Origin of the sequence: Microcoleus sp. D2_18a_D3 (assembly GCF_036702455.1) — a bacterium.
Taxonomy (GTDB): domain Bacteria; phylum Cyanobacteriota; class Cyanobacteriia; order Cyanobacteriales; family Microcoleaceae; genus Microcoleus.
The window spans coordinates 1-48231 of record NZ_JAUBTK010000063.1; the positions used below are offsets into that span (position 1 = coordinate 1).

General features: G+C 47.3%; 33 protein-coding genes, 1 tRNA gene and 1 pseudogene. 16 read left to right on the top strand and 19 right to left on the bottom strand.

The features are described from left to right. Window positions 1-102 precede the first annotated feature (102 nt). From QUB06_RS34780 to QUB06_RS24360, 4 genes and pseudogenes are all read left to right on the top strand, one after another. Window positions 103-291, top strand: a pseudogene (locus tag QUB06_RS34780) (deaminase domain-containing protein); the annotation flags it as partial. A gap of 140 nt (window positions 292-431) precedes the next feature. Further along, complete coding sequence (locus QUB06_RS24350; protein WP_333437466.1) at window positions 432-1079, top strand: hypothetical protein; 648 nt, start codon at window positions 432-434, stop codon at window positions 1077-1079. A gap of 117 nt (window positions 1080-1196) precedes the next feature. After that, window positions 1197-1421 (top strand): DUF433 domain-containing protein, encoded by a 225-nt coding sequence (locus QUB06_RS24355; protein ID WP_333437467.1) that lies wholly within the window; start codon window positions 1197-1199, stop codon window positions 1419-1421. A gap of 119 nt (window positions 1422-1540) precedes the next feature. After that, window positions 1541-1759 carry a DUF5615 family PIN-like protein gene (locus tag QUB06_RS24360; protein WP_333437494.1) on the top strand — a complete coding sequence of 73 codons (219 nt, stop codon included), beginning with the start codon at window positions 1541-1543 and terminating at the stop codon, window positions 1757-1759. A gap of 11 nt (window positions 1760-1770) precedes the next feature. Here the strand turns inward: QUB06_RS24360 and QUB06_RS24365 are convergent, their stop codons facing one another. After that, window positions 1771-3006, bottom strand: a complete 1236-nt coding sequence (locus QUB06_RS24365) for a class I SAM-dependent methyltransferase (RefSeq protein ID WP_333437468.1) — start codon at window positions 3004-3006, stop codon at window positions 1771-1773. A gap of 233 nt (window positions 3007-3239) precedes the next feature. Beyond that, complete coding sequence (locus tag QUB06_RS24370) at window positions 3240-4424, bottom strand: NAD(P)H-quinone oxidoreductase subunit H (protein WP_333437469.1); 1185 nt, start codon at window positions 4422-4424, stop codon at window positions 3240-3242. Between the two features lie 57 nt (window positions 4425-4481). On the opposite strand from QUB06_RS24370, the gene rsmH reads away from it, so the two are divergent. The 3 genes from rsmH (at window position 4482) to QUB06_RS24385 (ending at window position 8535) form a co-directional block, all read left to right on the top strand. Then, on the top strand, window positions 4482-5384 hold the full coding sequence (gene rsmH / locus QUB06_RS24375) for a 16S rRNA (cytosine(1402)-N(4))-methyltransferase RsmH (protein ID WP_333437470.1): 903 nt from the start codon (window positions 4482-4484) through the stop codon (window positions 5382-5384). 562 nt (window positions 5385-5946) lie between these two features. After that, entirely contained in the window at window positions 5947-7620 is a 1674-nt protein-coding gene (locus QUB06_RS24380; protein WP_333437471.1) for a SpoIIE family protein phosphatase, read from the top strand. 492 nt (window positions 7621-8112) lie between these two features. Further along, a complete protein-coding gene (locus QUB06_RS24385) occupies window positions 8113-8535 on the top strand; it encodes an ATP-binding protein (protein ID WP_006633914.1) in 423 nt (140 codons plus the stop codon). 529 nt (window positions 8536-9064) lie between these two features. Here QUB06_RS24385 and QUB06_RS24390 read toward each other — a convergent pair. Then, entirely contained in the window at window positions 9065-9499 is a 435-nt protein-coding gene (locus tag QUB06_RS24390) for a nuclear transport factor 2 family protein (RefSeq protein WP_333437472.1), read from the bottom strand. A gap of 340 nt (window positions 9500-9839) precedes the next feature. Further along, on the bottom strand, window positions 9840-10802 hold the full coding sequence (locus QUB06_RS24395) for an orange carotenoid protein N-terminal domain-containing protein (RefSeq protein WP_333437473.1): 963 nt from the start codon (window positions 10800-10802) through the stop codon (window positions 9840-9842). A 277-nt stretch (window positions 10803-11079) separates the two neighbouring features. On the opposite strand from QUB06_RS24395, the gene queG reads away from it, so the two are divergent. From queG to QUB06_RS24420, 5 genes are all read left to right on the top strand, one after another. Then, window positions 11080-12018 (top strand): tRNA epoxyqueuosine(34) reductase QueG, encoded by a 939-nt coding sequence (gene queG, locus QUB06_RS24400; RefSeq protein WP_333437474.1) that lies wholly within the window; start codon window positions 11080-11082, stop codon window positions 12016-12018. A gap of 133 nt (window positions 12019-12151) precedes the next feature. Further along, window positions 12152-13282, top strand: a complete 1131-nt coding sequence (locus QUB06_RS24405; protein ID WP_333437475.1) for a pentapeptide repeat-containing protein — start codon at window positions 12152-12154, stop codon at window positions 13280-13282. A gap of 27 nt (window positions 13283-13309) precedes the next feature. Continuing rightward, a complete protein-coding gene (locus QUB06_RS24410; protein ID WP_333437476.1) occupies window positions 13310-14503 on the top strand; it encodes an SDR family NAD(P)-dependent oxidoreductase in 1194 nt (397 codons plus the stop codon). Between the two features lie 272 nt (window positions 14504-14775). Next, window positions 14776-14850: transfer RNA gene (locus QUB06_RS24415), tRNA-Glu, on the top strand. A 144-nt stretch (window positions 14851-14994) separates the two neighbouring features. Then, a complete protein-coding gene (locus tag QUB06_RS24420; protein WP_333437477.1) occupies window positions 14995-15633 on the top strand; it encodes an HAD-IA family hydrolase in 639 nt (212 codons plus the stop codon). Between the two features lie 151 nt (window positions 15634-15784). Here QUB06_RS24420 and QUB06_RS24425 read toward each other — a convergent pair whose 3' ends face one another. Together QUB06_RS24425 and QUB06_RS24430 are read right to left on the bottom strand one after the other, a co-directional pair. Then, on the bottom strand, window positions 15785-16612 hold the full coding sequence (locus QUB06_RS24425) for an SWIM zinc finger family protein (protein WP_333437478.1): 828 nt from the start codon (window positions 16610-16612) through the stop codon (window positions 15785-15787). Window positions 16613-16889: 277 nt separating this feature from the next. Beyond that, window positions 16890-20249 carry a DEAD/DEAH box helicase gene (locus tag QUB06_RS24430; RefSeq protein ID WP_333437479.1) on the bottom strand — a complete coding sequence of 1120 codons (3360 nt, stop codon included), beginning with the start codon at window positions 20247-20249 and terminating at the stop codon, window positions 16890-16892. A gap of 447 nt (window positions 20250-20696) precedes the next feature. On the opposite strand from QUB06_RS24430, the gene QUB06_RS24435 reads away from it, so the two are divergent. Both QUB06_RS24435 and QUB06_RS24440 read left to right on the top strand, forming a co-directional pair. Next, window positions 20697-22850 (top strand): polyribonucleotide nucleotidyltransferase, encoded by a 2154-nt coding sequence (locus tag QUB06_RS24435; RefSeq protein WP_333146959.1) that lies wholly within the window; start codon window positions 20697-20699, stop codon window positions 22848-22850. A gap of 366 nt (window positions 22851-23216) precedes the next feature. Further along, window positions 23217-23594 (top strand): hypothetical protein, encoded by a 378-nt coding sequence (locus tag QUB06_RS24440; RefSeq protein WP_333437480.1) that lies wholly within the window; start codon window positions 23217-23219, stop codon window positions 23592-23594. A gap of 62 nt (window positions 23595-23656) precedes the next feature. Here the strand turns inward: QUB06_RS24440 and QUB06_RS24445 are convergent, their stop codons facing one another. The 9 genes from QUB06_RS24445 to QUB06_RS24480 form a co-directional block, all read right to left on the bottom strand. Then, window positions 23657-25000, bottom strand: coding sequence for a Rid family detoxifying hydrolase (locus tag QUB06_RS24445; protein WP_333437481.1), 1344 nt, complete (start codon window positions 24998-25000; stop codon window positions 23657-23659). Window positions 25001-25304: 304 nt separating this feature from the next. Continuing rightward, a complete protein-coding gene (locus tag QUB06_RS24450; RefSeq protein WP_333437482.1) occupies window positions 25305-25880 on the bottom strand; it encodes a Uma2 family endonuclease in 576 nt (191 codons plus the stop codon). Between the two features lie 189 nt (window positions 25881-26069). Then, window positions 26070-31394: a response regulator gene (locus tag QUB06_RS24455; protein WP_333437483.1), complete on the bottom strand. Its 5325-nt coding sequence runs from the start codon at window positions 31392-31394 to the stop codon at window positions 26070-26072. Window positions 31395-31445: 51 nt separating this feature from the next. Continuing rightward, window positions 31446-31646, bottom strand: coding sequence for a helix-turn-helix domain-containing protein (locus tag QUB06_RS34785; RefSeq protein WP_445251418.1), 201 nt, complete (start codon window positions 31644-31646; stop codon window positions 31446-31448). After that, window positions 31594-32349: an HNH endonuclease gene (locus tag QUB06_RS24460; RefSeq protein ID WP_333437484.1), complete on the bottom strand. Its 756-nt coding sequence runs from the start codon at window positions 32347-32349 to the stop codon at window positions 31594-31596. The genes QUB06_RS34785 and QUB06_RS24460 overlap by 53 nt, the downstream gene beginning before the upstream one ends. A gap of 57 nt (window positions 32350-32406) precedes the next feature. Then, window positions 32407-35499 (bottom strand): methyl-accepting chemotaxis protein, encoded by a 3093-nt coding sequence (locus tag QUB06_RS24465; RefSeq protein WP_333437485.1) that lies wholly within the window; start codon window positions 35497-35499, stop codon window positions 32407-32409. A 147-nt stretch (window positions 35500-35646) separates the two neighbouring features. Continuing rightward, a complete protein-coding gene (locus QUB06_RS24470; RefSeq protein WP_039887356.1) occupies window positions 35647-36180 on the bottom strand; it encodes a chemotaxis protein CheW in 534 nt (177 codons plus the stop codon). A 701-nt stretch (window positions 36181-36881) separates the two neighbouring features. Further along, the gene (locus tag QUB06_RS24475; RefSeq protein WP_333437486.1) at window positions 36882-38120 is read right to left on the bottom strand and encodes a response regulator; all 1239 of its coding nucleotides are present in this window, start codon (window positions 38118-38120) and stop codon (window positions 36882-36884) included. Window positions 38121-38442: 322 nt separating this feature from the next. After that, complete coding sequence (locus QUB06_RS24480; protein ID WP_333437487.1) at window positions 38443-38679, bottom strand: hypothetical protein; 237 nt, start codon at window positions 38677-38679, stop codon at window positions 38443-38445. Window positions 38680-39746: 1067 nt separating this feature from the next. Here QUB06_RS24480 and hmpF point away from each other — a divergent pair. Further along, entirely contained in the window at window positions 39747-41492 is a 1746-nt protein-coding gene (gene hmpF / locus QUB06_RS24485; protein WP_333437488.1) for a pilus motility taxis protein HmpF, read from the top strand. On the opposite strand, the gene tilS is transcribed toward hmpF, so the two are convergent. From tilS to ccsB, 3 genes are all read right to left on the bottom strand, one after another. After that, on the bottom strand, window positions 41489-42634 hold the full coding sequence (tilS, locus tag QUB06_RS24490; RefSeq protein WP_333437489.1) for a tRNA lysidine(34) synthetase TilS: 1146 nt from the start codon (window positions 42632-42634) through the stop codon (window positions 41489-41491). The genes hmpF and tilS overlap by 4 nt on opposite strands. A 127-nt stretch (window positions 42635-42761) precedes the next feature. After that, window positions 42762-43187, bottom strand: coding sequence for a KGK domain-containing protein (locus QUB06_RS24495; RefSeq protein WP_333437490.1), 426 nt, complete (start codon window positions 43185-43187; stop codon window positions 42762-42764). A 228-nt stretch (window positions 43188-43415) separates the two neighbouring features. Beyond that, the gene (gene ccsB / locus QUB06_RS24500) at window positions 43416-44486 is read right to left on the bottom strand and encodes a c-type cytochrome biogenesis protein CcsB (RefSeq protein WP_333437491.1); all 1071 of its coding nucleotides are present in this window, start codon (window positions 44484-44486) and stop codon (window positions 43416-43418) included. A gap of 676 nt (window positions 44487-45162) precedes the next feature. On the opposite strand from ccsB, the gene QUB06_RS24505 reads away from it, so the two are divergent. Beyond that, the gene (locus QUB06_RS24505; RefSeq protein WP_333437492.1) at window positions 45163-46071 is read left to right on the top strand and encodes an Rpn family recombination-promoting nuclease/putative transposase; all 909 of its coding nucleotides are present in this window, start codon (window positions 45163-45165) and stop codon (window positions 46069-46071) included. A 225-nt stretch (window positions 46072-46296) separates the two neighbouring features. Here QUB06_RS24505 and QUB06_RS24510 read toward each other — a convergent pair whose 3' ends face one another. After that, window positions 46297-48081 (bottom strand): GmrSD restriction endonuclease domain-containing protein, encoded by a 1785-nt coding sequence (locus tag QUB06_RS24510; protein ID WP_333437493.1) that lies wholly within the window; start codon window positions 48079-48081, stop codon window positions 46297-46299. Window positions 48082-48231: the final 150 nt, after the last annotated feature.

A 48231-nucleotide genomic window follows, 5' to 3' on the forward strand; every position in this document is an offset into this window, starting at 1 on the left:
GTGATGCTATATCTGCCCATTCTTGTGACTTATTTATGCCTTCTTTAATTCCCCACTCTCAGACCTGAATCCTTACCCTGCAACAACAAAGAACACGCGGAGTACAAGCTTTTCAATAAAATTGCAGAAGAGTTAGAAAGAGATGATCTTTCCTTGGATGCAGAAGGAATACTCTACCTCTACACTGAGAGAGATATGTGTTCTGGCTGCAACATTACTTGTGATGAGGACTTTAAGATGAGGTTCCCGAATATTCAAGTGATTATCTTCTACGAACGTCCATATCCGTAGACATATCAGTATAGACAGCCAGTAAAGGCTATCAAAGCTTTACTGGCTTCTGTACCCAAAGTAAAATTGAGGTTATATGAAGGTGACAATGAACTGGCTCATAGTTTATGATTAATGAAAAACATAAGGAGGGACAGTCAATGATCGAGTTTGACATAGGCTACTACAGAAATTTTCAATTGCCCAGCCACTCAGATATTCCAGAGCAATTACAGCAAACACTTCAGACGGTTTGGGACAGAAAATATGACGATTTATACGAACGAGGTGGAAAGTGCAATGTAGAAGAAGCTTTTGTAGAAGTAATGACAGCTTTTGGAATGCCTAATGATGCAATATCCCATCAGCGATATGTCTACATGGCTTATGGAATAGCATTAGCAGCTAAACCGACCATTAAACATTACTTTCCTGAAGAACACAAAGCTGATATCGTTGAAGGAATTGTATCTTGTTGGCTGAAGGATGGTTGTGAAATTCCCGAAACTTGGGCAGATACCTTGTTTCCTAATATCAACAAAATTGGAAAATATCAAGCTACTGACGAAGCTTATAATATCTTCTATGGCTTGCTGCAAACACTCAATACAAAAACAGCCTATAATGCCATCTTAGATATTCTGTATGATGCCATTACCGGGGACGCCATTTCTGGTTTTACTGAAGCCCGACGAGATATGTTTAATTGGTGGTTGATCGAGGTAATTCCTGCGGCCTATTGTTTAAAGCGGCCATCTACTTTATATTCGGGAAAATGGGAATTACCGCCACTGAGTCAGTGCGCTTAAGTGATGACAAAAGTAATTGGTACAGCTTAATTAGTTAATAATCATGGGAATACCGTTATTGACAATTACGTTCGCACTCATTCATACTAGAACTAAGCGTTGTAGGAGCTAACTTTAATGTCGGAGCTATTGGCAAGAATCACGGTTAATCCTAGACAGTGCGGCGGTCGCCCTTGCATTCGCGGCATGAGAATTCGGGTATCAGACGTACTGGACTTATTTGTGGCTGGTTTGAGTGCGGAACAAATACTAGAAGAAATGCCCGATCTTGAAGCAGACGATCTGAGAGCTTCTCTTTTGTATGCTTCGCGCAAACTCAATCATCCGGTATTGGTTGCATGACAATTATTTGGGTAGATGCACATCTGTCACCGGCGATCGCAAGCTGGATTACAAATACATTTGGCGTGACAGCAGTAGGTTTGCGCGAGATTGGCTTGAGAGATGCCTAAGATCCTGAAATTTTTGAGGCATTGAGAGCGCAGGGAGTTATCGTAATGGCTAAAGATAGTGACTTTGTTGATTTGGTCGATCGCCTTGGTTCACCGCCACAGATTATTTGGTTGACGTGCGGCAATACATCAAACGCTCGGTTGCGAGAGATTTTGAGTGCAACATTACCAGAAGCTTTGGACATATTGAAAGCAGGTGAACCACTGGTGGAGATTAGTGGAAATTAAACTTTTAATCACTAATCAGGCACCATCAAACCCTTCAAAATTCTCCCCTTTTCCTCCTCCCTCAACCCTTTACACTGCACCAAAACCCCAAAACCCCCCAAACCCATCGGATCGATCAATTGATGCAAAGCCTCCCTGCGCCGCAAAAACGTTGCCACATCCAATACTTCCGCATCATTTGTAGATAGAGAAGCAATACGATCGCCCAAACCCAACGCCATCAAAAACAAAGCCTGCTGAGTAAACCCTACCACATCCAAACCGCACAATTCCCCCTGCCTTTCCAACGCCGTAAAATTAACATGAGCCGTTAAATCCTGCCGCCCCACATTAATATAAGGATTATTGTGATATCGGTGGCGATAATAACACTGTAGCGTCCCCTCCCTGCGCCTCGGATTGTAATAGCGGTGCGCCGGATAACCGTAATCAATAGTTAACAAATATCCCCGCTGCAACTTTTGAGCAACTGTACTCATCCAGTCCAAAGCCGCCAAATTTACCTCACTGCGATATCCATCTCCATAAACACTCGCAGACAAATCGATGCTTACAAAATCCAAATATTCGGCAATTTTAGGCGTGGAAACTTCGCCAATTACTTCAACAAATTTTATCTCTTCTTGTTCATTTTTTGGGGTTTCTGCGGCAACATAAATCTCCCTAACTTGCCCTTGTTCCAGAATAAATTGATGTACTGGCAAAGCATCCACTAACTCGTTAGAAAAGAAACAACCGACAATTGAATTATTAACTATATCATCCCACTTGCACCACTTAACACACTTAATATCGGCTAAAGTTTGCCGCTGTTCCGCTTGGAGCCCAGGGGAAAGTTCAATAATAATGTATTCTAAAATATCAAAGAAATCGGGATGTTGCCGTTGCAGATATTGCAGCACATTTTCAGCAAAATTTCCCCGCCCAGCGCCCATTTCTACGATCGCGAAATTGAAAGGGCGATCCTCTTCGAGGGCTCCGCTAACGAGAAATTCCCACATTTCCACAAACTGATCCGCCAAAACCTCCGCAAAATCAGCACCCCAATGAGACGACGTGATAAAATCGCCTTGTTTTCCGATCGACGGGCGATCGCTATTGTAATAACCGTGCTGCGGATGATATAATGCCAAATCCATATATTCAGCAAAAGTAATACGCTGCTGGGGAGTGGCGGCAATTCTTTCGCCGATTAAAGCGCAGAGCTCCGGGTTGCTGTCATTGATATCTGGTTGCTGAACTTTCATAATTTATCAAATCAAAGTTGATGTTATTTCATTTGTGAAGGAGAGATTTTTTTTATTAACCGCAGAGGGCACAGAGGAAGAGAGAAGAGAGTAATCAGGTACCTTTTAGCGACGTTAATAGCAATATTCATCGAGATCGATCGGCGTTTATCCGCGTTTATCTGCGGTTCAAAAAAATCAACCCGGTTCCATAAAAAAACCGGGTTAATTTCTTAGATAAAAACCGACAAAACCTACCTGTCAACCGAGCCCATAATAATGTCGATACTCCCCAAAATTGCCACCAAATCCGCAATCTTCACGCCGCGCACAATGTGAGGCAAAATCTGCAAATTATTAAAATCCGCAGCCCGAATTTTCCAGCGCCAAGGAAACACAGTATCATCCCCGATAATATAAATCCCCAACTCACCTTTGCCGCTTTCAACGCGGACATAATGTTCGCCCTTGGGAATCTTAAAAGTCGGGGCAACTTTTTTGCCAATAAACTGATAGTCAAAACCATTCCATTCAGATTTTGGCCCGCTTTCTAAGCGCTTGGCTTCCAAATTCTCGTAAGGGCCGCCGGGGAGTCCTTTCAAGGCTTGATAGATAATCTTAACAGACTCGCGCATCTCCCGAATCCGTACTAAATACCGGGCTAAACAATCGCCTGCAGCTTCGGTACAAACTTCCCAGTCGAAGTCGTCATAACATTCGTAATGGTCAACTTTCCGCAAATCCCAATTTACGCCGGAACCGCGCAACATGGGGCCGGAAAGTCCCCAGTTAATCGCTTCGTTGCGAGAAATAGTACCCAGCCCTTCAATCCGGCGGCGGAAGATTGGATTGTTGGTAATTAAACGTTCGTATTCGTCAATTTTGGGAACGAAATAATCGCAGAAATCTTGGCACTTATCTACCCAACCATAAGGCAAATCGGCGGCGACTCCGCCGATGCGGAAATAGTTATTATTCACCATGCGATAACCGGTCGCTGCTTCCCACAAGTCGAGAATTGGTTCGCGATCGCGCATAGTATAGAAAAAAGGAGTTTGCGCGCCCACGTCCGCCAAAAACGGCCCTACCCACATCAAGTGGTTAGCAATCCGGTTCAACTCCAGCATGATTACCCGAATATAACTAGCCCGTTTGGGGACAGCAATATTTGCCAACTTTTCCGGCGCATTCACTGTCACCGCTTCGTTAAACATCCCCGCAGCGTAGTCCCAGCGGCTCACGTAGGGCACGTACATCACGTTGGTGCGATTTTCGGCGATTTTTTCCATCCCCCGGTGCAGATAGCCCAAAACAGGCTCGCAGTCCACCACATCTTCCCCGTCTAGGGTGACGATTAGCCGGAGTACCCCGTGCATGGATGGGTGGTGCGGCCCCATGTTGAGCACCATCGGTTCGGTTCTAGTCTCAATTCTTGACATAATTAAATGAATTAATGATTACTAGCTATTGTTGATTTTTGTTTGGCTTTTATGATTATGAAGGATATCGAGCTCTCTGAGAAGGAGACCCTTGGATCGGATGTCAGTATTGACACCTATCACGTTCCAGTTTTGGGTCAAGAATTAATTGCGGGTTTGGCTGTGCGTCCAGGCGGGCACTATTTGGACGCGACGCTTGGGGGCGGCGGACACACGAGTTTGATTTTAGCGGCGGCGCCAGATGTTACAGTGGTGGCGATCGACCGGGATGAACAAGCCATCCGTTTTTGCCAAGCCCGATTTGCTAACTCGCCCGTTGAGTTTTGGCACGGCAACTTTGCTGAATATCAGTCCCCAGAGGCCGAGTTTGATGGTATCATAGCAGACTTGGGCGTCAGCTCTGCTCAGTTCGATACACCGGAACGAGGATTTAGTTTTCGCCACCCAGCTCAACTAGATATGCGTATGAACCAGCAGCAATCTTTGACGGCAGAAGAGATTATCAACCACTGGGAAGAAGTTAAACTAGCAGATATTATTTACAGGTACGGCGAGGAGCGACTGTCGCGGCGCATCGCAAGGCGGATTGTGCAAAGCCGTCCTTTTCAAACTACAACAGAACTTGCAGGGGCGATCGCCTCCAGCTTCCCCCCCAAGCAGCGCAACGGCAGAATCCATCCGGCCACCCGTACTTTCCAAGCTTTAAGGATAGCTGTCAACTCCGAACTCGCTTCTTTAGAAACTTTCCTCAACCAAGCGCCGAGGTGGTTAAAACCAGGTGGGAGAATCGGTATCATTACATTTCACAGTCTCGAAGACCGACCAGTCAAGCACCAACTCAGAGGAACACCCAGTTTGCAGGTACTGACAAAAAAGCCGATCGGGCCGCAATCCGAAGAAGTCGCTAGAAATCCCCGCTCTCGTTCTGCTAAGCTCAGACTGGCAGAAAGATTAGCTTGATTCGGCAGTAGTAATATGCTTGCTGCAAAAAGTTCAGAGATTAGGGAGACTTGCATGCAGCAATCAAGTACGATTCGGCAAAGATGTAGGGAATAGCGCCAACAACCCACCACTAACCCTCCGGGTACAGTGGGGCTTGAAATACAGCCGGTGTTGACCAGACTTAGGTAGCAATACCTGCGTTAGTAGTAAGTGTTAAAATTCACACCGAGGACAGTGCCCAGCTAGTTAAGAACTCTGCAATCAGAGCATTAATTAGCCGTTTTGAATGCTGGTGTGTTTAGAAAAGTACCGACTGCTAACAAGGTCATTGCTCGTATCACAGCGTGAAAGCTGACTCGGGAATTTTCCCTATTGAAGCGGCCTACCGAGGCGGGTTACAGTATCGAAAGCCTCTCATCTGTGCGAACAGATGGTGCGAAAGGAATGCTCACCTTGAGGTAAAACGGGTTTCTTTAACTCAACTTGACGTAACTGATATGTTGCATATATCCAGCCCCCCTTTTCCTCCCGCTACCTTGCTGATTACAGCTATGGTGGGGGTTTTCAAGGGGGAAGAAAGATGAGTCGGGGAGATGGAAGCAAGCTGAAACTGATGGTAGTCGATGACGAACCCGACAACTTGGATTTATTGTACCGGACGTTTCGACGCGACTTTCAGGTTTACAAAGCAGATAGCGCCCTCAGCGCCCTGGAAGTTCTAGACGAACAGGGCGAGATGGCCGTGATTATATCTGACCAGCGGATGCCAGAAATGAATGGCACCGAGTTTTTGGGGAAAACAGTCGAGCGATTTCCCGATACGATTCGGATTCTGCTAACGGGATACACCGATGTTGAAGATTTGGTTGAGGCCATCAACTCAGGTCAAGTTTTCAAATACATCACCAAACCGTGGAATCCAGAAGAGCTCAAATTGGTGATCAATCAAGCCTCAGATACTTACAAATACTACAAGCAGCGCAGCGTTGCATTGCGCCGCGCTTTACGCAAGGAATCTCTGTTCAATGAGGTAATGAGCGTGATTCGCGGGTCGCTAGATTACTCTAGTATGGTACAAACTATTGTTCAAACCGTAGGTCAAACTTTTGAGGCCAACTATTGTATGCTGCGGCCGGTAGAGACCGATCGACTATTGCCGAGTACCTTCCCCTACCAAGCTCAAACCGACGAGGCCAGTAGCTTTTCTTTTGATGAAAATTTGCTGGTTCAAGCTGTAGCCACCCGCCAAACTCAAGTGAACTCAAACAGTGGGGGGGATGGTAACTCGGTTGAGATTGCCGTGCCCCTGACTTACCAGCAAGAATTGCTGGCGGTACTGGCTTTGTGCCAGATTGGCGGCACTAACCCTTGGTCGGCAGAAGATATAGAGTTAATAGAAGGTGTAGCAGCTCAAGCTGCTCTCGCCCTGTCTCAAGCTAAGCTATACCAGCGCACTCTGGATTTAGCCAAGCAGATGCAAAACGAGTTGGAAGTGGCTCGCCAAATCCAAACCAACTTGTTGCGCCAAAGTTGGCCGGAGTTTGAAACTGTCAGAGTGCAAGCTTGCTGTTATCCCGCGCGGGAAGTTGGTGGCGACTTTTTTGAAGTCTACGTCCACTCCCAAGGGGATATTTGGATAGCGGTGGGAGATGTTTCGGGTAAGGGAGTTCCGGCTGCTCTATTTATGGCGAGCGCGATTTCGGTGATGCGGCGGGAACTTTCCCAAGAAGTTTCTCCAGAGCCCGATCAAGTTATGCAGAACATGAATAGCAGTATGTCTGACGACCTGATCGGCAACAACCATTTTATTACAATGGTTGTAGCTCGTTACACTCCGTCCACGGGACACCTCGCCTTTGCTAATGCCGGTCACATTTACCCGATTGTTTGGTCTCACTCGGAGGTGAAAGCTCAAGCCGCTAGCGGTAAAACGCCAGCCGAGCCGAATTTCCTGAAAGCTCGTGGCATTCCTTTGGGGATACTACCAGTTTGGAGAGGCAAAGCAGGTGCGATCGAATTAAAGTCAGGAGATGTATTTCTGCTGACGAGTGACGGGATTACTGAAGCTAGCGTGACAAGTCAAGCGGTCGCAGGGGGTGTACCAACCCGTTCTATGCTACAACAAGAAGGGCTTTGGCAACTCTTGATTCAGGAACCTGGTTCTTTCAACTTGGACAATTTGTTGGCTCACATCCGAGCTGATAATCCCGTTCAGGAAGACGACCAAACCATACTCTCTCTGGAGGTTCTTTGAATCTGTCAGCGACTCCCGACGCATAGTCGGGGGTGAGAGCCGAAAAAACTTAAGCCCTCCTTGTTGACGGCCCATAGAGTAGTCCTGCAAAGGACGGCGTTATCGTCAACAGTCAAAAACCTAGCCGGCGATGGCGCAGCTAGTTTCCTGAATCGCTTTCCTGGGGGATTAAATACCTGTAAAGGGTTAAGGTAGAAGGCATTCGTCAGAAAAAACCAACGCTTAAAAGCTAAGGATTGAAACACAGATTTTTTATACCTCGCTGCTTGCAGTCTCGGTATAATTATCAATTGTTAAGGGGCTTTAGGCCCATAACAAAAGTTTTCAACTATACTCTTAACTTCTGCCTTCTACCGAATGACGAATGCCTGATTTTTAAACAGAAAAGGCTAGTATCCCCCAAGTAGCGACAAGTATTGAGGCCGAATCCATTCGGCGCGTCGTATTTCATACCTGGAAGACACAGGGTTTTCAAACTTACGGGATTTTTTTATGAATACTGAGCTTCATGTGCCAAGCGACTTGCGGTTTTTAACAATTGTTGAAAATTGGTTGCTGAGCAGTTTAGAAGTAGAGCTAGGAGAGCACGTCGATTGGCCGCGTCAGTCGAATCGTTTGCGCTTGGTGTTAGCAGAAGCCTATTCTAACGTGATCCGCCATGCTCACAAAGATCAACCCAATTTGCCCGTGTTAATTCGCTTGAATTTAAAAAATAGGGATATTGGTTTAGAAATTTGGGATTACGGTAAAGGTTACGAAATGGATACTTACAATCCCCCGAGGCCGGAAGCTAAACAGGAAAGCGGCTACGGCTGGCTGATTATGAGCAGACTTATGGATCGGGTGGACTACACTTTGCAAATAGACGGTCGCAACTGTCTCAAGTTGGAAGCGAGTTTGCCGGAAAAATCTTAATTAGTCGTTAGTCATTAGTCATTAGTCATGAATGATTAGTGATTGACAATGCACTTTTAGACTCGCTTTGGCTGTCTGTCGCACGCGCTGCGGTGACAGCCACTTTTTCGTGCAGTATCGTCAATCGATTTTAGATTTTAGATTGTAGATTGTAGATTTTAGATTTTAGAATTGAAGCATTGACCCCACGGATAAATACGTTCGGCAAGTTTCATCGGATACAGGTTTTTTATTTCACCGGTCCTGAGTCTGCTTTCGGAATGAATCCGGGGGCTTGTATCCTGGATGCTTTCGGTCAGCCCAAGGCGAGACTGTAAGACTGTAGGGGTACAGTCCCGATCGCACAAATACCCCAGAAACGGGATTTTTATACCGTGAGTGGCACTTCACCAAAGATTTGAATAAAAACCCGGTTTCTGCCTCATTCTGGCGATAAAAAGCCGATTTACCTGTCGCTCGCACGATTTTAGCTATTACGTGCGAGCGACAGGTAAAACCAAAATAGACAATTTAAATGTGAAACAGCTTATCAAACATCAAATTTCGTCTGCGACCGCAGATTTAGCAATTCTTGGGGAGAAGCTAACAGTTTGACGGTGACAGAAAGGATTTTTTGGTCAGAATTGAGCAACAACAGCCATCCGACATTAACACCAAATGCGGAAGTTTGCACCCGGCCACTGACCTGAACTTCAACATTGCCATATTCTAAAATTTGGCTGACACCTTGCTGGGGTTCAAGCTTCATTCCTCGCGCTTCTTTTTTTAGATAAGTGGCGATCGAGCTGCTGCCAATAATTGGCTCTTCAAACGGCGCGTGCAGAACCCCCTCATCGGCAAATAAATTAGCCGTAGCGTCAAAATCGCCCGCGTTTAAAGTTTCAAAATATCGCAGTACCGTTGGGTTTGTGATGCCGGCAATCTTTATAGAGCTAGTTATAATAGGTCGAGTTGTTGCGGTCATAAAACAAGTGATTTTAGATGAATGAGTATACTGTAATCATTCTCTTTGTCGCAGCAAATCCCTCAAAAGATATAAGTAGGGCCAGGAAAATAATTCTCCGAAAAAAGGAGGAACCGGAGATCGTCGATCGCAGCTTTCAGAGCGATCGACCAAAATCAATCCTACTTTCAAAAAATACAAGTGTAGCCAAGCTGTAAACCCTGATACAATCAGTCATTTTCCATCCTTCAATTCTTGAATCTAAAATTTAAAATCTAAAATCTAAAATGATATAAACCCAGACACCTAATGGCATCTGGGTTTCTGGGCAAGCCTGTTTAACAGAGCAAACAAGAATATTCTATTTGCGGATCAAATTGAGCAATTCTTTAGGAGATGCCAACAAGTCGATCGCCACAAAGAAAATTTGACCTTGGGGATCGAGCAAAAACCGCCACGCAATGTTCATTCCCACATTCGCGCCGAACCAGGGAGTTTCGACTTTGCCAGTGACTTTCACTTGGCGGTAGCCATCTTCTGCAGGTTCCGATACGCCTTGCTGCGGCATCATTTTCAGTCCGATGCACTCTTCCCGCATATAGTTGAGGATAGCTTCGCGACCGACGATCGGCTTTTGGAAAGGTGGTTGCAGGGCACCTTCTTCAGCAAATAAACCGACGGCTGGGGTGAAGTCGAAGGCGTTCATGTAGTCGATGTAGCTGAGCACTGTCTGCTCGCTGATACCCTCAATTTGGGTTTTCACCCGCTCTTCTGGAGCGGTGGGAGTGCTGCGGGGGGCTGAGCGTTTGCCGTACTCTTGGTTAAAAGCAGGGTCATAGCCCATGTTAACTACGGTATTCCGAAGTACGGTAATTTGCTGGCCTGGATCTAGTTTCTTGATGGTTTCAAGGACTTGGGAGGCTTCGGGAGACATTTGATAGCCAGCGGGGATCGGAGCGACAACGCCCTGTTTCATCAACTGTCCCAACTCGTACCAGAAACCGAGTTTGGTGTTGACGCGCAAAGAAGTGTAAATCCGGCCAATTGTTGTGTCGGCGTTGCTGGCTAGGTCAAACATGGTTTTGCTTTGAGCAGCCGGCGACATTTGCTTGATTTCGCTCAGGATGCCTTCAACAAGCGCCATGCTGGCTACTCCCGGAGCTGCTGCGGTGATGGAAATACCCATTTCGGTGTAGGCATACCAGAGCAAGGCTAGTTGGTCTTCAACGCTGAGTTTGTAAAATGCTTCGGTGGTAGCCGGAACAACGCTAGCAATCTCGGTGTTTGAGAAGATAGATTGAGCGGATTGAATGCTAACTGCCATGTGTATGCTTTGGGATTTGTGGTTTTAGTGAGGTACTTGAGTTAGGAAACCTCAAGCTCCCTTGATTGAATTATGTAACGTTTTGTTAAACTTTGCAAATATAAATTACATATAGCTGAGTTATAAAACTATGATCAATGGTTTGGTAAATTGCGATCGCCGTCACTAGACTGTGCGCCGAATTAGTTTATTTAGGAAGCCGATCGTTAAAATCGCTTTGCATATCATATAGAATCAAAATAGTCAATACAAAAGGTAAATATTTGCCTGGTGTCAAATGAAAGCGCCAATTAGCAGCATTTTGGTTAAGCAAAAAGCCCTTGAGTTGGGATTTCACAAGGTTGGGATAGCCTTGGTAGACTGCGGCACGGACAAGGAGGCACAAAGGTTGCAGGCATGGTTGGATAAAGGCTATCAGGCGGATATGGCATGGATGGCTAACCCGAAACGTCAGGATATTCGCGCTGCAATGCCAGAGGTGAAGTCCTTAATATGTGTCGCCATCAATTACTACACGCCTCACCAACGCCCGGGCGGTTCCGAATATGCCAAAATCTCTCGCTACGGCTGGGGAAGGGATTATCATAAAATCCTGCACAAAAAACTGAAGGTTTTGGCAAATTGGGTGCGATCGCAAGGCGAGGGAATTGAAGCGCGGTATTATGCTGATACCGGGCCGATTCAGGATAAAATGTGGGCGCAACGTGCGGGGATTGGCTGGATTGCCAAAAATGGTAATGTAATTTCGCGCGAATACGGTTCTTGGGTGTTTTTGGGCGAAATCTTGACTAATTTGGAGTTAGCGTCGGATGAGTCCCATACGGAACATTGCGGTACTTGTACTCGCTGCATTGAGGCCTGTCCGACGGGAGCAATTACTGAGCCTTTTGTGGTGAATGCCGATCGATGTATAGCTTATCACACGATCGAGAATCGAGCCGAAAAATTGCCCGACGAAATTGCATCTAATTTACAAGGTTGGGTAGCAGGTTGCGATATTTGTCAGGATGTTTGTCCTTGGAATCAGCGATTTGCTAAACCAACTGATGTTGCCGACTTTGAGCCTTATCCTGAAAATATAGCGCCGACACTTGCAGAATTAGCCGACATTTCCGACGAAGAATGGAACCGCAGATTTACCGCTTCGGCGCTGCGGCGCATTAAACCCGAAATGCTGCGGCGAAATGCGAAAGCAAATCAAATCAATAGTCATTAGTCAGCAGTCATTAGTCATTAGTCAATAGTCATTAGTCAATAGTCATTTGTCATTAGTCATTAGTCAACAGTCAACAGCCAGCAGTCAACAGCCAACAGTCAACAGTCAACAGTCAACAGTCAACAAATAACAAATGTCAGCAAATGAACCCAAAGAATACGATGCAGTTTTGGGCGGTAAAAATCCACCTTTAATTCATGGTGCTGTCTTGGGCGGCCTAGCACGAGTCAAGCAGCGCTTAGCAAGCCCCTCGGCTGAAGCAAGGCTGGCAGCACTTGCAGATGCCATCAAATACGGAGATGCAGGTTTAGAAGCAGTAACTGCTGTTTTGGACGATGCTGACGAGCGGGTGCGAGCTACTGCTGCTGCAATATTGGGCAGGGAAGAACAAATAAGTTTGCTCAAAAAAGATGCGTCGATTTGGAATAAATGGAGAGTGCAAAATCTACTTTTATTGGGTGGCTTTGTAGAGTTGAGTTGGGGAGATTTTAGCGGAGTTAATTTGGCTAAAGCCAACCTGAGAGAGTCAAACTTAGTAGGAGCGAACTTTGAATCTGCCAACCTGCGAGGCGCAAAAATATTTAAAAGTAACTTGGAAGTAAGTAATCTGAGAAATGCCGATTTGACCGGAGCTAACCTGAGCCGATCCAATCTCAGCGGCGCTGATTTGCAAGCAGCTAATCTCAGTTTAGCCAACCTCCGCTCGGTAAATTTTCGCGATGCTAATTTATCTCAAAGCATTTTGAAAAAAGCTAAACTCTGCGGGGCTGATTTGAGCGGGGCTGATTTGACGGGTGCTGATTTGAGCGGGGCGGATTTGAGTGGGGCTAACCTGGGCGGGGTGAATTTTGCCAGAGCAAATCTGGCGGGGATTAAACTAATTAGATCTAATTTTAACGGCGCGAATTTTAAAGGGTTGGTTTTGGCAGGAGCTAATTTGCGGTGGAGTAAATTTGCAGGAGCTTGTTTTATGGGAGCTAATTTGCGGGGAGCTAATTTAGAGAGAACGGATTTGACAAATACTGATTTTTTTCAAGCAGATATTACTGGAGCCAACCTTTGCGATGCTGATTTTAATAAAGCTACTTTGGCTGGTGCTAATCTGAGCGATGCTGTTGTGAAAAGAGCAAATTTCCTGAACGCATATCTCAGTGGAGCTAATTTTAATGGGGCTAATTTGAGCTGGTCTATTATGAAAAAAGCTAAGATCGATAATCGGGGAATTTTGGCGGGAGCTAATTGCAGCGGATGTAGCTGGACTTGATATTCTTTACAGCCAGAGAAATTGAAAATGAATAAACTGCCGCGCTGTTTTGTTTGCAAGGAGAGTTTTCAAGAGCAACATTTTTTTTACCGGGGTTTGTGTTTGAAGTGCGGCGAACTTAATTTGACCAAACGCAACCAAACTGCTAATTTGCAGGGGTTATTTGCTTTGGTGACGGGGGCGAGGGTGAAAATTGGTTATGCTGTAGCTGTGAGGCTGCTGAGGGCTGGTGCGGCTGTAATTGCTACTACTCGTTTTCCTCGCGATGCTGCTAGGAGATATGCTAAAGAAGCGGATTTTGCCCAGTGGTGCGATCGCCTGCAAGTTTATGAGTTAGATTTGCGGTATATTGCGGGCGTTGAGCGATTTGCAGAACACCTCGTCTGCTGCTATCCGCGAATTGACATTATTATCAATAATGCGGCTCAAACAATTCGCCGCCCTCCTGAATTTTACCAGCATTTGATGGATTTTGAATCTCTGCCTTTGGAGGCTTTGCCTGCTGAGATTCAGCCGCTGTTGGCGCGATCCTCTTCGAGGGCAACGCTTACGCACTTTTTGACAGACAATATTTCTGAGGATATCCCCCAATCTCTCACAGACTCTGTTCCAAATCGCAACAGTAAAATCCCCACGGTTTTTAACTTGGATCGAGAGAATCAATTATCACATTCATCTGATTTTAGTTTGTTTCCGCCCGGAATGTACGATCGCGACGGACAACAAGTGGATTTGCGCCCTTTCAACAGTTGGCTGATGAAGGATGATGAGGTGAGCATTTTGGAAATGTTGGAAGTTCACGTTATTAATGCGATCGCTCCTTTTGCAATTAACAGTCGGCTCAAACTGCTGATGAAAAAATTTCCTGAAGCTGCCAAATATATTATCAATGTTTCTTCAAAAGAAGGGCAATTTAACAGTGACAAACCTTGGCGACATCCGCATACAAATATGGCAAAAGCATCGCTGAACATGATGACTCGCACCTGCGCTTCAGAGTATGCCAAACACAAAATTTTTATGAATGCTGTCGATCCGGGATGGATTAGTTTTCAGCACCCTTACCCTCAAGTTTTAGCAATGCAGCAACGCGGCGTACAACCTCCCTTTGATGCTGTTGATGCCGCCGCGCGGATTTGCGATCCAATTTATTTGGGAGTAAATGAGGGACGCTATTTTTATGGTAAATTATTTAAAGATTATTCTGAGTCGCAGTGGTAACAGTCATTTAATATTTTTAGGGATCTTTCCACTCCCCACCCTTGGTATCAAGTTAAGACTAAATTCCTTTCATACTCTCGCTTATCTCTCTGTCTCTATCCCCCTCACATCCCCTTAATAAGGAGGACTTTGAGAGTTCTTGTCCCACCCCCTACTACCCTTCTTTAGGGGGGATACGGCGGAGCGAGACTCAGCTACAAGCGAGATATATAATTTTAAATTAATATTGGGTTCGATGTCAAAATTTTGCATAAAAATGTATAATAAAATGGGGCAGCGTAGCTTAGTGGTAAAGCGATCGCTTTTCACGCGAGACGACAACCGTTTGATTCGGTTCGCTGCCACCAGCAACGTAGTTTAAATGATAGAATTCCTTGGAGCATACCAGGAGATGCGGGTGCAAATCCCGCCGTTGCGATTATTTTTTTTGACAAGCAAGAGGTAATGGGTAATATAGAAGTGATCCCTAGTTCCTTATTTGCTATTGTCCAATGACCCAAGTAATTATTTTTGATTTTGACGGTACTTTAGCAGATACAATCGATATTCTTCTAAGCATCACCAACCGTTTGTCAGTACAATTAGGCTTTAAGTCTGCCACCAAAGACCAAATCGCTCAACTGAGCAATTTAACTTCTTGGCAAATTCTTCAGTATTCGGGCATTTCTATCTTCAAATTCCCGCTGTTGATTAGAATGTTGAAAGAAGAGTTACGCACCGAAATTCCCAATATTCAATTATTTCCGGGGATTAAAGAAGTTTTACTGGAGTTAAAAACACTGGGATTTCAACTGGGGATAATCACATCTAATTCCAGAGAAAACGTCTTGGGAACGCTGGAAAAAAACGGTTTGCGAGACACTTTCACATTTATTTACTCTGGCTCAACTTTTGGCAAACATAAAGTTATTAATAGCTGGCTAAAAAGAGAACATATAAATGCTAAAGAAGTCGTTTATGTGGGAGATGAGATTAGAGATATAGACGCTGCTAGAAAAACAGGAATTAAGGTAATGGCTGTAGCTTGGGGTTTTAATTCTCAGGAGGCTTTGGCTGCACACAATCCCGATTTTTTGATTAAACGCCCCCAGGAATTGATAGAAATTATGAGTAATTTGCGGGAAGTGTAAACTGAAATAGCAAAAAGTAAGACTCGTCGGTTGAAATCTATTCTAGACAAACTCTCGTTCCACCAAAGAGGGACTAAAGAATAAAATGGGTATTAAAGCCTGATTTGTTATCCGCCATATTTCCTAGTATCATCTCTGCGAATAAATTATGTTAATCTCCTTCGCTCCGTTTCAGTGCTGCTAAAACTGCTTGCTGGCTAACTGCTTGGTAGATTTTGCTAAAATGCTGCTTCAGGGCGTCTGATGCGGGCGAGGATTTGCTAGCCGTTCCTTTTCCGTCGGTGGCTAGGGGGATTGGGCCTAAGATATCTAATACTGTTTCGCTGCTGGGCGGCGGAACAATCACTACTAAAGATGATTCTAGCTGCTGATTGTATTCCCAAAAGCGATCGACCTTCGGCAATTTAGAATTCGCAGTAGGGGAATTTTCACCCTTGTTTAGCTGGGTATTTTCCTCTCCTTCCTTACCCCGTCTTTGGCGGAGTGCGGTCAATATTTGCTCTTTAGTTCTTCCGCGCAGTTGAAACAGTACGAAAGGGTCTTCGCCGAAGCGATCGCCCAATAAGTAGTATACTGCACTGATGTGTTTGCAAGGGTTTTTGGGGTCAGGACAGCTACAGCGCGATCGAATATCAGATAAACTTAACGGAAATAGCGTTTTGCCCGCTGCTGCAAATACATCTTCAATATTGTGCGGCATTTCTCCTGCTAGTAATTTAGCTGAAAAAACTGCTCTTTGCGACATATTTTCAATCACATAATCCCAATCTTCATCGCTCAATGTATCGAGTCCTAAAGAAACTTGATAGGGTTTTGGATCAGTGCCTTGAACTATGGCAATTACTTCTTGATTGGGAAATTTAATGCTGAGAACTTTACCCTCGCGCGCGTATTGCCAGCCACGTTCTAAGCGCTTTTTGAAGCGGTAGGTATTGATTAAATCGAGCCACTGTTGGGTCCACCATTCTCTATCAATCATTTATTTGGGAATTGGGAATTGGGCATCGGGCATTGGGCATTGGTAATTAGGATGCTGGAGTCAATCGATTTGAGATTTTAGATTTTAGATTTTAGACTGAAGCATTGACCCTACGGATAAATTCGGGGGGCAAGTTTCATCGGATACAGGTTTTTTATTTCTCCCCGGATTCATCCGGGGGCTTGTATCCTGGATGCGGGAGTCAGAAAGGAAAAAACAGCTATCCGTGTATCCGTGACATCCGTGTCGTGCTGTTGGGAATTGGTAATTAATCATATTATTCTTCTTCCGTTTCTATGATAGCATTGCGATCGAGGATTAGTAAATTCCGAAGTTGGTCTGTATCTAGCTCGGTGAGCCAGTTTTCGCCGGCGCTGACAACTTGTTCGGCTAGAGCTTTTTTGCTTTCAATCATATCGTGTATTTTCTCCTCTAACGTACCAGTGCAGACAAATTTGTGGACTTGCACATTGCGAGTTTGACCGATGCGAAATACGCGGTCAGTTGCCTGATTTTCTACTGCGGGATTCCACCATCTGTCATAGTGGAAAACGTGGGTTGCTCTGGTTAAGTTCAAACCTGTACCGCCAGCTTTTAAAGATAAAATCATAATCGGCGGGCCTTGGGGGTCGTGCTGGAAGCGATCGATCATTTCTTCCCGCTGCTGTTGCCGAATTCCTCCGTACAAGAACAAAACTTCTCGCCCTAAATGCTTTTCTAGATGCGGTTTCAGGAGTTTTCCCCATTCAGCAAATTGAGTAAAAATTAAAGCCCGATCGCCCTCAGCGAGCACCTCTTCTAACATTTCCACCAACCGCTGCAATTTCCCCGATTCCTGACTCTTAATCTCCAATTCTTTCGGCTTAGCTTCTGCTTTCACAAGAGCCGGATGATTGCAAAGTTGCTTGAGTTTTACCAGCAAAGCCAAAATCATTCCCCGGCGCTGAATGCCTTCGGCTGATTCTAATTCAGCTATTGACTCTTCGACTATTTTCTGATATAATATCGCCTGTTGATTTGCCAGCCCACAAAATACAGTCATCTCCTGTTTTTCGGGCAAATCTTGGATGATTTCTTTGTCAGTTTTCAGGCGGCGGAGGATGAAAGGCCGAACGAGCGATCGCAAAGTCTGCAATGATTCTCGATCTCCGTATTTTTCGATCGGAATTGCAAATCGGCGCTGAAAGAAATTGCGCGGTCCCAAATAGCCAGGATTCAGAAACTCCAAAATTGACCACAATTCTTGCAGTCTATTTTCCACCGGAGTTCCTGTCAGCGCAATTCTAAAAGATGCCTCGATTTGTCGCACCGCTTGCGACTGCTTCGCCTCGGAATTTTTAATATTTTGCGCTTCATCCAAAACCAATCCTTGCCATTTAATGCCTTGAAATTCCTTCGCATCTCGAAATACCAGCGCGTAACTGGTAATGATTAAATCTTTTCCCTTAATTGCCGTCGCAAATGCTTTGCCTTTACCGCGTTTGTCTCCGTGGTGAACTAACACTTTTAGCGTCGGGCCAAATTTCTTGACTTCCCGCTCCCAATTACCTAATAATGATGTTGGACAAACCAGTAATGTCGGCGCCTCTAGGGCATTTTGTTCTTGTAAGTGCAGGAGGAAAGTAATTAACTCGATCGACTTTCCCAATCCCATATCGTCCGCGAGACAAGCGCCCAAACCCCAGCGTTCTAAGAATGCTAACCAGCCTGCTCCTAGCGCTTGATAAGGCCGCAATTGTCCTCGGAAACTAGCCGGAGTTGCGATCGCACTTACCGCTTGATTATCGCTCAAAGTATTCAACAACTCCTGAAGTTGACCCGTGGCCTCAAAATTCACCACAGGCAATTTCTCGATCATCTGAGAATCGCCCGACGCCAAACGCAAAGCATCCTCCAAAGAAAGAGTCATTTGCTCTTTGCGACTAGCAAAAAAAGTTTGAGCCGCTTTCACATCCGGCGCGCGCAACTCCACCCACTCGCCGTTAATTTCCACCAAAGGCGAATTCAACGCAATCAATCTGTCAAATTCTGCCTTAGAAAGGCGCTGTCCGCCGATCGTCAATTCCCACTTAAAATTTAGCAGACTTTGCAATCCCAACCCGCCTTTCGCCGGAGTCACTTTCGGAGTTTCCGCTTGAATGCTCAAACCCAAACGACTCGCCCAACCATCCGTCTTTGTCAAACTCGGCGGCAAAACTACGCCCAACCCGCTATCAGCAAACCGCCAAGCTACAGACTTAATAAACTCGTAAGCTTGCAGCGGATTTAATTGGCAAGATTGAGGCCGCTGTGCTTGCAAACTCGGTTCAATTAATGGATAAAGTTTCGAGGCTAAACCCAAGCCGCTGAGCAAAGTTTCTTGAGGCAATTCTATTGTGCGCCCCGCATAAGCCAAACGCTCAACTGAGTTGTTCCAAACAGTTGTCGCATCTACCAAAAATTCCGCTTCATCTGCTGCTTGCAAGCAATAATTTAAACTCCAGTTGGCTTTACCAGGAGACGGCGGTATGAGTTGAAAGCAAGTGCGAAATTGACTTTGTTGAGATAATTGATTTTGCAGCGGTGCAGTCCAAGCACTCAGCTTGCTTGCCAAGTTTTCCAAGGCTGCTGATTCTACTTGAACAATCCCAGATTCCTGCTGCAAAGCTTGCAGCCAGTCGCGCACAGGAGAAACTGCTTTGATGTCTAAAGTAGAGCTACCAGCCGATCGCACTTGACTATCTACAATACTGCTCAAAAAGCCTAACACCAATTCCTCAGCCCCCCTCGGCAAATCCACCGCTAAAGGCAATTGACTGGATTCTTCTTCCTTTTCCCCTCTTCCTTCTTCCTTCTTCCCTCTGACTTCAACCTCGGACTCACCTTCATCGATCATTAATCCGTGTATCCGTGTCAAAATCCGTGTCGTGCCTTCCTTCGATTGATATGTTCTGCAAGCCGTCGGCATTTGCTTGACAAAAGTGGCAAGGCGGAGTGTATCTGTAGAACTATCTAACAACGGTTGCCATTTGGCAATAGCAGAACCGTCGGACTGTTTCTCCAATCCAGGCAAAAATTTGCATCTTGCCAACAAATCCAAACTCCACCTAGCAATATGAGACCAAAAACGCAAATCTGAGCCGACAAAAGAGTCTGGTTCCGTGCTGTTAAGCGGTAGTGATTGCAAGAAAACAAAAGCTGCTTGAGGGTTGAGACACAAACCCTCGACTTGCCAGGGATAAAGGTAAATTTCCTCGGTTTGGGCTGGTTCATCAAGTGCTGCGGCTGAGTGCTGCGGCATCAGAGTTGCGTTCGCTTCTGAGATTTGGGTGGGAAGTGCGATCGCCCGAATTTCCTTTTGAATTGAGGAGTTGGGTGCGCTGATTTCTTCCTTGGTAGTTTTGGGCGATCGCCTAGTTTTTTTGCTTTTTTCCGGTGGAGTTTCTGCGGTTTCCGGTAATTGCCAATCCAGTTTTCCCGACTGTTGCAAGGAATTTAGGAAATTCTTAAATTCCGCTTCGGTCATTGCTAAGGGATGCGGTAAATTCCTCCCCGATTCTAGGGTTTCAATTGCCCCAAGTTTCCGCCAAGTTTCTCCCCAAATAAATAAGCAACTTTTTTCATTCTCTAGGAGCCAACTGCCGTGTAAAATTGCCATTTTTTTACCCTGATATTTGTATTTAAGTGCGATGTTAACTACAGCATTTATATGGAATTTATGAAAATTTTATTTAAAACAAACCGAGGAAATTTTGAGCCAGATAGGAATTAGGTAGAACCTGTATATTTAGGTACTTATCGCACACCTTACGGCTTATTCCCTGTCCTAGATAACTAAATCCCTCTTCCTTCTTCCTTCAACGTCCCAATTCCCAAACGAAAATTGATCGTACCATCTATGGAAGGCGTTTAGCGGACGATCGACCGGAGAATCGACCCCAGACTGCCAAAAATAATTCGAGAGTATAAATGCTTATAAGCCTGACGCAGACAGTCGATCGCGAGGCGATTATCCCTGTCTTTTGGCGTCGGACTCTCAAACATCCTGTGGTAATGTTACGATCCCGACAGAGAAAGAATGTGGTAGATAAGGAAGCAGTGCTACATGGTAGAGATAGACAAGTCAATATCCTTCGATGGACGGGATATTAGACTGAAGATTGGTTTACTAGCGCCTCAAGCAGGCGGTGCAGTTTTGATTCAGTCAGGTGACACGGCCGTTTTAGTGACAGCGACTCGATCGCAGGGGAGAGAAGGAATTGATTTCCTGCCCCTGTTGGTGGATTACGAAGAGAGACTCTACGCTGGCGGTAAAATTCCCGGTGGATTTTTGCGAAGGGAAGGGCGTCCCCCAGAAAAAGTAACTTTGACTGGCCGTTTGATCGATCGACCGCTGCGTCCGCTATTTCCAAGCTGGCTGCGAGATGATATCCAAGTTGTAGCCACAACGGTGTCGATGGACGAACAAGTGCCACCGGACGTTTTGGCGGTGACGGGGGCTTCCGTAGCGATACTGCTGGCAAAAATGCCGTTTTACGGGCCGATGGCGGCGGTACGAGTCGGTTTGGTAGGGGACGATTTCATCATCAACCCCACCTACAGCGAAATCAAAGAAGGCGAGTTGGATCTCGTGGTAGCTGGTTCTCCTGATGGAGTAATCATGGTGGAAGCCGGCGCTAACCAATTGCCGGAACAGGATATCATCGAGGCGATCGACTTCGGCTATGAAGCAGCCTGTGACTTGATTCAAGCCCAGCGCGAAATTATGGCCGAATTGGGCATCGATTTGGTGGTAGAAGAACGGCCCTCCCTAGACTCCGCCCTGGAAAACTTTATTCGCGATCGCGCCCAAGAACCCATCCGCATCATTTTGTCAAGATTTGAAAAAGACAAAACAATACGGAATGCAGCTTTGGACGAAGTTAAGGCAAATGAAGTCGAATCTGCGATCGCCGAACTCCCGGAAGACGATCCGGTAAAACTAGCCGCCACCGCCAACACCAAGGCGATCGGCAACGTTTTCAAAGACGTTACCAAAAAAATGATGCGGAAGCAGATCCTCGAAGATGGCGTCCGTGTAGACGGCCGCAAGCTAGACGAGGTGCGACCCGTTTCTTGTCGCGTAGGCGTGCTGCCGTCGCGAGTACACGGCACTGGGTTGTTTAATCGCGGGTTGACTCAAGTCTTGTCCGCAGCTACCCTGGGAACCCCAGGCGACGCCCAAGACTTAGGGGACGACTTGCACCCGCAGCAAGACAAACGCTACCTCCACCACTACAATTTCCCGCCGTTTTCGGTAGCAGAAACCAAGCCGATGCGATCGCCCGGACGCCGAGAAATCGGTCACGGAGCCCTCGCAGAACGCGCTTTACTGCCGGTTTTGCCATCCAAAGAAGATTTCCCCTACGTGATTCGCGTAGTTTCAGAAGTCCTTTCTTCCGACGGTTCCACCTCAATGGGTTCAGTTTGCGCCTCAACGCTAGCATTAATGGATGCAGGCGTTCCCCTTTCCCAACCCGTCAGCGGCGCGGCAATGGGCTTAATTAAAGAAGGCGATGAAGTCCGAATTTTGACTGACATTCAGGCAATTGAAGACTTTTTAGGCGACATGGACTTCAAAGTAGCTGGTACCGACACCGGCATTACTGCTTTGCAGATGGACATGAAAATCAAAGGTTTGCCCTTAGATGTAATTGCCAATGCCATCCGCCAAGCCAAACCAGCCAGACTGCACATTTTAGAAAGAATGCTGGCAACCATCGACACTCCCCGCAAGGAAATGTCGCCGTTTGCACCGCGTTTGCTAACCCTGAAAATCGATCCAGAATTTATCGGTTTGGTAATTGGACCCGGTGGCAAAACGATCAAAGCCATCACCGAAGAAACCGGTGTCAAAATTGACATCGAAGACGACGGAACCGTAACAATTGCCGGCAACGACAGCGAAAAAGCGCAGCGGGCTTACAACATTGTCCAAGGCATGACGCGCAAGTTAAATGCAGGAGATGTGTATGTCGGCCGCGTAACTCGAATTATTCCGATCGGCGCTTTTGTGGAAATTTTGCCCGGAAAAGAAGGAATGATTCACATTTCGCAGTTAGCGGACTACCGCGTTGGCAAAGTGGAAGACGAGTTAGCTGTGAACGATGAAGTGATTGTCAAAGTGCGAGAAATTGACAATAAAGGTCGAATTAATTTGACCCGCTTGAATATTCATCCCGACGAAGCGGTAGCCGCCCGCGAAGCGCTGAATAAATAGTTTACAGTTGGTAATTGGTAATTACTTATAGAGTAATTGCTAATTGCTAATTGGTAACTGGTGATTAGTAATTGCTAATTGCTAATTGAGATTAAATCTGATTGTTTCAGATTGATTTGAGAGTAGGTGCGCGACAGCGACAGATCGACAAAAGTGCGATCGGCTGTAGAAGTTAATACAGTCGCGCACTTTACCCTCGGCGGTTAAAGCCGGAACTACATAAATGAAGTTCACTCCTAGCGGACTCAATCAAATATAAAGTTACCTCTTTTATCATTCGGCGGTTGAAACCGCAACTACAGAAACGAAGTCCGCCTACGCGGAGTGAATAAAATATAAAGTATGCTTAGAGGGAGGCATAAATCAATGCCGAAACGGTTGATAGTTTTCAAAACAGAATCGCTTTCTTCCCCTGGATGGGAGGAGAGATTGCTTTCCCATACAGGTGCTCTCACGAGTATCCTAGCAGAACACTACGACTACTCAAACAAACCTCTGCCTAAAACGGGCGATCGCCTGCGAAACTTTAGCCAATTGAAGGAGAGTGCAGATCCTAAATCCCCTGCTGCCAGCACTCACGTTTGCTGGGGAGATTGGGAGGTTTCGCGCGTAGAGGAGTACAGGCCTGAAATTCCGAATGCTGAATACGACAGTTTAGCGGTGTGCTACTGTTGCTACTCCCCCATTGATCCCGAATGGAAAGAATTGCCGAAAATTCAAGTTTCCCAACTGCAAAAACATTAAAAAAACAGAATATCCAGATGCCCGACTTCTTGAAAAAGTCTGGCATCTAAAAGAAGATGAAATCAAATCACAGCAATGCAGTCAATTTCAACTAACACATCTTTCGGCAAACGCGAAACCTCCACACAAGCGCGCGCCGGTGCAGTTTCCGCATCAAAATATTTCGCATAAACCGCATTCACAGCGGCAAAATCATTCATATCTTTGAGGAAAACCGTAGTTTTTACGATATCCAACCAAGTAGCGCCGGCTTCTGTGAGAATGGCTTCGAGATTTGCCATAACTTGTTCGGTTTGTTTTGCCACGTCGTCGGTGTAGACAATATCGTTTAGTCTAATGTCGATCGCAATTTGACCGGCTACAAACAGCATAGTGCCCGTTGCGGCGATCGCTTGATTGTAAGGGCCCACGGGTGCTGGTGCTTTGTCAGTACGAATAATTTTGCGCGTCATAGATGTCACTTTTTGATATTCTTGTTGAGGGGTTTGTTTGTTGTCGATTTCTGGTTCTGAAATTTCTGATTGGTAGATTTCTCCATCGGGCATTATTGTACCAGTGAAATCTGCATTTTTGATATTCCAATCATAGGTGTGAGCATCAGTCAAGTCTGCTTTCTTAAGGTTGGCTCCCTCCAAACTTGCTAGCATCAAACTTGCTTGTTTAAGACTAGCTTTTTCGAGATTTGTCCTTTTCAGACAGGCTTTTTTCAAATTAGTCCCTGTGAGGTCGGCGGCACTAAGATCCGCCTCAGTCAGATTCACCCCTGATAAGTTCAATGCAGACAGCTTGACAGCTCGGAGTTTAGATTTCTGAAAATTGACACCTTCGAGGTTAGCAGCCGCTAAGTTCACTTGAATCAATTCTGCTCCTGTCAAGTTTGCCCTCGTCAAATTGGAATTGCTCAGATTTGCTCTATTTAAATTGGCGTTCTTCAAGGAGGCTTTAGTTAACGATACAGAGCTTAATTGGGCATCACTCAGGTTTGCATTGTCCAGCTTAGTATTACTCAAATTGGCCCCACTGACGTTTGCCATACTCAAGTCAGCACCGCTGAGGTCTGCAAAACTGAAGTTGACACTATTACCTGCCACCCCGATTAATTTTGTTCCTAACAGGGATGCTCTACTGAAGTCTGTGCCATAGAGGCTTGCTTTGTTCAGAGTTGCCTCATTCAAATCAGCTCCCGTCAAATTTGCACCGCCTAGGTCTATTCCACTCAAGTCTGCACCTTTAAGGTCTATCCCGCTTAACTGTGCGTTCGTAAAGGTTCGTTCGCCTGCGGCGTATTTTTCTAAAAGTTCTTTAGCATCCATAAATAACCTCGATCGCCCTTCCGCTAAACCCCACTTTCTCAGCCTACCACCAAAACCGAAAGCGCGATCTAAATCTGCGTGAATCCGCGTCAATCCATTTTCATCTGCGGTCCGAGAAATTCCCTTTTTTTAACCGCAGATAGAGGCAGATGAACACAGATTAACGCAGATGAATTAGAGATTATCTGCGTTAATCCGCGTCAATCAATTCTGATCGGCGGCCCGAGAAATTCCCTTTTTTAACCGCAGATACAGGCAGATAAACACAGATAAACGCAGATAAATTAGAGATTATCTGCGTGAATCCGCGTCAATCCATTTTCATCTGCGGTCCGAAAAATTCCCTTTTTTAACCGCCGAGAAAGACAGATAAACGCAGATGAATTACACATTACTTTTAAGAAATACCCCGTTCAAATTCCAACACAGCCTCCACTGTAGAACTCATTAACAAACATCTCCCCAACAAATCAACATCCAAATCCGGCAGTAATTCACTGCGGCTAATGCGATCGTAGCCGCGATCGCGCAAAGCATACAAAGCAAACACTCCATCCTCCCAAAACCACACTTCAGGAACCCCCAAAGCCCGGTATCGACTTAATTTGCTCTCATTACCGCTAGTAAATACTACTTCAATAGATAAGTCTGGAACCGTACCTGTCACCCTACCGATAAAATACGATTCATCGCCCTGTGCCGATGCTTCCCCCTCCCTTTCCTGAGTAAAACTTCCTGTTGGGGTAAATTCGATTCTTTTCCTCACAAAGTAGAGGCTCAGTAAAATATTAATAATGCGGCTGATAGCCTCATGTTCGGGCGAAACAGCCACAATTTCTACCTCTCCATTGTAATAGAAAAGCTTGATACCTGGCGAGTCAGAAAAACCCTGCTGAATTAACTTGAACTGCTGCCAGTAAATCCCAGAATGAACTAGCCGTTGGTCTTTTGGTTTCTCTAAAGTCTGTATCATAGCTGTTTACTCCTGTCAACTTTACTCGCCCTCCGCGACACCCCACATTCCCAGCCTACCACCAAAACCAAACGGGCGATCGAACATCTGCGTTAATCCGCGTCCATCCGCCTGCATCTCGGTTAAGAAGTTCCTCTTTTTTAACCGCAAATAAAGACAGATAAACGCTGATTAACGCTGATTTACACCTTACACACCAACCGGAGCACCAACAACCTCACCCTTCAACATCCGAGAAGCAGCATCAAGCAATTGCTCCTCCAAATAAGGCTTAGTGAAATAGCCCTTCGCACCCAAACTGTAAGCCATTTGGCGGTGTCTGTCAGCACCGCGAGAAGTTAGCATCGCGATCGGCAATTCACACAAAACAGCATCCTTCTGCATCCGAGAAAGTAGTTCCAAACCGTCCATTCTCGGCATCTCAATATCGCAGAAAACGATATCGCAAGGCAGACCAGATTTCATCTTTTCCCAAGCTTCCTTACCGTCGCGAGCTTCTTCCACACGATAGCCAGACTTCTCGAAAGTAATCGACAAGAGCGATCGCACGGTAATCGAATCATCCACAATCAGCACAGTCGGCTCAGTCTTCTCGATTTCCGCCTCCGCAGCAGCCCGATCGCCCTCATCCCAAAGCGTACCGCCAGTATCCTTCCGCAGCCTTCCCGTAGCCAAATCGATCAGCTCCAGAACATCCGCAATCGCCACGATCCGACCGTCCCCAAGCACGGTGGCCCCAGCAATCCCGATCGGCTTCGGCACCGGCCCTTCCAACGGCTTGATCACAATTTCCTGTTCCGTCGAAACCTGATCCACCTGCACCGCCAAGAAATTGCCAGCAGAGCGCAGCACGATCACCGAAATCATGTCATCGTCAGTATTGAACCCGTAAACACTGCCCCGACCCAAATGGCGGCTGTAAGCCAGCAGATCCCGCAGCGGCCGGAACGGCAAGCTTTGGCCCCGCCACTCAATGCAAGGCAAACCGTCCGCCCCCGTCGTCACCTGATCGCGAGGCACATCGATCATATCTTCGACCCCATCCATCGGGAAAGCAATGCGAGCGCGATCGCTAATGCAAGTCAGAGCCTTAGAAATACTCAACACCAGAGGCAAACGGATGGTAAACACAGTCCCCTTGCCGATGGTGGAATCGATCGACACAGTGCCCCGAATTTCCTGCAAGGAAGTCTGCACCACATTCATACCGACCCCCCGGCCGGCGTACTCGGTCGCCTGTTCCTGAGTGCTGAAACCGGGCATAAACAGCAAATCGTAAACTTCCGAGCGAGACATCCTCTGAGCCTGAGCCGCCGTCAGCATACCCTGCTTAATCGCCTTCGCCTTCACCTTTTGCGGGTCAATTCCGGCCCCGTCATCAGAAACCGAAACCACGGTTTGGTTCCCTTGGTGGAAAGCGCGAATCGTAATCCTGCCGACTGCAGGCTTCCCAGCCGCCAGACGCACTTCCGGCGCTTCGATCCCGTGAGTAATCGCATTGTTCACCAAATGAGTCATCGGGTCATAAAGCTGATCCACAATCATCTTGTCGATCAAAATCTCCTTACCCTCAACCTGCAACTGAGCCTGCTTCCCGCACTTAATCGCGATTTCCCGCACCGCCCGGAACAGCCTGTCCGTCGTCTCCGCAAACGGCTTCATCCGGGCGCGAGTTAAACCTTCTTGCAGTTGAGTCGTAACTTGCCGCAGTTGGCGAGTCACCTGATCCGCCTCATCCACCAAAAACTCAATGTCCGCAGCCGACTCCCGCACCCGCACGATCAGCTCAATAATCTCTTGAGCCAAACTGTGGAAAGGAGTAAACCTGTCCATTTCCTCTGGTCTCCAGGCACTTTCCCGGGTGTGGGCCGAATCCTCAGAGCGCCAGGCCGATCGGTGTCCCTGGCGATTTGCCAGCAAAGCAATCTCCAAAAGACTCCGCTCGTAGAAATCCTGAGTCCGCTGGCTCACATCGCTCAGCAGCGCCACCTGGTGCAGCAAATTGTCCAAAAACTGCCGCATCCGTTCTTGGTCTTGCTCCAAACTGTTGCGGTTCACAACCAGTTCCCCCATCAAATTGCTGAGGTTGTCGAGTTGCTTGACCGGCACCCGCATCGTCTGGTCGCCGAGCCCGTACCCGCGCATATTGCGCCTGGGTCTGTTGATCGCTGACTGCCCCATATTGCCTTCCCCTTGGCGGCCGCCGTCCTTGGGATCTTCCAGCAGTTTTTCCAAATCGCCGAATTCGTCGTCGCTCTCATCGGCCTGCGCGCGCGGAGCTTTACTAGCAGTTGTCGCCGGTAGCCCGTGAATTTCCGGCATAGTTGCGCTCTCGCTGAGGAGCTCTTCGAGATCCGAGAAAACTTCTGTATTTACCGGACTCTGATTTGTACTCCCAGAAGCTGCTATGACAGCTCCAGCACCCCCTGCAATCAACAGTGCTTCTAAATCGTCAAAATTGCCTTCGGTATCATCTTCATCGCCTGATTCGCCCTCGGCAAAAAAGTCTGCCAGCGATCCCTCTTCCAACTCCGAGGAATCGGCCTCGGCGGAGTCGTCCTCAGCGTCCCAAAAGCCGGTCGTCAGTTCCGAAGTCACCAGAACCTCAGCATCGATCGAATCCAACAAATCATCAAAACCCTCCAACTCTGCGTTGTTGAGAGTAGCTCCGGTTTCCATCGCGGAGAGCAAGTCAGCATCGCCCTCCAACATACCATCGAGAGATTCTGCAGGCAGCGGCTCTAAATCCGCACTCAAAAAATCCGTTTCCAGGGCATCAAACAAATCATCTTCGCCCTCAGATTCCCCGGCGCCATCTGTTTCGGCTCGATCGAACAAATCCGCACCCTCCTCGTCGAACAAACCCTCGGCAGGTTGGGCAGACAACTCCTTCACATCCACCGCCGCGCCTTGATCTGGCGCCGCCGTTCCAGCATCGCCTGGGTGCACCATGCCTTCCCCAAACATATCCTCCAAGAAATCGAAAGCTGCGCCCTCATCAGATTCGACATTTGAAATTTCCGACTCAGGACGATCGTCTGATAAAGCCCCAAGTTCAACCTCTGCCGAATTTGCCCAGCCTTGGTCGGAAACAGCCGCACCATTGTTATGGTTGTCGAACAAACTCCCCAAGTCGCCCTCATCAACTCCCACATCGGCACTCAGCAATTGTGAATTCCCATCATTGAGCCAACGCCCACGGCCTTGCCCCGAAGCTTCTCCGTCATACTCAGTACCCGTAGGTACAGAACCGAAAAGCTCAGCCAAATCGGCCGCTTCTCGGGAAGTAGCCATTCCTTGCCCATCCCGCACAGTCTCTTCATCCTCAGAAATCGCGCCCGAGGTCATATCCCCAAACAGCGCATCCAAATCCGTATCGTCCAGATCCAGGTTGAGCGATTGCACAGACTCGTCTTCCATGCCGAAAGCCTCTTCTAGCCAGTTTCCATCCGCAGAGATATCTAAATCAGAATTTGATGTCATGTTAAGAACGTTGCCCATTTCCTCATTTTGTGGGATGCCTGCAGCTCGATCTCGATCGCCCCCGTTCTCCCCACCTTCGTCTTCTGAAGAAAGGAAATTAGAAGTAATCCCCAACAGCTCGCTCAAATCCGAATCCTCGCCAAGCTCAGAGAGCAACTCGAAATCATCCATTGCAGGCAGAGCAAGGGCTTCGGCATCCCCTGAATCCTTGCCCCCCCCTGCTGCAGGCTTCTTCGATTCTCCGTCTAAAGCCTCAGACTTCAGGGAATACTCCGAAGAGACTGCCGGCCCACCTGTTGTCTCAGATAAGCCTAAATCGCCGAACAAGTTCTCGAAATCAGCATTGTCCTCCTTACCACCTGCAGAAGTTTGGGCAGCCACTTCGTCCAAAAGCGTACCGAGAGCATCTTCGTCAGCTTGTCCCCTGGCTGGGGCCACCGTGTCGTCTCGCCGCTCCAAACGGCCCTTACCGTTACCCGTTTTAAGCTGTTTGCGAGTTAACCGCTGGCTCGAACCATTTTTCTGATCGGCAGCTACTGCCGAGCCCTCTGCCTCCTCTCCAAACAGCAAATCCTCCCCAAACAAACTCGTCAAATCGTCAATGGGAGGCTTCGTGTTCGTTTCGGAACTTGCCGCATCGTATTCGTCAAACAACAAATCAGTAAAATCGCCGGAATTGTCCTCGTCTAACCCCAGCATTCGGGCCGCCGATATCCCAGAAGACTGTGCATAGTCGAGGTCTTCTTCTTCTTCCCAAGCGCCGTCGAGATCCGGGGACTCGCCGTCAAACAAGTCCGCTAAAGTGTTGAGTTCTGCCGCGCCCACTTCCGGGCCGGTGCGGGTCGAGCCTCTAAAAGTACCCGTCTCTATATCCGATTCTGCGAAGACGGAATCTTCGTCGAACTGGGACGATGGAATGCCATTGTCATCGTTGCTGTCGCTGCTGTCGAGTTGGTCGAACAGCTCGTCTATACTCAGCCCAGAAATAGTCGGCAGCAACTTGTTCAATCCATCCTGGGCATCGCCCGATCCCACCAGATCCCAGGCCTCATCCTCAACAGAAACCACATTTTTCCCGGATTTACTCGGTTGAGCAAAGGCCAGCAAATCTTCAAAATCCGTTTCTGGAACCAGAACAGCCGGCTGCAGCGACAGAAGTTTTTCGCTTGGTGCGATCGACGATTCTAGACCAGAAATTACCAGTTCTTGCGCTTGTTTGATGTCTTTGATCACCGTTGGCGCTAAGGTGCGGTAGGTATTTTCTGGGTTGGCGATCGCCTTGGATACAGCTTGGATCAATGCTATCCAGTAGGGCAGTTCAAATTCTTCCCCTGCCCTGAGCAAGTTCCGACAAATGTTCTTGAGTTGCCGCCTGCTTTCTGGCCCTTCGGGCTGTTTGAACTCTTGCAGGAGTTCCCGCATCCTCGCCGGCACGTCCGACTCAAATACTAGCAGCAGCGCGCTGTCTTCTGTTGCTCTGGCATCAGGTGCGTAAACTGACCGCGAATCTGGAAAACTCCTTGATGAGGCAAACGCCCCGACTCCCACCCCCGCCATAACTGGTTCGGGTACGGCCAGAACGCTGCTCTCGTCTGCATGGTATTCTCCGTGTCCAACGAGTCCCCCCAAATGCCCGTTGAGCTCTTCAAATACTGGTTCTAATTCTCGAACCATCTGTTCTCCCAATTCTTCTGTCAGTCCAAAAGGCCCCGACAGTTGCTCTAACAGCCCTTGCAATGTGTCAAAAATTCGCAGAAAAAGGGACTCTAGCTGTTGGTCTACTTTAACGCTGCACTCTTTTAAAACTTTAAAACTATCTTCTAGTCTGTGAGCTGTTTGCTGAATGCTGGTCAGCCCCAGCATTGCTGCTCCTCCTTTGACAGAGTGAGCGGCCCTAAATACTTCGTTGACCAGTTCTGGGTCTTCGATCGTGGTTTGCAGATTCAGCAAGCCTTGTTCGATCGTATTGAGGTGGTCTTTTGCCTCCTCAATAAAGTAGCCCATGATCCTCTGTTGTTGCTCCGGTAGCATAGTTTTATTCCTGATTTTAATCGTTATTGTATTGGGTCTATGTTAGTAGTTCTAGAGAAGGTCTTTGTATATCTCGCCCTTTGCCAAGAGAATAATCTGACTGCGAGATATGGCAAATGTCCTGGCTATTTTTGCTTTCGATATGCCCTCACTTAAAAGATAGCGAATCTGCTGCACTTGTTCTGGTTTGAGTTTGCGGTTAGGACATATCTTGCCGGGAACGAAAGGAAAGCGGTTTTTTTCGCTTGGCATCGCGGGAGTTATCGGCGGGGGTTCCTTCCCACAAATGGTCGGGATTGATACAACCGCGATCCTCGCAACTGTGACACGCAAAATAACCGGGTTTTACAGGCCTTCCCAGTTTGTGTTCCAGTACAAGTCTGTGAGCGTAGAAACTTTTTGTTTTGCCATTAATTTTAGTAGCTTTAATGGCGTAACCATCACTTCTTTTAACCAAGGTACAAATCATGCAGCCGTTCGGCTGTATTTCAGCGCGAATGCCTGGAATTACTTCTATGCCTCGCACTTGTTTTTGAGGTTGAGGAGCCGACGTACTTCCTACATCTTTAATTCGTCCTTGCTTAAACCTATCTTGAGAATTTTCAAGTCTAGAAGCTTCCCATAAATGGTTGGGGTTGATGCAGTTGCGGACATCGCAAGTGTGGCAAGCAAAGTATTCCGGTCTAATCGGACGACCTAAAACATTTTCTAATACTAAACGGTGGACTGTCAGCGTTTTCCATTCACCGTTAATCCGAAGTCTTTTGGTGGCATAGCCCCTGCTGTTTTTTGAGAGGGTACAGATAATACAGCCCGTCGGCTGAATCTCACCAAATATGCCAGTAATTACTTCTACTATGTTGTCGTCCATCGGGGCAACTCCTACTTCCTTTAGGTGTTGAATTGGCAGCCCCGCAGGGGTTTCAAGACTGCGAGGTTGCTTTTTGTATGCCATTATTGCCACACTACTCTGCTTGTGAATCAGCCCGCAAAAAAAGCATGACACACTTAATTATTGTCTTTCTGCTGTTTCTACTCGGAATCTTTCCACCGATGTCAAAAGGTCGCGAGCAACGCCCACCAAATTTTGCAAAGCACCCGAAACTCGCTGCGCTTCTTGGGACGTTTCCTGAGCAGTTAATTCGACTGCTTGCATCACACTGGCGACCGCGCGAGCTGTTTCGTTTTGCTCTACAGTGTCGGCAGTAATCGATCGCACTAACACGTCAATTCGGTTAGTTACTTGAATGATATCTTCAAGCGATCGCTTCGCCTGTTCTGCCAATTTTGTCCCCTCAATAACCTGCTGCGTCCCTTCTTCCATCGCCGTCATTACCGCGCCGGTTTCGCTTTGAATTTGCATCACGATCTGTTCGATTTCTTTCAAAGACTTAGCCGATCGGTCTGCCAATTGTCGCACCTCGTCTGCCACGATCGCAAAACCCCTGCCCGCTTCCCCAGCTCTCGCCGCCTCAATACTGGCGTTGAGGGCCAACAAATTCGTCCGGGAGGCGATCGTCGCAATTAAAGCCACAATCTTAGAAATTTCTTGAGAAGCTTCCGCCAACCTCTTGACTTTTCTCGTGGTTTCTGCTACCGTTTCTCGAATTTCCAAAATCCCGGCCACCGTCCGCTCCACAGCCTCGCCCCCTTTCAGAGCCGTTGCCGCCGCGCCCCGGGCCACTTCTTCGGCCTCTCTCGCGCTCTCTGCGACCCGCTGAATCGCGTCGGTGAGGACTTGCACGGAATTCAGCGTTGCCGCCAGTTCCTCAGCTTGCCGCAGCGCGTCGGAAGACAAATCGCCCGCAAACTTAGCACTATCCGTAGCGCCTTTGCTGACCTCCCGAGCCGCCTGCTTCACCTGATGGACAATTTCGCGCAGATTTTGAATTGTCAAGTTAAACGAGTCAGCAACCGCACCCAAAACGTCTGCGGTCACTTCCGCAGTCACCGTCAAGTCACCCCGGGCCGCTCCTTCCACGTCGTCTAGCAAGCGAATCACTTGGCGCTGCAAGTCTTCTTTTGCCTGTTCCTGCTCGTCCGACTTGCGCCTGGTATCGCTAATCGTGGTTTGGATGACCTTCGCCATGTGGTTGAATTTAGCAGCCATTTTACCAAATTCATCTTCCGAGTAAACCGTAGCGCGAGCATCCAAAGTTCCTTGAGATACGGCATCGAACTGAGCTTGCAAATTATCCGACGACTTGCGTACCTGCTTGGCGATCAACTGGCCGATGCCCCAAGAAGTTAAAAAGCTCGTAAAGCCTGCTGCTGCGGTCATTACCCAGCCTGTTTGGCGCAGGTAAACGATCGCCTCCGGTTTGTCTTGCCGCAGAGCTTGATAGGAGGCAATGTTGGTGACAAAAGCCACAGCTACCAGAGAAACCAGTCCCGCCCCGATTGCCGTGTACAACTGTTTTGTAAACAAAGGGGCATTTTCCAAGAAAGCCAGTCCCCCCTGTTCTACTGTTACCGAAGTATCGACCGCTTCTGTTTCTGTGGGAGAAAAAGTCGATACAGACGTATCAGCCGGGCCGCTTATGCTAAATATTTCGTCATCCCGAATTGCTGAGCCATCGCTGTTGTCAAAGTCCAGGCTGCTGCCTGTCGTTCCCATCATGCCGCTGGTCGAGTTGCCGAAATTGGTGTTACCTCTAGTCAATATCGAACTGCTGGCATCTTCTGAGATATCAAAGTCCGGCAAATTGCCTAAATCGTCAAACTCGTCAAATTCGTCTAAAAAGTCGCTGTGTTCTTGAGCGTTCCCAGCTTTTGACGACCAGGCGCTGTGGTTCTTGTCGGACGCCCCGAAAGCTGTCGCTTGTTCGTTTTCGTCGAAAGAGAAAGAATCGCTAAAAGCGTCGTCTTCAAAAGCATCTAACTCGAAGTTGTCTCTAGAGCCAAACGCCGGGGGTTCCGAGTCCCTGTAACCGTTGCTGTTGGCGGAGGCGGGATCGACTGAATTAAATTGTCCCCGGCTCGACCTTGACGAGTGAGAGTTGGGGACAGCACCTCCCATCAACAGCGTTTCGTCTTCCGCCAGCGAATAGTTTGACGGGTAGTCCGACCCGTTATTCGGCTGTTTGTTTTGAGGTCGAGAAGACCCGAAACCCGACGAGGGCATTGCCTCGGCAAAGGGGTCTTCCTCTTCGGCATAGGGTGCGTTATCACCGTAATTTTGCCCACTCTGGGGCGGGGATTGGTAGTCGTAGTCCGAGTTATCGTCGAATTCGTCTGGCAAATCGAGCGCAGCAAAAGGTTCGCCAAAATTGTCCGAGGGCCCGATGGGGGAGTCTAGTGGGTTCGAGTCGTAGGAATTCCCGACTTCTGAAGAGGCAAAACTTTGACCGTTGAGCATCTGAGTCGGAGCTTCTGAAAACGAATCTCTTGAGTAAGATGCGCTTGAACCAGACAGTTTGCTGCTAGACACGTCAGCAGCATCAAACCCTCCATCATCTAAGGCAAAGGGGTCTCCAAAGTCCGAGTCGGCAAACTCGTCTATGTCTAGCGAGTCGGAGTTCTCAGCATAAGCTGCCATTCCGCCGCTGTCGCCACCAAACGGGTTAGAATGTGAGGCTAAATCTGGGACTGAGCCTGCGCCATCGTCGTCTTCTGGTTCCCACCCCAAGCCACTCATGCCCAAGTCGGCCAAGTCCTCGTTTTCCATGTCGTCTGGGGATTGACTTCTATAGGAAAGCGATGGTGAATTTCCTTGGAAAAGTCCCAAATCCGGGTCTTCTAACCCTTCATCGAGAGATAAGTCTGGGTAGAATTCTAATTCCGTTTCAGCAGACAAAGCCTCGAAATTTTCCGTTTGCAGTTCTCCAGATAAAAATTGCTCTGTGTAGGTAATTCCGTTGTGAGCGTGTTCCACCAAACTCGGGTCGTCACTCAGCCCTAGCACAACCGTGTACTGTTCCCGCGCCACCTCATACTGTTGCAGTCCGTAGCAGTAAATGTGTCCGCACAGCAGGCGAGCGCTGGGGTCTTCGGGAAAATCTTCTACTAATTGATAAACTAGGGCTGCGGCTTCGGAATAATTGCCATCCATGTAGGCCGCTTCTGCCCGTTGGTAGTCCTGCTGAAAGTTGGTACTTGTTGCCATTTGCCGCCCTCTTTGGATTTTAGATTTTAGATTTGAGATTTTTGATTTTTATCTTGAATTGAATGTTTAGATGCGCGCCTCAAGTCGTGTGACTGTTGATGGTTAGACCCCTATCGAAAATCGCAAATCGCAAATCTAAAATCGATTTCACGCTGCCCACCGCGCCGAGCGCAGAATTTTCACTTGATCTAGCAGTCGGAGCACTTTCTGAGCTGGTGCACCTAACATCCATTCTCCCCTCAGAAATGGAATCATGCCGTCTGGTGCATTGTTCTGAGAGTGCAGTTGCTCTACGTCGAGCCAGTCCATCCCCACAATTCGATCGACTGCCAGCCCCAAAATCGTGTCTTGGTCTTCCACAGCCACGATCGGGATTTCGGGTCTATCTGTGTTCAGAGGTGTTTGGTCTCCCAGAAATTGGCCGAGGTCTGCCACCCAAATCACTCGTCCTCTCATATTTAGCGTACCTAAAAGCAAAGAGGAAACGTTGGGGATCGGTGTCATGCGGTCTGGGGACGGGGATAGGACCTCTCTAATCCCTGTCGCCGGCAGTGCGAACTCGTTCCCCGAAGGAACGTAGAACCGCAGGTGCAGCTCGCCTTCGGGAGTTTCTAGTTCTTGGAATTCCGGAGCCGGATCTACGCCTAGTCCTGGTAATATAAAGTCTGGGCTACCGCTAATCATAATTCTGACACCTGCATTTCTAGCAAAAATTGTTGAGGTTTCCCGCCAAGAATAACCCGATCGAAACTTCGATGGTCGAAACTTGACACAGCCAAGCTTGACACAGCCCAGGGGTGAATGGCGCGACTGCCGGAGGCCCTTGGCAATAAATTTTCTCCGTCAATAATTGACTGCCATCAATAAATTCGCGCGACCAAGGCTTACAAGTTAGCTCAAATCGACTACGAACAATTAATTTGAAACCCCTAAAGCTTCACTTTGTATTCCCACCGCCGTCTCAATTGGTAAAACTCTGGGTAATTTCTGCGATGAATGCTAAACCGATACTGGCATTAGCGAGGAGTTGTTGACATGGCTGGTGTCGCGACAATCATGAACGGAGTCACTTAAGACTGAGAATTGGACTCTCTGACTTTGTACAGAAATACCTAGCCATAAGTAGCTCTGTACATCAGTTTTTCGGAGTGGCTGCAAGTGGATAACAAGTATATTATATTTGCACTTTGAGCGTGTTAGACCCACTTGGGTCTAAAAATTGAACAGAGTTTTACCGACGCCCTTATGCCAGCGCGCGGATTTATACATTCTAGTTTATGGTGCGATCGCCAATCGTGTCCGCGAGCTTTCTCTTTGTGGCGGCCGAGACTCGCTCTAACCGCAGGTACAAAAAAGCTCCCATCATGGCATCGGTGCGAAAGTTATTTTTCTTCTAATTGGTCTTCTAGCGAGGGCTCTAATAATCTTTCCGAGAGATTGACCCGAGGGCAGCCCGGGCCCACATATTTTTCTACCAGCATCAATAACTCGCTTTCACCAAAAGGTTTCGTGTAAAAGTCTGTAGCTCCGGCCATGCGGGCTTTAACGCGATCGATAAATCCGTCGATGCCCGTCAGCATAACGATCGGCGTCTGCCGGAAAGCGCTCGAACTACGCAGCATAGCGCAAATTTCGTAGCCGTCGAGTTCCGGCATGGCGATGTCACACAGAATTAAATCGGGTTTGAGTGGAAACACCAAACTCAGGGCTTGGAGGGGATTGCCGATCGTAGTAGCTTCGTAACCGTGTTCATTTAAAATTGACTCGACTGTTTTGCGAATAGTATTGTCGTCGTCAATACAGACAACTCTGGGAACCTTGGTTTCTGGGGACGACCATTCTTTTTTGTTGTTGGTGGGGGCAACAGAAGGTTCGTAAAATACTTGCACCAATCCCTGCTGCACAAATGGGTAAATCGCCTTAGCGACAGTGAGCACGTCTCGGTTGAGGTAGCGCGCCATTTGGCGGATCGAAGTGTGCCCGTCGGCCCAGCGTCTGAGAGTATTAAAGGTATTGACAGGCAGCGCGACTCGCAGTTCGGAGGGGTCTGAAATCACCGGGCATTGGTTGGGCGACTGAATGTGAGGGTGAAACTGCTTCCACTGCTGCACCTGTTTGACAATCTTGGCCAGCAGCGAGCTAATTTCTAAGCTGGTCAGTTGAGGAGCCAAAGCTGGGCCCATTTCAAAAGTGAAGGAACCCTGGTGGAGACTGAGCAAGTCAAATAGGGTTTCGTGGATCATGCTGTGGATGATGTTGCGCCCTTGAGCTGGGGTGAGGATGTGGTTTTCTAGCAGGGCCCATAGATAGCCGTATTCTGGGGCATTGGTAGATGCCATATAGGGAACTTGGATTTTGTCGAGGGCGGTATCTGCTTTGTAGCGGCGCAGGTAGTCGCGCAACCGAAACAAACTGCCCGCACTCTGGGTAGCGTAAATAATCTGACCGTTGAAGCAGAAGACATACCAGGATTGTCCTGCAAGGGAGCGGGGGGTAGGTTGAGTACCCGTGCTGCTGCCGGTGGAGGTGTAGGCCTCTACGAACAGTTCTCCGGTTCGCTGACCTAACTCAATCAATTGCAGGATGCTGCGGATGTCTATTTCACTCAAATTTCCCTGCATGCAGCTAAAGTATCCTCCTTAAAACCGTTGGCGTCTGAGCTCGGAAAGACTGTGTGCGGGCGAAAAGATTGACTTTAGTTTCCGTCAATAATTTACGCGCTGATGCTGATCTCACAATTGGGAATTGACGAAAGGGCGATACTTGCTGCCTAAGTCGGCCGCGCTACCAGTCCACAAGCTGAAACCGCGAAACTCGCGGCATTCTCTAAGTGTAGAGTTTCACCTTCTATTCCCACTGTTGCCTATTGCCTAAACTCGTAGAATCCACATCGCACGCTGGCACGGGTTCTTCGAGTGTGCAACGCTGGCATTCCCGACGGATTCAAGCCTTCGATGCCAAAGTTTTGAAGTTTTTGGCTGAGTATGCCGTCAGTTTATCCAACACATCTTGGCGTAGGTCAACTTCAAAATACCAAGGATTCTCTGGTTTTACCGCTGCTACCAGCAGCAAGTGCCGAGCGAGCCCCGATGGGAACTTGAGGCTAGTCTGTTGGGTTGGATGAGTTGCGATCGAGGTTTTTTTTGGGTTTGCCACAGCCCTAAAATCAGGTGCAGTCAAAATGAACCTTGGTTGGCAGTTGTCAGGAAAACCCTCAGTGCCGATCGACCTTTTTGCTCGCCCGCGGCTCCGTCATAGGCTCGCGTCATTACCCTATTCTAAGGCAGCGCGGTTCAAATCCCTAGTCCGCCGAACCCCGGCGCAGGCTTGGGGGCAGTCAGGGCTTTTCTCACGATCGACCCATAACTAAAGCGTTGTAAAATCAATACAAACTTTTGGATCGAAACGCCAGAGGCAAGCTCATGGCTAACGACATGGGGATTTAGATTTGGGGATCAGTCGGTAGGGACTTTTAGATTGTGTTGCTAAAACCAGAGTGGTATAATTGGCACAGAGCAATTCGCCAGAGTAAGAATAACTTTCAACCCATTGAAATATTTTAGAGGGCGAGCAACCCCGGCAACGGACTAATCCGATTTATTCGGAATAGTTAAAGGGCAAATAATTGCAGCACAGGTCACGTTCAACCTTAAAAATATGAAAAACTCAGCAAGTCTGCGCTCCGGGAGAAGTAAAGTTCTTTGAGTGAGTAGAGGGATATTTGAATGTCCCGTTGTTGTCGTCTTGAAGGTGGGCAAGAATCACCCGGCTTTAGACGTGGGGAGGTTCAAGGACTGACCTGTTTCAGGTTTGGGCTATGGCAGTCTCCGCAGTGAGAGCTAGTATTTAATCAAGCGGCATTGGTACTACTCTCTCATTCCTCCAGACAACTGGCGGCAGCCTTACTTTCTGGAAGTTCTCCCGTGAGGACGTGCTATGCGTAAGTGCTGAAGAAAAGTTAGAAAAAAATGCTATCCCCCGATTGGGCAAACGATACCAAAAAGTAAGACTTAAGTGGCCAAAAGTTATCCTTACTTGCGTATACTTATTTACTTTAGGTAAGTTGACTAAAGATCACACGCAATGTTATCTTTAGTCAAGAACCTTGGGCTTAAGGGGGATAGCCTACTTATGTTGGGATTAGCCGTCTACCCAACAGCGTAGGAAGTAAACACCACTTATTTTTTAGGCCTTTAAGTAACTTAAAGTAAGTTGGGATAGGTTTTACGAAGCAGAGGACTATTAGTGTGCTGTATCTAGCGGAAGTACAAAAACAGAAAAGCGGCTTTGGTCTCGGTGGCGGTAAGGCTGAACTGAAACTGCTAGCTTGTCAGCGGGGCGAACATAACTGGAGCGCCGTACCAGGCGATGACGGGATCCCAGTTGAGGAAGCTAATAAGTTTAACGACGGCACGCTGGTGCTGGTTGAGTTGAGCGCTAGCAAGCAAGTGCAGCGGATTCAGGAGGCGGCCCGCCAGTTGGTGAGCATTCTGCAAAATTTCTCGCGATTGCAGGACAAGTTTAAGGATAAAGAAGAGGAAATTGAACAGTGGAAGGCTTCTCTGACGTTTTCGAGTCAGGAACTCAATCGCCGGGAAATGGAAATGCAAGCCCGCGAAGAGCAGTTGGCTCAAATGGAAGAGGAGTTGGAGCGGCTGGAGGCTCAGCGCTCGGAAATTGAAAATACTAGAGATGAAGCTAACCGACTGCGAGAAGAAGTCGATCGCAGTCGTGTGGAAATTGAGACGGCTTGGGAACAGTTGCGGGGCGAGCAGCAACGGGTGGCCCAACAGCAGTCTGAGGTTCCCCAGGGGGCAGTAATTGATGAGCAGCAGACGCAGAGGATTCAGGAGTTGATGCAGAAGTTGGGAGGGGCAATTGCTTCGGCTCAAGGGGTGCGGGAACAACTGAATCAGTCTTTTGGTGCGGTGGGCGCTCAGCAGGCAATTCTGGATCAGCACTGGCAGCAGTTGGAGCAAAAACAGAGCATAGCTCAACAGCAACAAGAAGAAGTCGATCGACAAAATCAGAGCCTCCAAAACCGCTGGCAAGAGTGGTACCAATCTCAAGATGCTTTGGCCGGGGCTCGGGCGGAGCTTAAAGGGCAGCAAAGTACCCTCAGCGCTAAGCAGGATCAGGCTCAGTCCGTGTCTTTGCAGGTGCGGGCTGTTGAGGATCTTTACCAGCAAGTTTCCAGGCTCGCATCTGCTTCGGGTGCTGCGGGTACGGAGCAGAAAGTAGATGTGTCAGCTTTGGAGAAGATGCCTGTTGATGAGTTACAGGGGCTGGTGCAACACCTGCAACAGGATTTGGAAAAGGTGTTCCGGTTTGTTAACGATCAAGAGGAAGAGTTGACTCTGCAGCGGGAGACAATCGAGGAGCTGCAAGGGAAAATTCAAGCTGCTAGCGAGTACGATCGCATGGCTTTGGAAAATGAAATGGCAGATGAACTCGAAAGTTATCAGATGTTAAACGAAACTCTGGTGGGACAGCGCCTTCGGTTGCAGGAACGGGAAGATATTTTAAAGCAGCATCAGGCGGTGCTGTGGCGGCGGCTGGGTACTGCTAATGCTCCAAAACAAGAGCGAGGAAATATTGATTTGGGGCCGATTGTCGCACAGCTCAATACTCAGCGGCAGCAGCAAAGCCAAGAATTGCAAAGACTGGAAAACGAAATTCAGCAGGTGCGGGAAGCTATATCCCAAATTGAGGCCAATGTCAACCGCCAAAATGGGGAAAGTGAGGCGAAACGCTACGAACTCAAGCAGTTAGAGCAGAATTTGTTCAACCAGAAAGGTGCAGTGGCGCAACTCTGGGGCAGGCTGAATGTTTATCAAGAAATGTTGCAGCCGGTGCAGGACAATTTGAATGCGCTACGCCAAAAGCTCGAAGCGGTGGCGGGGGAACTCGATCGCGTGCAGCAGACAGGAGAGGAGCAAGATCGGGTAGTTTCCGATTTGCGGCAAGTCCTTTCGGGTTTGATAACAGCTTAAAATTTAATATGTAAAATTATCGAAGGGTGTTCGACTCGACCGATCGCTCCTCCAGGAAATGGATCGGTTTGCGATCGGTTGGGCGCTACGATTAAGCTGGTTAGTTTTTCTACGCTTTCAAAACTCGGCGCCGAGGGCAATATTTGTTGCAGTAGTTGCCGCATTGCCCGTCGCTGCAAGGCCAGGGGTGCTTCGCGCAAAATCGGGCGATTTAACTTGACGGGAAGTTGAAAATTCACCTGCGGGCTGTCTGCAATTGGAGACATTGCTCGCTGTAGCAAGTCGCTGGCTGCAAGTTCCAGATATTCTACGTCAGCACGGAGGAGTTCGGCTGTTTGAGCTAGGGCTTGTTGGGCTTTTGGATTGAAATGAGTTTCCAAATAAGGCAATAATTCCGATCGAATCCGGTTGCGACTATATTGCAAGTCTTGATTTGTGGAATCTTCCCAAATTGGTAGTTTTTGCTCTTGACAAAATTGACCTGTTTGCGATCGAGTTATTTCGAGCAAAGGACGAACTAAATAGATTTTAGATTTGAGATTTTGGATATGAGATTGGGAATTTTCATCCTGATTTTCCAATCTCAAATCGGCAGGTATTTGGGAGTTGGAATTTTCGCCAGAATTCCCCAATCTAAAATCTAAAATCGGCAATCTAAAATCGGCGACGGGTCGTGTCCAGGTGAGGGCAGAAAGTCCGTCGGCGCCACTGCCGCGAATCAGGTTGTAGAGAAGTGTTTCGGCGCGATCGCTGGCTGTGTGGCCTGTAACAATGTAGGGGTAGTTGTGGGCGATCGCAATGTCGGTTAAAGCTTGATATCGCCACTGTCTGGCCGCTGCTTCTGTTTTGGAAATTTCCGAGGCTGTTTCCAAATAGTAGGATATTCCCCAGTTTGTAGCTAATTGTTCTACATGATTGGCAGACGCTTGCGAGTCAGAACGCCAACGATGATCGCAGTGAACAATCGCTAGGTTCCACCCCCATTTTGGCTGCAAATCTAGCAGTAATTTAATTAAACACAGAGAATCTTGTCCGCCGGATACTGCTACTAGCAAGCGCTGATTTGATGGCAATATTTGTCGGTACAGCAGCGTCCTGTGAACTTGAGCGTGCAGGTGCGTCCAATTGGAAGATTCAGCCATGATAGCAGTTTTTCATTAAGCAAAAATAAGGAAGTTAGACAACGAGCCGTGTACGGAATTTAACCGATGGATTTTGAGCAAAGAAGGGGAAGCACCCCCCTCTCCCAATCTCTCAGTCTTTGCCTTCCTAGCTCCACATTCCTATACTTTGGGGGTCGCGGTCTGGATACCTAGAAATAGGAAAATGATTACTTAGGTCTGTTGAGTCACATTGATTTAATGGCTCATCTATATCGGTTTGATTTGAGCTATCTACGGCGTAGTTTTGCACGGTGTCCGATCTTTCGGCAGCGGCAGGAAGGGCTTTTTGCTCTTTGATTTCAGGTTCGAGCGGAATGAACTCCAGACGCATTCTAAGTTTTCCTTTTGTCCAGTCTTTGCCAGCACTTAATAGCTCGCAATCCAGACCGTCTGAAAATAATTTTTCGTCTACCAATTTCGCCTGCATAATTGCCATAAATTCGCTGACTTTGAATGTACATTGATACATCAAAGCGCTGGTAGGGGCTGACACAACATCGTCGTCTTGGGGAAATATTGGCGATTCGTCCATATTAATTGTCCTTATTTTAATGAAGGAAGAAGGAAGAAGGAAGAGGGAAGAGGGAAGAAGGTCTTTCGACTTTGCGATCGGGTAAAAAAAGGGAAGAAGGAAGAGGGAGTTAATTATTATCTCGCTGGTTGAGTAAGGTGGGAATTGCCCACCCTACAACCGGAGATGATATTAATCCCGATTCTTTGACTTATCCTGTTCTTCTGTGGCCCATTGGTGGATCGGGAATTAGAAAAACCAACCGTAGGAATGTAAACCTTTGCCTAACAGATTAACGCCTAGATAGCAAATCCAAACTACCACAAAACCTGTGGCTGCTAAAATTGCTGGGCGTCTTCCCTGCCAGCCACGAGTAATGCGGGCGTGCAGGTAGGCAGCAAATACCAACCAAGTAATTAGCGCCCAAGTTTCTTTCGGGTCCCAACTCCAGTACGATCCCCAAGCTTCGTTAGCCCAAACCGCACCGGCAATAATGCCAACTGTCAGTAAGGGGAATCCTAAACCGATGATGCGATAGCTAATGTTATCCAGAGTTTCTGCTAGATTCAATCGCTGGGGCGAGAGAAGTTCTGCGGTTTGAGTTGGGGCGGTTGATGAGGTTTGAACGGTTGCTAATTCGAGGACTGCGGTGGTGCCCAAACCGTTATTGTTGGAGTTGAAAGAGGGTTCGCTGAAAGCTAAGGCGCTGTCGGCGGTGGTTTCTGCAATCTGAGGTTCGGGGTTTTGAGGGCGTTGGAGGCGGTAGTTGCCGTTGCGGTTGCTGTTGGTGCCGAAGGAACTACCGGTAAGTTCGATTTTTTGGCCGCGGGTGACGATCAAAAATGCGATCGCCAGTAGCGCTCCTACCATTAAAGTTGAGTAACTGAGCATCATGACGCTAACGTGCATCATCAGCCAGTTGGATTTGAGGGCGGGTACTAGGGGCTCTGCAGATTGCATGGTTTCCGGCAGAGTCAGGGCTGCAAAGGCGGATATTGCCATTGCTACGGGGGAGGTGGCTACTCCTACTAAGCGGGAACGACTCATGTTTTCCGCGACTAGGTGGATGGCGGTGATTCCCCAAACTAGGAAAAATAGGGATTCGTAGAGATTGCTTAAGGGGAAGTAGCCGGCTTCTATCCATCGAGAACCGAGTAAAGCGGCGATGGATAGGTTGGCGACGGCCATTCCTGCGGTTCCTAGGGCCCCCAGGTAGGGAATGCCGGGGAATGCTGCGCCAACCCAGTAAATGAGCATTGTGGAGAACAAAACGGCAAAGGAGATGTTGTCCAGCCAGTTCTGGAGTACGACCAGATCCATAAAAATTACTCCGGTAGTGTTTTTACTTATTTTTGCTAACTAGATCGATCGTACTGGGGTTGGGCAGTTTTGGGTTTGGGATTTTGAATTTTTGTGGCAATTATGAGTGATTGGCGGTTGTTGAGGTGCGAGTGGGCGATCGCGCGGACGCATCAAACAAGCTACTATTGACCCACCAGACGAGTGTCACCCCGTCAAGTCACGCTTGTTGATTCTGGCTGACGGCTTGAGGTTGGACGAGTTGAAAGTAAGGAAACACCGAATGCTGATGGGCGAAATTCGATCGCCCATTAACAAAATTAGGACTTACGCACGGGGGGCCAGAAACCGGGTTTTTTTAGAAAAATCCTTCGTTCGTACTCGAAGATTAAGTAAAAAACCCCGTTTCTTTGTCGGGAGTGCGTCTAGGACTGAAAATATAGGATGTTTTTTGATCTGGGGCTATCTGGAATCCTTTAGAATTGATTGAGCTGATTACCCATTTGCTGTTTTTGCAACCAGCAAAAAAACGGAAGCCCCCGACAATGGTTGTGGATACTCCCCAAATTTTAGACTAAAGCTCAACCTCCCAGATTTATCAAGGCGAGTCAATTCTAAAATCTAAAATCTAAAATCTAAAATCTAAAATTGACTGACGGTTCGAGCAGTTGCATAGGCTAGAGGAGATGTTGGGTTAATGCGTCGAGATTCAATATTTTACAAGTTATTTCAAGAAGCTCCGACGCTGCTGTTTGAGCTATTGGAAGAGTCACCATCGAATGCGGAACAGTATCGATTTGACTCCGTTGCTGTGAAGGAACCGAAGTTTGAAATTGATGGGGTGTTTTTGCCGCCGGATGCTGAGCCTGGAGTTGTATATTTCTGTGAGGTGCAGTTTCAGCGGGATGAATTGTTGTATGAGCGATTGTTTGGTGAGTCGTTTTTGTATTTTTATCGCAACCGTCAGCGATTTACAGATTGGGAAGCGGTGGTAATTTATCCGAGTCGATCGACTGAACAATCAGAAACGCATCCGTATCGATCGCTCTTGAACTGCAATCAGGTGCATCGGGTATATTTGGATGAGTTGGGGGAGATTGAACAGTTGCCGCTGGGGGTGGCGCTGATGGCGTTGACGACGATCGACGAAGCGAGTACGCCGGAAGCGGCGCGATTGTTGCTGGCGCGATCGCAGCGGGAGGAATCTGAGGCAGCGAGTCGCGCCATAATAGAGATGCTGACGACAATACTGGTTTACAAGTTTACAAATTTGAACCGAAGGGAGGCAGAGGCGATGTTAGGGATTACGCTTGAGGAAACTCGGTTTTATCGGGAAGCTAAGGAAGAAGGCATCGAGCAAGGCATTGAACAAGGCATTGTACAAGGCATTGTGCAAGGCCGGGAACAAGAAGGAAGAGCCTTGATTTTACGTCAGTTAAATCGCCGTCTGTTAAATCGGCGAGTTGGAACATTACCGGAATCTATCACCACTAGAATTGCTGATTTGTCGATCGAGCAAATTGAAACTCTAGCAGAGGAATTGTTAGATTTTCAGTCGATCGAGGATTTAGAGGTTTGGCTGGAGAATTTGCCGCAGGGAGAGTGAAACGAGGTTAGGAATTGCACTTGAGGGGGCGATCGCGCCATTTACGCGCACAAACACATCAAACGTACTCCCCCTCTAATTCCTGGGTTGTGGGGTTTTTTTGGTGCATCCGCCGTTGCTGAGAGGATGTTAAGGGTGCGATCGGGCATTCTTCCGGCGGATTAGAAGCGGATTGATGATGGTGGAAGATGTTTTGGGCGATCGGACTTTTCTGATATTCGTAAACTACTTTTGGAAAACTTGGGAAACAGCAACGAGTTTTGGCCCTTTAGCTTCTACAGTTGAAGAGTCCTCCCTAATAAAAGCTTTTTCACCTACAAAGGAAACCTGTTTTTGAGATGGAACATTAATTCTTATCACCGATAATCCCTTGAAATCTATAGTATCAATTTTCATCAGAACTTGACTTTTTAAGGTGTCAGTCAAATCGGATTTACGTATTGTATTGATTAATATCCCAACATAATCCTCTAGCGTTTTACCTGAAACCCTAGCTTCTCTATCAATTCCTACAACATATCTATCATTGATTTCAATAGGATTAATCCCATCTAAATTTTTAATTTTTTCTGCGTCTTGCTTTTTATCAGCCACTCCCAGGAAAATATATCCATCAGTGTCTGGATCGGAGTTGGCAATTCCGCAAATTGTTTCAACAAGTCTCTGGAGCAAATCATGATTTAGCTTTCTATTTGTTGGTGACAGATCCATCAAACCTTGCTTGCACTCGTACTTTGTAGTTTCAATACGAGAACGACTTAAAGAATTTTTGAATGTTTGTATCAACTCAGCACCTTGTCCTAGAGTGGATTTATCTTTTTTCTTCGCGAAGCAGTTTTGTATGAGTCCCTTAGTTTGATTAATATTATTAATACGATCCTCTATCTCTGCATATCGCTTGCTTAACTCTAACTTCTGCTGAAGCTTTTTGAGTGCTTGCATAATCTTTTGAGGGTTGGCAGGTAGAAGTTCTGAATCAATTATTAATTCAAAAAAAGCCATGAAGATTGTATAGAAAGCCTGCGGTATTGGATTATTAATGCCTGGGTTTACGATATTTCGTAAACACTTATTATCTGAGCTATATGTTTCAATAGTTTCTCCCAGAATGGAGAAGGTTTTTACAATGTCTTCTTCTAGTTTTTTGGAGCCATAGGTTGCAAGACTATTCTCTATTAACTGGAAGTCCTGGCTCTCTTCATCATACAGACTATCTAGCCGCTCTCTGCTTCTTTGTAGGGGTTTATTAAGTAATATCGATGCTGCAATATCTGCTATCATATCTTCATCTTTACTATCACGCAGGTCAGGTATACTAAGAATTCCTTGCTTGCACCACAAAGTGTCTTCTGCTTGAATTCCATAACCTTGATTATTCTGTTTGGAATCAATACTAACCTGGGGCATATCAAATAGATGAAGCGTTTTCCGAGTATCATCCCCCCGCAACTGCATAGCAATTGTACGAACCACTTCTGCGAATGATGTCGTTACGCCTGCTTGTCGTCTCTCTTGGTTGCTTAAATGCTTACCACCGGAATTTATTCTGCCAAAAACCTCTGTTATGTCGCTTTCCTCCATTGCAGTGTAAATGGTTACTGCAAGCTGATAATCTAAAATATCTGCACATTTTTTTCTATCTAATTTATCAAAATTTTCTTCAAATTCAAATACCTTCTCATCAGCTAATTGTTTGGCATAGGAGAACTCGTTAAGATCGAAATACCTGCCCTTAAATGCAAATAAATTTTCAATGAAACCACAAATAGCATTAAGTCGCTGCATACCATCTATGATCTCATACTTTCCACTTCCATGAACTTGAGGACGTTCAGCTAGTAGAATCAAAGGAATTGGATATCCCTTTAAAATGCTTCCAATCAGTTTTTCTTTTTCGTCAACTGACCAAATTAATTTTCTTTGATACTTTCTGTTTACCAATAAGTTACCTGACCGATAGAGCCGATAAGCCTCAGTGACTGCCATTCCGCGTGGTGGAACAATGCTCATACTTATGCTCGCTTTAAGTCAAGATTTTGATAATAGTATAATACTATCGATCGAGTAAAACCACTATTGTTACCGGCTCTCCTGAACTTATGGTTATAAGTTTATCTAATCAGAAAAGCAAGCTAATACGCGATTCCTAAAATTATTAAA

Excerpts from the sequence above, each read along its gene's own strand:
- QUB06_RS24455 (WP_333437483.1), bottom strand. The coding sequence starts at position 31,394 with ATGCTACCGGAGCAACAACAGAGGATCATGGGCTACTTTATTGAGGAG.
- QUB06_RS24370 (WP_333437469.1), bottom strand. The coding sequence starts at position 4,424 with ATGTCAAGAATTGAGACTAGAACCGAACCGATGGTGCTCAACATGGGG.
- QUB06_RS24380 (WP_333437471.1), top strand. The coding sequence starts at position 5,947 with ATGAGTCGGGGAGATGGAAGCAAGCTGAAACTGATGGTAGTCGATGAC.
- QUB06_RS24505 (WP_333437492.1), top strand. The coding sequence starts at position 45,163 with ATGCGTCGAGATTCAATATTTTACAAGTTATTTCAAGAAGCTCCGACG.
- QUB06_RS24355 (WP_333437467.1), top strand. The coding sequence starts at position 1,197 with ATGTCGGAGCTATTGGCAAGAATCACGGTTAATCCTAGACAGTGCGGC.
- rsmH (WP_333437470.1), top strand. The coding sequence starts at position 4,482 with ATGAAGGATATCGAGCTCTCTGAGAAGGAGACCCTTGGATCGGATGTC.
- QUB06_RS24430 (WP_333437479.1), bottom strand. The coding sequence starts at position 20,249 with ATGGCAATTTTACACGGCAGTTGGCTCCTAGAGAATGAAAAAAGTTGC.
- QUB06_RS24460 (WP_333437484.1), bottom strand. The coding sequence starts at position 32,349 with ATGGCATACAAAAAGCAACCTCGCAGTCTTGAAACCCCTGCGGGGCTG.
- QUB06_RS24450 (WP_333437482.1), bottom strand. The coding sequence starts at position 25,880 with ATGATACAGACTTTAGAGAAACCAAAAGACCAACGGCTAGTTCATTCT.
- QUB06_RS24475 (WP_333437486.1), bottom strand. The coding sequence starts at position 38,120 with ATGCAGGGAAATTTGAGTGAAATAGACATCCGCAGCATCCTGCAATTG.
- QUB06_RS34785 (WP_445251418.1), bottom strand. The coding sequence starts at position 31,646 with ATGCCAAGCGAAAAAAACCGCTTTCCTTTCGTTCCCGGCAAGATATGT.
- QUB06_RS24385 (WP_006633914.1), top strand. The coding sequence starts at position 8,113 with ATGAATACTGAGCTTCATGTGCCAAGCGACTTGCGGTTTTTAACAATT.
- tilS (WP_333437489.1), bottom strand. The coding sequence starts at position 42,634 with ATGGCTGAATCTTCCAATTGGACGCACCTGCACGCTCAAGTTCACAGG.
- QUB06_RS24425 (WP_333437478.1), bottom strand. The coding sequence starts at position 16,612 with ATGATTGATAGAGAATGGTGGACCCAACAGTGGCTCGATTTAATCAAT.
- QUB06_RS24365 (WP_333437468.1), bottom strand. The coding sequence starts at position 3,006 with ATGAAAGTTCAGCAACCAGATATCAATGACAGCAACCCGGAGCTCTGC.
- QUB06_RS24395 (WP_333437473.1), bottom strand. The coding sequence starts at position 10,802 with ATGGCAGTTAGCATTCAATCCGCTCAATCTATCTTCTCAAACACCGAG.
- ccsB (WP_333437491.1), bottom strand. The coding sequence starts at position 44,486 with ATGGATCTGGTCGTACTCCAGAACTGGCTGGACAACATCTCCTTTGCC.
- QUB06_RS24410 (WP_333437476.1), top strand. The coding sequence starts at position 13,310 with ATGAATAAACTGCCGCGCTGTTTTGTTTGCAAGGAGAGTTTTCAAGAG.
- QUB06_RS24420 (WP_333437477.1), top strand. The coding sequence starts at position 14,995 with ATGACCCAAGTAATTATTTTTGATTTTGACGGTACTTTAGCAGATACA.
- QUB06_RS24405 (WP_333437475.1), top strand. The coding sequence starts at position 12,152 with ATGTCAGCAAATGAACCCAAAGAATACGATGCAGTTTTGGGCGGTAAA.
- QUB06_RS24390 (WP_333437472.1), bottom strand. The coding sequence starts at position 9,499 with ATGACCGCAACAACTCGACCTATTATAACTAGCTCTATAAAGATTGCC.
- QUB06_RS24440 (WP_333437480.1), top strand. The coding sequence starts at position 23,217 with ATGCCGAAACGGTTGATAGTTTTCAAAACAGAATCGCTTTCTTCCCCT.
- QUB06_RS24495 (WP_333437490.1), bottom strand. The coding sequence starts at position 43,187 with ATGGACGAATCGCCAATATTTCCCCAAGACGACGATGTTGTGTCAGCC.
- QUB06_RS24510 (WP_333437493.1), bottom strand. The coding sequence starts at position 48,081 with ATGAGCATTGTTCCACCACGCGGAATGGCAGTCACTGAGGCTTATCGG.
- QUB06_RS24350 (WP_333437466.1), top strand. The coding sequence starts at position 432 with ATGATCGAGTTTGACATAGGCTACTACAGAAATTTTCAATTGCCCAGC.
- QUB06_RS24435 (WP_333146959.1), top strand. The coding sequence starts at position 20,697 with ATGGTAGAGATAGACAAGTCAATATCCTTCGATGGACGGGATATTAGA.
- QUB06_RS24465 (WP_333437485.1), bottom strand. The coding sequence starts at position 35,499 with ATGGCAACAAGTACCAACTTTCAGCAGGACTACCAACGGGCAGAAGCG.
- queG (WP_333437474.1), top strand. The coding sequence starts at position 11,080 with ATGAAAGCGCCAATTAGCAGCATTTTGGTTAAGCAAAAAGCCCTTGAG.